General features: G+C 71.5%; 33 protein-coding genes and 1 riboswitch. Of the genes, 23 read left to right on the forward strand and 10 right to left on the reverse strand.

The features are described from left to right. On the reverse strand, positions 1-1,198 hold a 1,198-nt coding region (locus tag HZZ10_RS14165; protein WP_179913990.1), incomplete at its 3' end, for a sugar ABC transporter permease. Positions 1,199-1,329: 131 nt separating this feature from the next. Here HZZ10_RS14165 and HZZ10_RS14170 point away from each other — a divergent pair. Together HZZ10_RS14170 and HZZ10_RS14175 are read left to right on the forward strand one after the other, a co-directional pair. Continuing rightward, positions 1,330-4,863: an OmpL47-type beta-barrel domain-containing protein gene (locus HZZ10_RS14170; protein WP_179913991.1), complete on the forward strand. Its 3,534-nt coding sequence runs from the start codon at positions 1,330-1,332 to the stop codon at positions 4,861-4,863. 74 nt (positions 4,864-4,937) lie between these two features. After that, positions 4,938-6,155, forward strand: a complete 1,218-nt coding sequence (locus tag HZZ10_RS14175) for an amidohydrolase (RefSeq protein WP_179913992.1) — start codon at positions 4,938-4,940, stop codon at positions 6,153-6,155. 109 nt (positions 6,156-6,264) lie between these two features. Here HZZ10_RS14175 and HZZ10_RS14180 read toward each other — a convergent pair whose 3' ends face one another. Then, positions 6,265-6,912, reverse strand: a complete 648-nt coding sequence (locus HZZ10_RS14180) for a CatB-related O-acetyltransferase (protein ID WP_179913993.1) — start codon at positions 6,910-6,912, stop codon at positions 6,265-6,267. A 183-nt stretch (positions 6,913-7,095) separates the two neighbouring features. Here HZZ10_RS14180 and HZZ10_RS14185 point away from each other — a divergent pair, with 183 nt between their 5' ends. Then, the gene (locus HZZ10_RS14185) at positions 7,096-8,154 is read left to right on the forward strand and encodes a LacI family DNA-binding transcriptional regulator (RefSeq protein WP_179913994.1); all 1,059 of its coding nucleotides are present in this window, start codon (positions 7,096-7,098) and stop codon (positions 8,152-8,154) included. 130 nt (positions 8,155-8,284) lie between these two features. Next, complete coding sequence (locus HZZ10_RS14190) at positions 8,285-12,472, forward strand: glycoside hydrolase (protein ID WP_179913995.1); 4,188 nt, start codon at positions 8,285-8,287, stop codon at positions 12,470-12,472. Between the two features lie 155 nt (positions 12,473-12,627). Here the strand turns inward: HZZ10_RS14190 and HZZ10_RS14195 are convergent, their stop codons facing one another. Continuing rightward, positions 12,628-12,873 carry a hypothetical protein gene (locus HZZ10_RS14195; RefSeq protein WP_056135667.1) on the reverse strand — a complete coding sequence of 82 codons (246 nt, stop codon included), beginning with the start codon at positions 12,871-12,873 and terminating at the stop codon, positions 12,628-12,630. 308 nt (positions 12,874-13,181) lie between these two features. Here HZZ10_RS14195 and HZZ10_RS14200 point away from each other — a divergent pair, with 308 nt between their 5' ends. From HZZ10_RS14200 to HZZ10_RS14230, 7 genes are all read left to right on the forward strand, one after another. After that, positions 13,182-14,333 carry an SLC13 family permease gene (locus tag HZZ10_RS14200; protein WP_179914012.1) on the forward strand — a complete coding sequence of 384 codons (1,152 nt, stop codon included), beginning with the start codon at positions 13,182-13,184 and terminating at the stop codon, positions 14,331-14,333. Positions 14,334-14,746: 413 nt separating this feature from the next. Next, positions 14,747-15,445: a nicotinamide riboside transporter PnuC gene (gene pnuC, locus HZZ10_RS14205; protein WP_056135664.1), complete on the forward strand. Its 699-nt coding sequence runs from the start codon at positions 14,747-14,749 to the stop codon at positions 15,443-15,445. 159 nt (positions 15,446-15,604) lie between these two features. Next, on the forward strand, positions 15,605-15,757 hold the full coding sequence (locus HZZ10_RS14210) for a hypothetical protein (RefSeq protein WP_179913996.1): 153 nt from the start codon (positions 15,605-15,607) through the stop codon (positions 15,755-15,757). Positions 15,758-15,981: 224 nt separating this feature from the next. Next, positions 15,982-16,407, forward strand: coding sequence for a peptidase inhibitor family I36 protein (locus HZZ10_RS14215; RefSeq protein WP_179913997.1), 426 nt, complete (start codon positions 15,982-15,984; stop codon positions 16,405-16,407). 164 nt (positions 16,408-16,571) lie between these two features. Continuing rightward, positions 16,572-17,699, forward strand: a complete 1,128-nt coding sequence (locus HZZ10_RS14220; protein WP_228087620.1) for a CU044_5270 family protein — start codon at positions 16,572-16,574, stop codon at positions 17,697-17,699. Further along, positions 17,696-18,553 carry an RNA polymerase sigma factor gene (locus HZZ10_RS14225; protein ID WP_056135651.1) on the forward strand — a complete coding sequence of 286 codons (858 nt, stop codon included), beginning with the start codon at positions 17,696-17,698 and terminating at the stop codon, positions 18,551-18,553. Before HZZ10_RS14220 ends, HZZ10_RS14225 begins: the two co-directional genes overlap by 4 nt. Continuing rightward, entirely contained in the window at positions 18,550-19,767 is a 1,218-nt protein-coding gene (locus tag HZZ10_RS14230) for a CU044_5270 family protein (protein ID WP_056135648.1), read from the forward strand. The genes HZZ10_RS14225 and HZZ10_RS14230 overlap by 4 nt, the downstream gene beginning before the upstream one ends. A 153-nt stretch (positions 19,768-19,920) precedes the next feature. On the opposite strand, the gene HZZ10_RS14235 is transcribed toward HZZ10_RS14230, so the two are convergent. Together HZZ10_RS14235 and HZZ10_RS14240 are read right to left on the reverse strand one after the other, a co-directional pair. Further along, positions 19,921-20,649 (reverse strand): ABC transporter ATP-binding protein, encoded by a 729-nt coding sequence (locus HZZ10_RS14235; RefSeq protein WP_179913999.1) that lies wholly within the window; start codon positions 20,647-20,649, stop codon positions 19,921-19,923. A gap of 339 nt (positions 20,650-20,988) precedes the next feature. Next, positions 20,989-21,609 carry a DNA-3-methyladenine glycosylase I gene (locus HZZ10_RS14240; RefSeq protein ID WP_179914000.1) on the reverse strand — a complete coding sequence of 207 codons (621 nt, stop codon included), beginning with the start codon at positions 21,607-21,609 and terminating at the stop codon, positions 20,989-20,991. A 207-nt stretch (positions 21,610-21,816) separates the two neighbouring features. Here HZZ10_RS14240 and HZZ10_RS14245 point away from each other — a divergent pair, with 207 nt between their 5' ends. Beyond that, positions 21,817-22,251 (forward strand): MerR family transcriptional regulator, encoded by a 435-nt coding sequence (locus HZZ10_RS14245; RefSeq protein WP_179914001.1) that lies wholly within the window; start codon positions 21,817-21,819, stop codon positions 22,249-22,251. A gap of 184 nt (positions 22,252-22,435) precedes the next feature. Further along, positions 22,436-23,440, forward strand: a complete 1,005-nt coding sequence (locus HZZ10_RS14250) for an aldo/keto reductase (protein WP_179914002.1) — start codon at positions 22,436-22,438, stop codon at positions 23,438-23,440. Positions 23,441-23,490: 50 nt separating this feature from the next. Here the strand turns inward: HZZ10_RS14250 and HZZ10_RS14255 are convergent, their stop codons facing one another. Genes HZZ10_RS14255 through HZZ10_RS14265 form a run of 3 tightly spaced genes read right to left on the reverse strand, consistent with a single transcriptional unit; the run spans position 23,491 to position 27,511 of the window. After that, a complete protein-coding gene (locus HZZ10_RS14255; protein ID WP_179914003.1) occupies positions 23,491-24,639 on the reverse strand; it encodes an ABC transporter ATP-binding protein in 1,149 nt (382 codons plus the stop codon). Continuing rightward, the gene (locus HZZ10_RS14260; protein WP_082544124.1) at positions 24,639-26,399 is read right to left on the reverse strand and encodes an ABC transporter permease; all 1,761 of its coding nucleotides are present in this window, start codon (positions 26,397-26,399) and stop codon (positions 24,639-24,641) included. The genes HZZ10_RS14255 and HZZ10_RS14260 overlap by 1 nt, the downstream gene beginning before the upstream one ends. 5 nt (positions 26,400-26,404) lie before the next feature. After that, positions 26,405-27,511 (reverse strand): thiamine ABC transporter substrate-binding protein, encoded by a 1,107-nt coding sequence (locus HZZ10_RS14265; protein WP_179914004.1) that lies wholly within the window; start codon positions 27,509-27,511, stop codon positions 26,405-26,407. Between the two features lie 50 nt (positions 27,512-27,561). Beyond that, a riboswitch (TPP riboswitch) is annotated at positions 27,562-27,666 on the reverse strand. Positions 27,667-27,799: 133 nt separating this feature from the next. Here HZZ10_RS14265 and HZZ10_RS14270 point away from each other — a divergent pair. Continuing rightward, complete coding sequence (locus HZZ10_RS14270; protein ID WP_179914005.1) at positions 27,800-28,039, forward strand: DUF4235 domain-containing protein; 240 nt, start codon at positions 27,800-27,802, stop codon at positions 28,037-28,039. 143 nt (positions 28,040-28,182) lie between these two features. Here the strand turns inward: HZZ10_RS14270 and HZZ10_RS14275 are convergent, their stop codons facing one another. Further along, positions 28,183-28,869 (reverse strand): Crp/Fnr family transcriptional regulator, encoded by a 687-nt coding sequence (locus tag HZZ10_RS14275; protein WP_179914006.1) that lies wholly within the window; start codon positions 28,867-28,869, stop codon positions 28,183-28,185. Between the two features lie 177 nt (positions 28,870-29,046). Between HZZ10_RS14275 and HZZ10_RS14280 the strand changes: the two genes are divergently transcribed. The 5 genes from HZZ10_RS14280 to HZZ10_RS14300 all read left to right on the forward strand — a co-directional run bounded on the left by HZZ10_RS14280 (position 29,047) and on the right by HZZ10_RS14300 (position 33,760). Continuing rightward, complete coding sequence (locus HZZ10_RS14280; protein ID WP_056135629.1) at positions 29,047-29,295, forward strand: heavy-metal-associated domain-containing protein; 249 nt, start codon at positions 29,047-29,049, stop codon at positions 29,293-29,295. A 99-nt stretch (positions 29,296-29,394) separates the two neighbouring features. Then, a complete protein-coding gene (locus HZZ10_RS14285) occupies positions 29,395-31,392 on the forward strand; it encodes a heavy metal translocating P-type ATPase (protein WP_179914007.1) in 1,998 nt (665 codons plus the stop codon). A gap of 108 nt (positions 31,393-31,500) precedes the next feature. Next, positions 31,501-31,833, forward strand: coding sequence for a hypothetical protein (locus HZZ10_RS14290; protein ID WP_179914008.1), 333 nt, complete (start codon positions 31,501-31,503; stop codon positions 31,831-31,833). Between the two features lie 40 nt (positions 31,834-31,873). Then, positions 31,874-32,191, forward strand: a complete 318-nt coding sequence (locus tag HZZ10_RS14295; RefSeq protein ID WP_056135621.1) for a hypothetical protein — start codon at positions 31,874-31,876, stop codon at positions 32,189-32,191. Positions 32,192-32,299: 108 nt separating this feature from the next. After that, complete coding sequence (locus HZZ10_RS14300) at positions 32,300-33,760, forward strand: serine hydrolase (protein ID WP_179914009.1); 1,461 nt, start codon at positions 32,300-32,302, stop codon at positions 33,758-33,760. Between the two features lie 74 nt (positions 33,761-33,834). On the opposite strand, the gene HZZ10_RS14305 is transcribed toward HZZ10_RS14300, so the two are convergent. Beyond that, on the reverse strand, positions 33,835-35,907 hold the full coding sequence (locus tag HZZ10_RS14305) for a beta-galactosidase (protein WP_179914010.1): 2,073 nt from the start codon (positions 35,905-35,907) through the stop codon (positions 33,835-33,837). Between the two features lie 286 nt (positions 35,908-36,193). Here HZZ10_RS14305 and HZZ10_RS14310 point away from each other — a divergent pair, with 286 nt between their 5' ends. From HZZ10_RS14310 to HZZ10_RS14325, 4 genes are all read left to right on the forward strand, one after another. Then, positions 36,194-37,507 (forward strand): ABC transporter substrate-binding protein, encoded by a 1,314-nt coding sequence (locus tag HZZ10_RS14310; RefSeq protein WP_056135611.1) that lies wholly within the window; start codon positions 36,194-36,196, stop codon positions 37,505-37,507. Between the two features lie 272 nt (positions 37,508-37,779). After that, a complete protein-coding gene (locus tag HZZ10_RS14315) occupies positions 37,780-38,760 on the forward strand; it encodes a carbohydrate ABC transporter permease (protein ID WP_082544123.1) in 981 nt (326 codons plus the stop codon). Between the two features lies 1 nt (position 38,761). Beyond that, positions 38,762-39,676, forward strand: coding sequence for a carbohydrate ABC transporter permease (locus tag HZZ10_RS14320; RefSeq protein ID WP_179914011.1), 915 nt, complete (start codon positions 38,762-38,764; stop codon positions 39,674-39,676). A gap of 101 nt (positions 39,677-39,777) precedes the next feature. Then, positions 39,778-40,791 (forward strand): LacI family DNA-binding transcriptional regulator, encoded by a 1,014-nt coding sequence (locus HZZ10_RS14325; protein WP_056135608.1) that lies wholly within the window; start codon positions 39,778-39,780, stop codon positions 40,789-40,791. Positions 40,792-40,825: the final 34 nt, after the last annotated feature.

Consider the following 40,825-nt stretch of genomic DNA (forward strand, 5'->3'; position numbering starts at 1 on the left):
CCGCAGAGGCCCGCCCGCGCACCCCGCCCTTCGCGGGAGTCGCAGCCTTGGTCGCAGCCGCGCCCGACCCCGCGCCGGCTCCTCCGCGACGCAGACGGCCGAGCAGCCTGACCCCTCCGGCACCCGCGTCCCGCGGCACGATCTCCACCCGGAGCCGCGTGGCGAGCACCAGAACCACGAGCAGCACGCCGACGAGTACCGTCGGCACGAGGAGCAGCGCGAGGGCAGCGCTGCCCGTCGGCAGGTCGTAGCGCAAGAACACCCACTCGTAGACCAGCATGCCGGGGGTGGTCGTGCCCCGGTCTGCGAGGTCCGCGGTGAGCAGCAGCGGGACAGTCGTGACCATGAGGCTCAGGGTCGTCACGGCGAGCACCACCACGGCGGTCACCACGCCCGAGGCAGCCCAACCAGCACGCGAGACCGCGGACCGGCGCATCGCGGCGAGGTACAGGGTCGCGGAGAGCGCCCCGACGAGCCCGACGACCGAGAGCCCGGCGATGACGACGAGCTCGGCCTGCGAGCCGCCGACCTCCTGCGCACGGCGGAGCGTCTCAGCCGAGCCGCCACCGCGCTGCGAGCCCCACTGGCCGACGTAGTAGGCGACGGGACTGAAGCAGAAGAGCGGGACGGCGAGCAGCCCGCGGCTCACCAGCCGGGTCGTGCGCCCGGCCCGCGATGCCACAGACGCGACGAGCGGTCCGAGCACGAGAGCGGCGGCGAGCGGGACGATCGAGTAGGCGAGGGCCCGGCCGACCGACGCACGGAACTCGTCGTCGTCGAGGACGGCCGAGAAGTTGGCGCCACCGACAGAGCCGGCCACCTCGAAGAAGGCGACGGCGTCGCGGGTCGCGAGCTGCACGAGGCGCAGGGCGGGGAGCAGGTACTGGAGGACCGCGAGCGCGAAGAGCGCGACGACGACGAACCAGCCCGCGAGACGGGCGTTGCTCATCCGGCGCGGGCTGCGGTCGACATCAGCCGGCTTCTCGAGACCGGTGGGGTCGTCGGGACCGACGGGCGCACCGGAGGCGGACGACGCGTCGGAGGCGGAGGACGGCTGGGAGCCAGGGAGCTCGTCAGCGGTCGCACCACCCGAACCCGCCTGGACCGACGCCTGCGTCCGTGACCCCGCTGACGCGGAGACCGCTCCGTCCGTGTCGTCCGTCGGCTCTGGGACTGGGGCGGGGGTCGTCTGGTCCATCGGGCGACCGTAGCAGCGATCGTTGACACCCTCGTCCAGCCGCAGATACCGTGCGGATGTTCACGTAAACATCGCCCCGGTGCGCACTGTCGCGCCCCGGCCGGTCGAACCCCCAGTCCAGGACGGACCCCATGACGACGACGTCACGCCACACCCTGTTCCACCCACCCCACCTCCAGCACGACCCGCAGCACCGTCGCCTCCTCGGGCGTCCCCTCCTCGCTGCCGTCACGGCGGCTCTCGCCGCGACAGCCCTCGCGGCCGGCCTCGCAGTCCCCGCAGCGGCCGCTCCGTCGGGACTGCCCGTCCCGGCGTCTGCGGTGTCCGAGGCCCTCGCCTCGCTCCGCGCCGAGCCCGAGGCTCTCGGGTCCCAGGCGCTGGCTGACGTCGCAGCCGACGCCCCCACGGCACTCGCCCGACCCGTCGTCCTCGCCACCTACACCGGCGAGGCCCCCGCGCTCCCGGCGCAGGTCGAGGTCACCGCCCCGAGCGGCACCCGCCTGGCCGACGTCGTCTGGGACTCGGGCGAGTACGTCTTCGACCAGCACTACAGGTCGGTCATGGTCTCCGGCACCGTAGAGGGCACCCTCGCGGTCGAGGCCCAGGTCGACGTGGTGCCACGCGGCGTCGAGTACCTGGTCGACTCGGGAGGCACCCAGTCCACGCCGCCCTTCGACGCCGTCGCGACGCTCGCCGGGCCCACGGGCGACAACACCCTGCGCCACACCGTCGCCGACCAGCAGGCGTCGACGGGCTGGGGCTACGTCAACGACGGCGACGCCTACGTCGGTCTGCGGGCCTCGACCAACCCTCTCGACAAGGACGCCGGCGGCCTCTGGGCCCGTGGCAGCGGGACCTCGTCTCGCCCGATCGTCTACAAGGTCCCCCTCGAAGCAGGTGAGCACACGGTCACCGCAGGCTTCCGCGAGTGGTGGAGCGGACCTCGGACCATGTCGGTCACGCTCGTCTCCCCCTCGGGCGCCCGTTCGGTCGTGACCCCTGAGGTGACCGTGAGCAACGCGTCCGGGAAGACCACCGCGATGGTCTCCGCGACGGTGACTGTCGACCAGACCGGCACCTCCGAGCTCCGCGTCGAGCGCGCCGCCGGCAGCGAGGCCCCGACCCTCGGCTGGTTCGCCGTCGCAGCCGGTCGCGTGGACGTCGACACCGCACCCGTCGTGGTCGCCCCGCCGACCATCACCCCGGGAGACGGCGCCTACTCGACCGCGCAGACGGTCTCGGTCTCGACAGCGACCCCGGGCGCCTCCGTCTACGTGACGACCGACGGCTCCGAGCCGTCCCGCACCCACGGCACCCTCTACACCGAGCCCTTCGTCCTCGACTCCACGACGACGGTCAAGGCCCGGGCGATCCGCAACGGGACCGCGAGCGCCGTCTCGACAGCGCGCCTGAGCATCGAGCTCGTGCCCGAGGGCGGCTACGACGCCGTCCCCGTGGGCAAGACGTGGTTCGACACCGACGGCAACCCGATCCAGGCGCACGGTGGCGGCTTCCTCGAGAAGGACGGCTGGTACTACTGGGTCGGCGAGAACAAGGCCCACGACGGTGCCGTCCTGCTCGGCGTGAGCCTGTACAAGTCTCAGGACCTCAAGAACTGGACGTACGTCAAAGAGCTCGTCACCCAGGACACCGCGCCTGAGCTCGTGGACTCCAAGTGGGAGCGACCCAAGCTCGTCTACAACGAGAAGACCGACACCTTCGTGCTGTGGGGCCACTGGGAGCGCGCCGACGACTACTCGGCCTCGCACCTCGTGGTGGCCACGAGCCCGACGGTCGACGGGGACTACACCTTCGTCAAGCACTTCCGCCCGGGCGTCGGCGAGGTCACGACCGAGCACGAAGACCCCACCTACACGGGCGGCGACGACCTCTGGGGCTACGGCTCGCGCGACTTCACGGTCTTCAAGGACCCCGACAGCGACAAGGCGTACCTGCTGTCCTCCGAGGACCACACGAGCATGCGGCTCTACCCGCTGACCGACGACTACGCCGACGTCGACTGGGAGGCCTCGTTCCCGGTCTTCGAGGGGCAGGGCCGTGAGGCCCCGGCCGTCGTGAAGATCGGCGAGTACTACCTGGCCTTCACCTCGGGGCAGTCCGGCTGGTACCCGAACCAGACGCGCGTCGCGTGGACCAAGGACATCGCCGACCCCGACGGCTGGTCCGACCCTGTGCTCGTCGGCAACAACACGTCGTTCTACAGCCAGCCCACCAACATCATGACGATCGACCGCCAGGACGGCGGACGCAAGTACGTGTACATGGGCGACCGGTGGAACTCCAAGAAGCTCGGGACCTCCACCTACGTGTGGCTGCCCCTGAGCATCGACCCCGCAGACCCGTCCACGGTGTCCCTCGACTACAGACCCGCGTGGAGCCTCGACTCGGCGACGGGCGCGATCGACTACCCGGAGGACCCGCTCGTCTCGCAGGGCAAGCCGGTGACCGCCGACGCGGTCGACGAAGCGCACGCCGCCTCCGTCGCCAACGACGGCGAGTACACCAACACCGCGACGTGGGGTGACAGCTCCGCGTACTTCCAGCCCACAGGCGTCCCCTTCAGCTGGACCGTCGACCTCGAAGAGGTCCAGGACCTCAGCCGCGTGGACCTCAGCTTCCGCAGCTACAACGGCTCGGAGTCCTACCACGGGTACACGGTCTCGGGCAGCGTCGACGGCACGACGTGGACGCAGCTCGTCGGGCAGCTCGGCAACACCACGGTCGGCTTCACGAGCGACCCCCTCGTCGGGCAGTACCGCTACGTGCGGCTCGACGTCGCGCAGGTGGTCAACTCCCACAACGGCAACGCCGCAGCCTGGGCGGCGGGTCTCGTCGAGGTGCAGGTCTACGCCCACGAGGAGGTCGTAGTGCCCGGCACGGTGACGATCGACCTGCCGCAGCCAGCAGCGACAGGGTGGTTCACGACCACCCCGTCCCTCGTCGTGACGCGGGACGATGCCCAGCCTGTCGACCCGCAGCTCGCGCAGGCCGAGGCGGCCGGGACGATGGCGCTCGCCGCCGTGCCGGGGGCCGAGTACAGGCTCGACGACGGCGACTGGCTGCCGTACACGGGCCCCGTGCCTGTCGGCGACGGCAGGCACGTGGCACAGGCGCGGGCGACCGACGACGGTGTGCCCTCGACCGAGGTCACCGAGGTCACCCTCGACGTCGACACGACCGCACCGACCACCACGGCCTCCGTCGACGCCGCGCGGCTGCTCACGGTGACGGCTGCCGACGACACCTCGGGCGTCGCCCGGGTGGAGTACTCGCTCGACGGTGGCCCCTGGGCCACTGCCTCGGCACCGGTCCAGCTCGGCGACGCCGCGGTGCAGGTCCGGGCGCGGGCGGTCGACGTGGCCGGGCTCGTGAGCCTGGTCTCCGAGACGAGCGTGCCCGCGCTCGCCGTCGACCCCGAGCCGACGGTCGACCCGACCGACGACCCGACCACCTCTGCGGCGCCCGGGACCGGGCCCGGTGCGGGTGGTGGAGCCGTCGGCACCCCGGCAGGCAGCAGCACCGTCGGAGCGTCGGGCCTGGCAGCCACCGGCACGTCGGTCGCCGTCGTCGCCCTCGCCGCCCTGCTGCTCGCCGCAGGTGGTGCGCTCGTCGTGCGCAGGAACCGGAGGACGCACCAGGGATGACCTCGTGAGGTGGCACCGGCCGGGCCAGGCTCGACCCCTGGTCTGGCCCGACCGGTGCCCCTAGGCTGCGGAGCATGGTCATCGACCTCGAGAGCGTCTACCGCGACCTGCACACCCACCCCGAGCTCGGGTTCGCCGAGACCCGGACGGCCCAGGTCGCCGCAGGCCACCTGCGAGACCTGGGCCTGACCGTGACGACAGGGGTCGGCGGAACAGGCGTCGTCGGTGTCCTCGAGAACGGCGAGGGCCCGGTCGTCGCGCTGCGCGCCGACATGGACGGCCTGCCCGTCGAGGAGCGCACGGGTCTGGACTACGCGAGCACGGTCCGGGCTGTCGGCCCCGACGGCACCGACGTCCCGGTCATGCACGCCTGCGGGCACGACATGCACGTCACGTGCCTCCTGGGCGCTGTCGAAGACCTCGTCACCCGGCGCGGCACGTGGTCCGGCACGCTGGTCGCCGTGGTCCAACCCGCCGAGGAGCTCGTCGCCGGCGCGCAGGCGATGGTCGACGACGGTCTCGTCGAGAGGTTCCCGAAGCCCGACGTGGTCCTCGGGCAGCACGTCGCCCCGCTCCCCGCAGGGATCGTCGGGCTGCGGCCGGGGCCGACGATGGCCGGCTCGGACTCGGTCACCGTGACCTTCCACGGGCGCGGCGGGCACGGCTCTCGCCCGCAGACCACCGTCGACCCTCTGCTCACCGCCTGCCACGCCGTCGTCAGGCTGCAGAGCATCGTGTCCCGCGAGTCCGAGCCCGGCGAGATCGTCGTGGTCTCGGTCGGTGCGATCCACGCGGGCAGCGCCGACAACGTCGTGCCCGCCGAGGCGACCCTCAGCATCAACGTGCGGACCGTGAGCGACCAGAGCCGCACCCGGGTGCTCACCGCCGTGCGCCGCATCGTCGAGGCCGAGGCCGCCGCGGCCGGGATGACCACCCCGCCCACAGTCGTCGAGAGCAAGCACGCACCCGCGACGATCAACGACGAGGCGGCGACGGCCCGCGTCCGGGCGACCTTCGTGGAGACTTTCGGCGAGCACGCCGTGATCGACCCGGGCACGGTCACCGGGAGCGAGGACGTCGGCGCGATCGCCACCGCCGCCGGCGCCCCGCTGGTCTTCTGGTTCTTCGGAGGGGCCGACCCCGCGGCCTTCGCCGCCGCCGCTGCAGCCGGGACCCTCGACAGCGACATCCCGAGCAACCACTCGCCCTTCTTCGCCCCCGTGGTCCAGCCGACCCTCGACGTCGGGGTCGCCGCCCTCAGCGCCGCGGCACGGGAGTGGTTCGCGCGGTAGCAGTTCGGCGGTAGCAGTTCGGGTGGTAACGGTTCGGGCGGTAGCGGGGCCCGGTCTCACACGGCGTCGCCCAGCACCCGCCCCGCAGCAGTGCCCTGGGGCTGCTCCGTCAGGGCCCGCTCACGGCCTCGAGCTCCTCGACCGTCCCCGCCATGATGGTCCGCTGGTGCGTGGTCACCTGCTCCACGGGCCAGTCCCACCACGCGACGGCGAGCAGCCTGTCGACGGTCGCGTCGTCGAAGCGGCGTCTGATCAGCCGCGCGGGGTTCCCGCCGACCACGCCGTAGTCGGGCACGTCCTTGACGACGACGGACCCGGCCGCGACGACCGCGCCGTGGCCGATCCGGACCCCGGGCATGACCGTGACACCGTTGCCGAGCCACACGTCGTTCCCCACGACGGTGTCGCCGCGGCTCGGCAGGTCGACGAGCAGGTCGACGTTCTGCGCCCACGACCCGCCCATGCTCGGGAAGGGGAAAGTCGAGGGACCGTCGAGCCGGTGGTTGGCGCCGTTCATGAGAAACCGGACCCCGGTCGCCAGGGCGCAGTACCGGCCGATCACGAGGCGCTCGGGGCCGTAGTGGTAGAGCACGTTGCGGGTCTCGAAGGCTGTCGCGTCGTCGGGGTCGTCGTAGTAGGTGAAGTCGCCGACCTCGACAAGGGGCGAGGTGACCAGAGGCTTGAGCAGCACGACACGTGGCTGGCCCGGCATCGGGTGCAGGGTCGACGGGTCGGGCGGGGGCTGGACTGACGTCATGGGGTGATGTCCTCCGCTGTCGGGGCATGTCTGGGCACGGCGGGCTGAGACGGGGCGGCATCCAGGATCGCAGCGATCCTGCGGGACCTCCCGTGATTTTCTGCCCCTCAGGTCCACCCCGGTGCGCTCCGCCCGAGACGTCGGTCCGGCAGCAGGCGCGTCCGCCGGTCCTATCATCGGTCCATGACCTCCGGCGACAGCACTGCCGAGCCCACGGCCGGGCGGGCTCCCCGCCCCCGCTCGGGTCCGTCGATCGCCGACGTCGCCGCCCTCGCCGGGGTGTCGTCCCAGACGGTCTCTCGGGTGTCGACGGGCGCCGAGCGCGTCCGCCCGGAGACCCGCGAGCGGGTGCTCGCCGCGATGGCCGAGCTCGGCTACTCCCCCAACCACGCCGCCCGTGCGCTGCGGTACGCGCACTTCGAGACCATCGGCGTGATCGCGCACAGGCTCGCGCGGACCGGTGAGGCCCGCACCTTCGAGGCCGTCGTCGAGGCCGCCCGCCTCGAGGGCTACACCGTCACCCTCGTCGACGTGCAGAGCCCGTCCTCGGACGACCTCACCGCTGCGGCCGCGCGGTTGACGCACCAGGCGATCGACGGGCTCGTGATCATCCGCGCCGAGGAGCAGAGCCCCGAGACCCTCGCGCTGCCCGCGCGGATGCCCGTGGTCGTCTCCGACTCACGCTTCGTCACGCACCACCCGGCCGTCGCGACGGACCAGGCCGCCGGGACACGCGCCGCCGTCGAGCACCTGCTGAGCCTGGGTCACACGACGGTGCACCACCTGGCGGGCCCGGCCGACTCCTCGCCCGCCGGGCTGCGCGTCGACTCGTGGCGGGCGTGCCTCGTCGAGGCTGGACGGCCTGTGCCACAGATCGTCCGGGGCGACTGGTCGGCGACCTCGGGCTACGAGCAGGGCCTGAAGATCGCGCAGGACCCCGACGTGACGGCGGTCTTCTGCGCGAACGACGAGATGGCTGCGGGCCTCTACAGGGCGCTGCACGAGAGCGGGCGGAGCATCCCCGAGGACGTGTCGGTCGTCGGTTTTGACGACATCCCGCTCGCCGAGCACCTCTGGCCCCCGCTGACGACGGTCGCCCAGGACTTCCACGCGATCGGGCAAGAGCTGGTCGACCTGCTGCTGCGCCAGATCCGCGACGGTGACAGCCTCACCGACGTGCGGTCTCTGCTGCCTGTCGAGCTCGTCGTCCGGTCGAGCACAGCGCCGCCGGCCTCGCACTGAGCACGTCCTCCAGCGGGTGAGACCCGAACCGTCGCACCTTGACATGTTTACGTAAACATCGCAGGATCGTCGGCAGGTGCGCCAACGTCGGCGGACCCTCTTGTCCCATCCAACGGCGGAAGGTACACCGATGAACAGCACCCCCTCGCGGACGAGGAGGTCCACCGCGGTCGTCGCGGCCGCAGCACTCTGCGCGGCCGGTCTCGTCGCCACGGTCCCAGCAGCAGCACCAGCGCAGGCTGCGCCGACGCCTGTGGTCATCACCCCGAACCCGGCCGTCCCCGGCCCGGAGTTCCAGGGCTGGGGCACGAGCCTCGTCTGGTTCGCCAACGCGACCGGCGACTACCCCGAGGAGATCCGCGAAGAGCTGTACCAGCTCCTCTTCGGCGAGGAGGGGCTCGACCTCAACGTCGCCCGCTACAACATCGGTGGTGGCAACGCCTCCGACGTCCCCGACTACCTCCGCCAGGGCGCAGCCGTCGAGGGCTGGTGGAAGGACGACGCGGACGGCACGGCGGGTGTCCCCACCACCTACGCAGAGCGCGACGCCTACCTCAAGGCCTGGGACGCCGACGACGACGCCTCCTACGACTGGGAGTCCGACGCGACGCAGCGCTGGTGGGTCGAGAAGCTCGCCGAGACGCGGGACGACATGGTCTGGGAGGCCTTCAGCAACTCTCCGCCGTACTTCATGACGAAGAGCGGGTACGTCACCGGGTCGATGAACAAGACGGACGAGCAGCTGCTCCCGACCGACGACGCCCCGCAGAAGTTCGTCACCTACCTCACCAAGGTCACCGAGCACCTCGAGGACACCTACGGCATCGAGTTCTCGACAGTCGACCCCTTCAACGAGCCGTGCAACGGCTACTGGGGAACACCGGCCCTCGGGGCCGACGGCTGGCCCAAGACCGGCGGGACCGTCCAGGAGGGCGCGCAGATCTGCCCCGGGACCGGCGCGAACGACCAGCAGAACGTCATCAACCTGCTCTCCGCGACCCTCGCCGGATCGAGCACGGACGCGATGATCTCGGCCAACGACGAGACCAACCCCGGGCAGTTCGTCAACGCCTGGAACCAGTACGACGCGCAGACCCGCGCGGCCGTCGGCCAGCTCAACGTGCACACCTACGGCACCGGCAGCCGCCTGCAGGCCCGCGACATCGCCAAGACCAACGACAAGCCGTTGTGGATGAGCGAGGTCGGCGGCGACTTCGTCGGGACCGGCTTCAACACCACGACCATCACCGGCGGTCTCGGGATGGCTCAGCGCATCACCGACGACCTGCGTGAGCTCGAGCCGAACGCCTGGGTGTTCTGGCAGGAGGTCGAGGACTACTACAACATGGAGAAGGTCGAGAACCTCAACTGGGGCTCGATCTTCATCGACTTCGACTGCAACGAGCCCGGCACCGTGGGGTACTCCGAGCGTCGGCTCGCGGACGCCGGGTGGACGAGCGGCGAGCCGCTGCCCGACTCCGCGAAGTGCAAGATCGTCACGAACTCGAAGTTCAACACCGCGCGCAACTACACCCAGCACATCCGCCCGGGTGACCACGTGATCCCGACGAACAGCACCCAGTCGACGGCGGCCGTCACGGCCGACGGCTCAGGCGCCAACGTCGTGCACATCAACGACTCGACGGCCGCCCGCTCGGTGACCCTCGACCTGTCGAAGTTCGGCGAGATCGCCGCAGACGCGACGGTCACCCCCGTGGTGACGACCGAGGTCACCGACCCCGAGCACCCCGAGAAGAACGCGCTCGTCGAGGGCGCACCCGTCACGATCGCCCCCGGTGCCACCTCGGTGACCATCGAGATCCCGGCACGCTCCGTGACGACCTTCGTGGTCGACGGCGTCTCCGGTGTCTCCGAGGGCTCGCTCCCCGTCCAGGACGGCGAGACCTTCCAGCTCGTCGGTGTCGGCTCCGGCCGCGCGCTCACCGCCGGTGCGACAGGCGCGAGCATCACCGACCTCGCCACCACCACCTCGGCGGTCGGGTCACAGCTGTGGACCGCTCACGCGCTCCCGCAGGGCAGCGGCAGCCACGCGCTCCGCTACGTCCTCGAGGCGGCCGACGGACGGATCCTCGGTGCGACGTCCTCGGGTGTCGCCCTCAAGTCCCAGAGCGTCGCCGACGCCCTGACGGACCCGTCCTCGTGGTGGGCCCTCAGCACGACCGACGGCTCGACCTGGTCCTTCGCGAGCGGGTCTCGCTCGCTCGCCCTCGAGGTCGGGGGTCAGGCGACCGCGAACAACTCAGGGGTCAGCCTCTGGCAGTACGGCGGCGGAGCGCACCAGCGCTGGACCGTCCGCGACACCAGCATCGTCAGCGTGCCCGACGTCGCCGTGAGCACAGTCGCCGGCGTCGAGCCGACCCTGCCTGGCTCTGTCGTCCCCGTCTACTCCTACGGCAACGGCGTGGCCGCCCCGGTGACCTGGCAGCTGCCTGCAGCCAGCACCTGGGACACCCCCGGCAGCGTGACCGTCACGGGCACAGGCACCGACGTCTTCGGCAGCACCTTCGAGGTCCGCGCGATCGTGGACGTCGGCGGGTTCACCTCGACCGACCCCGTCTCCGTGACCACCTACGCCGGCGCGAGCCTGGCGTCGGTCCAGGCCAGCGCGCCCGCCACGGTCCCCGCGCAGGTCGGTGCCTCCGCGCAGCGCTTCGACACCCCTGTCGTCTGGGACTGGGCGGGTCTCGACGACGCGTCCTTCGCGGACCAGGGTGTCGTCTCGGTGCCCGGCACGGCCGAGTCCAACGACCCGGCAGGTGACCCCGTGCCGGCCACGCTGTCGGTGATCCTCACAGCCCCGACGCTGACCAACGTGACACCGCAGGTGTCGAGCGCAGTCGCCTCGAGCTTCGAGAGCGGCTACCCGATCGACCGCACCTACAACCTCGCCACGGGCGACAAGGGCTGGTCCAACTGGGTCGGCTCGAACAAGCCGACCACGAGCACCCTGCAGTACAGCTTCGCGGCCCCGCAGGACGTCGAGACCGTCTCGACGTACTTCTTCAAGGACGGCGGCTCGACCACCTGGGCCCAGACCATGACCGTCGACTACCTCAACACCGACGGCACGTGGTCCCGCGTCCCCGAGCCGGCCCTGACGGTCGAGGCGCCCGCCGACGGCACAGCCCCGAAGGTCGACGTCGATCTCGGCGGCGTCCGGACCACGAGCGTCCGGCTCACGCTCAACGCCTTCGCGAACACCCACATGATCGTCTCCGAGGTCGAGATCTACGCGACCACGGCCTCGGTCTCCACGGTCGCCGACCTCGGCGCGCTGCGCGTCGACGGCTCGGCTGTCGACGGGTTCTCCCCCGACGTCGAGGCGTACACGGTCACGACCGCGGGCGCCCGCTACCCGCAGGTCTCTGCGGTGCCTGTCGACTCGGCCGCCACGGTCACGGTCGACCAGCCGACCGAGGCGACCGACGGGCTGGCCACCGTCACCGTCACGGCGCCTGACGGCACCACCACCCGCAGCTACACCGTGGACGTCGACCGCCAGGTCAGCGTCTCGGCTGTCGCCGTCGCCGGTGACCCGACCGTCGGTGCGACGGTGACCGCGACGAGCGTCACCGACCCTGCCGACGCGACGGTCTCCTACAGGTGGCTCGTCGACGGCACGGAGGTGACCCCGGGCACAGACGGGGCCACGCTCTCGCTGGCCGACGTGGCTGTCGGAGCCTCGGTGACAGTCGCCGCGACGGCAGAGCGGGACGGCTTCGCGGTCTCCGACGAGGTGCTCAGCGCACCCGTCGTCGTCCGTGCCGTCGTCCCGGACCCCGAGCCGGAGCCGGAACCGACAGGACCGGAGCCCACCCCGGGACCGACCGACCCGGAGCCCAGCCCCACGGGCCCCGCACCGACGGAGCCCGCGCCCACCAGCCCGACCCTCCCGGGCGCTGACGTGCCGTTCTCCGTGACGCTCTCCTCGGCGAGCGTCCGGGCTGGCGGCACCGTGACCGTCGACGTCGCGGGAGCCACCCGCGACGGCTCGGTCGAGGTGTGGCTGCACTCGACGCCTGTGCGGCTCGCAGTCGTCCAGGCTGACGCGTCGGGCGCTACCAGCCGGAGCGTCACCATCCCGGCGGCGACCGAGACCGGGACGCACCGCATCCAGGTGGTCGACACCACGACGGGTGCCTCCGTCTGGTCGGGCGAGCTCACCGTCACCCCGGCAGCAACCGGGTCCGGGCTCGCCTCGACGGGTGCCGAGGTGACGTCGCTCGCCGTCGTCGCACTCCTGCTCCTCGGTGCCGGCACGCTCGCCGTGCGTCGCCGTCGCCTCGCGCAGGACTGACCGAGACCTTCGCGGACGACGAGACTCACCAGCACTACCAGCTCCACCAGCACGGCACAGGCCGGGCCCCCGCTCCTCGCGGGTGGCCCGGCCTGTGCCGTGCTGCCTCGGGTCACGCTGCAGGTCCGCCCGCTGCCGGGCGGCCTGCCGTGACCTCAGTGCTTCGTGTGCTTCTTCGCTGCGTCGACCGCCTCGGCGACCTTGTCCTTGAGGACGGCGCTCTGGTCCTTCGCGACCTCGGCGGCCTTCTCCTGGACGCTCGAGACCGCGGACTGGACCGAGTCAGAGGCCCAGACGTCGCGGGCGTGGGTCTTGATCGACTCGAAACGACGACGGCCGGCCCGGGCTCCCAGGACGTACCCTGCGGCGAGCCCGACGACGAACACCAACTTGGACTTCATGAGCTTCTCCTTGCCCTGCTGCGATCTACGGTCGGGTGACCCCGGTGGCCTGGCACTGCTACGCCGCGACCTGGCGGGGACTCGAGCGTACGTCCGGGCCGATGACCACGCAGGACGAAGCAGCACCGTGGCACCGGGCCCGAGCACCAGCCGTCGACATCATGACGGCCAGAGCACCGCCCGGGCCTCGTCGACAGGACACCCGTGTCTCACCGGGCACCTCTGGGCGGCGACGGGCGGGCCTGCAGCGCATGATGGTCCCCGGCGCGCCGAGCACGGCCGCCGTGGAGCCGGACCCGGAGGTGCTCGTGCGCTCAGCGGCAGTCGGCGCGTCCCTCCTCGGGGTCGGCGTCCTTGCGGTGCTGACAGGTGTGCTCTCCCTCGACGAGGTCGGCGGGGTGGCCGACCGTGTCTGGCCCGTCCTGCTGTTCGTCGTGATGATCACGGTGGTCACCGAGCTCGCCTCCGAGGCGGGGCTGTTCACGGTCGTCGCCTCGCGCCTGACACGGTGGGGTCTCGACAGGGCATGGGTGCTGTGGCTCCTGGTCGTCGCCCTCGCGACCACGAGCACGGTGTTCCTCTCCCTCGACACGACAGCCGTGCTTCTCACACCGGTCGTCGTGCTGCTCTCCCGGCAGGTCGGTCTCCCGCCGCTGCCCTTCGCCCTCACCACGGTGTGGCTCGCGAACACCGGGTCGCTCCTGCTGCCCGTCTCGAACCTCACGAACCTGCTGGCCGAGGGCAGGCTGGACCTCGGCAGCCCTGTCGACTTCGCCAGGCTCATGCTCGGCCCCGCCGTCGCGGCGGTCGTGGTCCCGAGCCTCGTGCTGTTCTTCGTGTTCCGCCGCGACCTGCTGCGCAGGTACCAGCCGCGTGAGGTGGCCCACCCTGACGACCCCGTGCTGCTCGCCGCGAGCGCGACGGTGGTCGTGCTCCTGCTGCCGGCCCTCGTCTCGGGCGTCGAGGTCTGGATCCCGGCGACAGTCGCCGCCGTCGTCCTCGCAGGGCTCTTCGCGGTGCGACGTCGCTCGGTCCTGCGGTTCCGGCTCGTGCCGTGGGAGCTGGTGCTGCTGGCCTCCGGGCTGTTCCTGGTCATCGAGGCCGGGCACGCCCTCGGGCTGACGGGGCTGCTCGCCTCGGTCGCCGGCACGGGCGAGTCGACCGTGGCGCTGCTCCAGCTCTCCGGGGTGGGGACGCTCGGCGCGAACCTCGTCAACAACCTGCCGGCCTACCTCGCGCTCGAGCCTGTCGCGGAGAGCCCGCTCCGGCTCGCAGCCCTGCTGATCGGTGTGAACGCCGGGGCGCTGCTCACCCCCTGGGCGTCGCTCGCGACCCTGCTGTGGCACGCGCGGCTCGAGGCGCTCGACGTCTCGATCTCGTGGACCCGGTACGCGCTGCTCGGGCTGCTCGTCGTCCCGCCGACAGTCGTCACGGCGGTCCTGCTGCTCTCCGCAGGCTGAGCCCGAGGACTTCCCTGGGCGGGATCCTGCAGTGGCTCGAGGAGCCCGGGAGGGGGTCGAGGTATCAGCGTCGCTGTCTCCTCGTCCCCCTGCCGGACCGGCCGGTCGCACCCCGCACCCCCCGGTGGCAGGGTGCACCGCGCCTCGGCGAGGCGCCTGACTGGCGGGACCCTCCAGCCCCGCCGGGCACCTCGCTTCGGCACACTTTATGCACGCCAAGGAGCCCAGAACGGACACCTGCGTAGACGAGACCCGAGATCGGGTGGCGTCAGCCGCGTGTTGCGGGGCCAAGGTGCCGTCCCTGCGTGACGCTCGGCCAGAATCACGTAGGGCATCGTGCAGATCCACGCTGGGAATGAATGGTGCCCTGAGAACGCTGACCCTCGTGGCCCAGCCATCGACAGGAGAATCTCGTGGGACTCATCAGCTGGCTCTTCGACGCCCAGCTCGTCATCGGCGACCAGACGGTCCTGTGGCGCGAGATCATCGGCAACCTCTTCGGTCTCGTCTGCGCGCTGGGCGGCATGCGACGCAAGGTGTGGGCCTGGCCTGTCGGCATCGTCGGGAACCTGCTGCTGCTCACGGTGTTCCTCGGGTCGGTCTTCGACACCCCGTCGGCCGTGACCCTCCTCGGGCAGGCCGGCCGGCAGGTGATGTTCATCGTGGTCTCGGTCTACGGCTGGGTGCGCTGGCGCCAGAGCCGCGAGTCGAACGGCGTCGGCGTGGTCCCCGAGTGGGCGACCCCGCGACAGCGTGCACTCCTCGTGGTCGCGCTGGTCGGCGGGACCCTGGTCCTCACTCCAGTGTTCCGGGCCCTCGGGTCCTACGAGCCCGTCTGGGCCGACGCCTGGATCTTCACGGGATCACTGCTGGCCACCTACGGCATGGCACGTGGGTGGGTGGAGTTCTGGCTCATCTGGGTGGCGGTCGACCTCGTAGGGGTCCCGTTGCTGGTGAGTGCTGGGTTCTACGCCTCCGCCTTCATGTACGTGTTCTACGGCGCGTTCACCCTCGCCGGCTTCTTCCTGTGGGCCCGCATGCGGCGACGCGACGACGCCCAGACCCGGCTGCTGGAGCCCCCGGCCGTCGGCGTGGTGTCGTCGTCCCGCTGACCGGGCCAGCCCTCGGGCACAGGCCCCGGCACCCACCGGTCCGTCGCTCGTCCCGCACCCGCCTCGCCCCGGTCCAGGGCTCTCGAGATGCGGAGGCGCCTGAGCACTGGCAGGCTCGGTGCCGCCCGAAGTTCGGGCCCAGCTTCTCTTGGAGGACTCATGCCTAGTTGGCTCATCATCCTGCTCGTCGGCGTCGTTCTTCTCGTCCTCGGCTTTGCCGGGGTCGCCAAGTTCCTCATCTACGTCGGCATCGCCGTGCTGCTCGTCAGCCTCATCCTCGGATTCCTCGGCGGACGGTCGTCGAAGAGATGACGTGAGTCCTGACGGCTCACTCCTGTCAGGACCCCCGCTGCACGGCTCGACCGAGCAGCACCCGAGAGGCCCCGCACCGTTGGTGCGGGGCCTCTCGGCGCGCCAGGGGGCATCGGGTGAATCAGAGGGTGATCTTTACGATCTTCCGCCCACAACCGGACATCCCGCCCTAGCCTGTGGTCATCGTCACGCTTCGAGACGTGACACAGGAAGGGGTTGGAGCGATGAACACAGTGAAGGCACACGTCGCTGGGCGGCACACGTCGTGGCGGCTTGTCGCCATGGTCGCGGTCGTCACTCTGCTGGGGTTCGCCCCGGTGACGGCGAGCGCATCAGACGGGGTCGGTGAGAGCGACGGGTCGGAGTCGGTCGTGCAGCTGTTCAGCGAGGCGCAGTGCACGAGCGGGGCCTTCTGCGTCTGGAGCGAGCCCAGCTTCGCAGGGATCTACCGTGGGGTGGCGTCGACCGCACCCCTGTCGACGGGCTTCGTGAACAGCAAGTCGCTGTGGAACCGGTCGAGCAGGGCGGCTCGGGTGTACTCGGGGACCGGAGGGACCGGGTCGTGGGTCTGCTACACACCCAGCATGAAGATCGCGAGCCTCTCGGTACCGGCCAGGTCGGTCGCGCTGCTCGCCAGCAGCAGCTGCTGAGCACCAGTCGCGCCTGACGGCGGAGAGGTCGGGCACCGGAGGAGTCCTAGCAGGTCCAGCAACCAGAGGTACGACAGGCGAGCGAGGGGAGACACACGGTGATCCACACCGCAGAGGGAGCGGCCGAGGTCCGCGCGACGAGCGCGCTCCTCGCTGCCCACCTCATGGTGCCTCGCGTCCCCGACTGCCTCCTCCTGCCGCCAGACCCCGAGCAGCTGTTGAGCAGGATCCTCGAGAGCAGACCGCGCCCTGCCCGTCGAGCGTCGCTGCCCGCGCCGCAGCGCCGTCAGGGAGCGCCTGCGCCCCACCGACCTTCTCCACCCGACAGCACCGCCCTCGTGGGCACGTCGGAGCATCGCTGGCAACCCGGTCGACGGCGGGGGACGATGATCGCCGCAGTCGCGGCTGTGGCTCTCGTCGTCGCCCTGGTCGCCGCCGAGGGCAGCCGCGCCCAGCCGGCGGCGGCGTCGACCATCCCCTCGCTCTCCTACGGGGTGGGCGACCTCGCCGAGTCGAGCCTGGACGAGCTCCCCGACGCCAGCGCTACCCTGCGCGGGCTCGCGGACGCCGCTCGGGAGACTCCTGAACCTGTCCGGACCGGGACCGTCCAGCACGTCGTGGCGCAGGAGTGGCTCGGCGAGACCGGCCCGGCGCCCGACGGGTCCGGACAGGCCACGTCCGTCTACCCCACGGTCACCGAGCGCTGGCTCGCCGCCGACGGGTCGGGTCTCATCACCCAGCGTCGTGCTGGAGCCGTGACCTACGACGGTGCGATCAACACCGAGGCCGGGCCGTCGCTCGCAGGCGAGCTCTCGTCAGACGCCGTCCTCCCAGGGACCTTCGACGACGTCGCTCGGCTCCCCGAGGACCCCGCCGCGCTGGCCGCTGACATCCTCGGCCGCTCCTCGGCCGAGTGCAGCCTCGACGACTGGAAGGGGTACTGCCTCACCGAGCAGGTTCAGACATACTTCGGGTCGGGCGTCGTGCCGCAAGACCTCACGGGCGCCTTCTGGGACATGCTCGCCCAGCAGCCGACCGTCAGGCTCCTCGGCCCCACGACCGACCGCGCAGGTCGCGAGGGCACGGCTGTCGCGGTCGAGGCGCCGAAGATCCCGGAGGACCCGAGCGACGACGAGTCCGTGCTGGTCCTCATCGTGTCGGAGGAGACCGGCCAGCTGCTCGCGACCGAGATGCTGACCCTGCGCAGCGACCTGCTCGGCGTCACCTCACCGACAGTCACCGGGTTCTCTGCCATCACCCTGTCCGAGTACACGACGGAGGTCGGGCGATGACCCCGCTCACCACCATGCCGATGCGGGTGAGCCTGCCGCACGACGCCAGATATGATCACCTCGAGCGGGCAGCGCCCGGGACAGCAGCCTGCCCCGGCGAGGCACCGAGCGCAACGGACGAGGGGGCGTCACCGATCGCGAGCAGTCGTGGGCAAGATCGAGACCGGCCGGGCAGAGCCCTGACCGGTCTGCGTCTCGTCGCCGACGACCCGAGCCCCGCGCCGCGTACCGCAGAGCTCGCGGGCACCGGACCCTCGCCAGCACCCGAGACCCAGGCCGAGACGGGCACCCGCCGGTCGAGCGACGTCCCGGCCGCGGGCCTCACCCCCGACGCGGACGCGGAGTCCCAGTTCAGCGACCTGTTCCGCTCGATGCACACCGAGGTCCGGACCTTCGTCCTGCGCCGCGTCGACCTCGAGCTCGTCGACGACGTCGTGGGCGACACCTTCCTCGCTGTGTGGCACGGGTGGGAGAAGGTCCCGACCGACCCGTCAGGGCGACGCGCCTGGGTCTACGGGGTCCTCCGGAACAAGCTGCTGCAGGCCGCGCAGAACGCAGGCCGTCGTTCACGTCTGCGGGCGAAGGTCTCGAGCCTGCGACCGACCGACCACGGTCCTGTCGGCGAGGCGATCGAGTCGCTGCGCGCAGCGCGCGACCTCCTCGACCTGCTGCCACCCGCCGAGCGTGACGCCGTGGCGTTCACCGTCCTCGCAGGGCTGTCCTGCGCCGAGACCGCCGAGGTGCTCGAGTGCTCGGTCAGCTCGGTGACCACCCGCGTGTCCCGGGCCCGGACCCGGTTGCGGACGATCCTGCTCGAACGCGAGACGACCGGCGACGGAGGTGAGGGACGATGACCGACGACCTCGGCGCGCACGACGTCGAAGAGCTCAGGGCTCTCATGCGCGAGCACCACCTGCTCCCGGAGGTCCCGGCCGCGCTCCTGGAACCCGCGACCCGCACCACGGCTGGCACCGCAGACACCTCAGGCCACGACCTCCGCAGCCCCGACGCTGCGGAGTCCCTGCTGGCCAGCATCCTAGCGACCCCGCGCCCCGGCCCCACGGAGGTGGAGCCGTCTGCCGCCAGCAGCGCCCGCCGGGTCCAGCCCGCCACCGACAGGTCCGGTGAGTCCGCCCGCCGACAGCGCCTGCATCGTCGAGCGGCCGTGCTCGCGGTCGCCGCGGCGACCGTCGTCGTCGCCGTCGTCGGATCACAGCTGAGCTCCAGCCCGACCGCCGTCGCCGGCGGGGCTCCGCCGCTGGTCTATGCAGAGGCGTCGCCGGAAGCAGCCTGGGACGGCTCGCTGCCCTCCGCACACGACACCCTCGTCGAGCTGGCCTCGGTCGCCGACGACGCACCAGACCTGCCCCGTGCCGGCGACGTCCAGCACATCAGCCGCTACTCCTGGTTGAGCGAGTCCGTCGGCGACGCCGACGGGAACACGACGACGGCGGTCTACCCGACCTCCGACGAGTGGTGGGTGGCTCCGGACGGGTCTGCCCAGTCCGTCCAGCGCCGCGCCGAGGCCGTCGGCTACGACGGCAGGGTCGACCCCGACGCCGAAGACTCGGCGGCTGGCCCGCTGTCGACCGACGACTTCATGCCCGGCACTGTCGAGCCCTTCGCCGTCGCCGAGCTGCCGACCGACCCCGACGCCATGGAGTCCGCGCTCCTCGCAACCATGCCCGCGGAGTACGTAGAGAACCCGGAGTACCGCGACACGCTGCTGGTCGAGGCGGCCGCCAGCCTCTCCAGGACCTCGATCGTCCCGCAGGACGTCGCCTCGGCGATGCTGACGGTGCTCTCCGACGCGCCGTCGATCCAGCTGCTGGGGGACACGACGGACAGGCTCGGGCGCCCCGGGGTGGCCGTCGCGGTCCCGGACTCCCTCATGAAGGACTCTGACGTCGAGGCGGTCACGGTCCTCATCATCTCGCCGACCGACGGCCAGCTCATGGGCACCGAGACTGTCACGCTGACGAACCTCATGATCGACGTCGACGAGCCGACGGTCACGGGCTTCACGACGATCACCGACCGACGCTGGGTCGCCGCCATCGGAGACTGACGGGCACGTCCGGTCCACGGCGTGCCCTGCCGTCGCTGCCGACCGCTCGAGCGAGGCCCCCGGTCGAGCACGATCAGCCGGTCAGACGAAGCAGACCGGTCGGACAAGGCCCGCCTGTCAGTCGAGGGCAGGCATCAGTCGGGCGGGAACCGCTCAGGCGGAGACGATCCTGCCGGAGTCGAGCTCGACGACCCGGTCGGCCGCAGCCGCGACGCACGAGCGTGCCGTCACCATCACGACGGCCGCGCCGGTGAGCCGCGGCACGGCGAGCAGCAGCTCGGCGACAGAGTCGGCAGCGTCTCGGTCGAGGGAGGTCGCCGGCTCGTCGGCGAGGACCAGGGCCGGGTCGAGGACGAGGGCCCGGGCGATCGCGACGCGCTGCCGGTCCTCCTCGCACATGTCGGTGGGCCGGCGGTCGGCGAGGTGCACGCCACCGAGCAGGTCGAGCACGCCGAGCGCGCGCTCCTTCGCCGTGCGCCGGGCCGTCCGTCCGTGCTTGAAGTACCAGGGCAGCATGACGTTCTGGACCGCGGAGAGGGATCCCTCGAGGTGGAAGGACTGGAAGACCGTGCCGACGCGGCTGCTGCGCAGGCTCACCAGCTCGGAACGGTCCAGGCCGCTCGTCTCGTGCCCGTCGACCGCGACGCCGCCCGAGGTGGGGCGCCTGACGAGCGCCAGGACCGACAAGAGGGTCGACTTGCCGCTGCCAGATGCGCCTGTCACGGCGAGCGAGCTCGCTGCGTGCACGTCGAGGTCGACGTCGCGGAGCGCGTGGACGGTGCCAGCGGGAGCAGAGAGGACGACGTCGACCGCCGTCAGCCGTGCGGCCTGGTGGCTCGCGACAGACGGCGCGCTGCGCGCAGCCTCGATGCTGATGGCCATGCTCTCCCCCCGGATGTGCAGGAGGGGTGCGTCCGGCGCGAGGTCTCCCTCAGCCAGCCGCACCCCCGTCCCTTGCGCCACGGACCGAGCCCACCAACCGGGAGACGCCCCCCTGCGACGTCCGGTTCCAGCGTGCTCGACCATGCCCTGCCCGGGTGACCGGTCCGAGAGACACAGCAGCGGTTCCCCTGCGCTGCTCGACTCTCGTGATGACCTGCTCACCCCTGCGACGATGTTCCGTCGTACATACATCGCCGCTGCAGACCTGGTTGTCACACGTCAATCTGTGGTACGCATCACATTCCTCAGCCGGAGACGAGAAGGTCAGGGTGAGCCGCGTCAGAGCGCGGGACCGAGACCTCTCGGCGGGGCGGCGGGTCCGGCTCGGTGGCTGCCGACCACGTGGGTGTCGACCATCCCGACAGCCTCCATGAGCGCGAACATGGTGGTCGGTCCGACGAAGGCGAAGCCCTTCGCGCGCAGAGCCTTCGACAGGGCGAGGGACTCGGGTGACCGGGTCGGGATCTCGGCGAGGCTCGCCGGGGCAGGTGCTGCGGCAGGCTGGAACGACCAGACGAGGTCGACCAGCCCGCCCTCGTCGCGCAGTGCGAGGGTCGCGCGGGCGTTCGTCACGGCCGCGCGGATCTTGGCCCGGTTCCGGACGATGCGGGCGTCGACCAGCAGTCGCTCGACGTCGGTCTCCTCGAAGACGGCGACCCGTTCTGGGTCGAAGGCGCAGAAGACCTCGCGGAAGGCGTCACGCTTGCGCAGGATCGTCGCCCAGGACAACCCGGACTGGAAGGCCTCGAGGGTGATGCGCTCGTACAGCCCGTGCTCGTCCCGCACAGGGATGCCCCACTCGGTGTCGTAGTAGGCGCGGAGCATCGGGTCGACGGCCGCCCACGGCGGGCGGGCGAGGCCGTCTTCGCACAGGACGAGCCCGTCGTGGCGGGGCGTCACCTGTCGCTCGCGGCACAGGGGCGGCGGACGGCGGGCTCGCAGGTGGTGCGGCCAGCTCCGGTGGTCTCGGTGCGCACTGCGCCTCCTCGGGGTGCACCCCTGCCAGAGCAGAGGAAGGGTCGGGCGGAGACGATCGTCCCACGCCCCACCCACGCTCCGGCGTCTGCGCCGCTGGACCTCGGCCCCCCGCGGGAGTTCACTGGAGCTGTGACGACTCTCTCGACGGCTGCGGCACAGCCGTCCACCGACCCGCCTGCGCCTGCAGACGCCCCGCTGCTGACCATCGCGCAGGTGGCCGGCAGGACCGGGCTCACGGCCCACACGCTCCGGTACTACGAGCAGGACGGCCTGCTGCTCGTGCCGGTCCCGCGGTCCAGCAGCGGTCAGCGGCGGTACCGGGAGGAGGACGTGGCCTGGATCGTGCTCGTGACGCGGCTGCGGTCGACCGGGATGTCGATCACCGGGGTGCGCGAGTACGCAGAGCTCGTGCGTCAGGGCCCCAGCACCGAGCAGGCGCGGCTCGACCTGCTGCTGCGGCACCGTGAACGGGTCCTCGCCCAGCTCGCGGAGGTCACCGAGCACCTCGGAGCCGTCGACCGGAAGATCGACATCTACACGGCCCGGCTCGCAGCGCGGAACTGACCTGGCGCACCGTCGCTCGATGCCGCACGCCGCCACCCACCGTCGTTCGCTGCCGCACGCCGCCACCCACCGTCGATCCCCAGGCCCCGGAGAGGTCTGCGCCGGTCCGCGACGATCCCGGCGGCGCAGGACCTGTGCACGCAGCGCTTGACTTCGAGCGCACTCGAAGGAGTTGGCTGAGGTCATGACTCCTCGACCCACCCTCCAGACCCGCACCCTCGGCACAGCCTCGCCCTTGACAGTCTCGACGCTGGGCCTCGGCTGCATGGGCATGTCCGAGTTCTACGGCACGACCGACGAGGCCACCGCGACCTCGACCATCCACCGGGCCCTCGACCTGGGTGTCACCCTGCTCGACACCGCGGACATGTACGGGCCCTTCACCAACGAGCGTCTCGTCGGCTCCGCGGTCGCCGGCCGACGCGACGAGGTCCAGCTCGCCACGAAGTTCGGCAACGAGCGTCTGCCCGACGGGACCAGGGTCGGCATCAACGGCCGTCCCGAGTACGTGCGGGCGGCCTGCGACGCGTCGCTCGAGCGTCTCGGTGTGGACCACGTCGACCTCTACTACCAGCACCGCGTCGACCCGGACGTACCGATCGAGGAGACCGTCGGCGCGATGACCGAGCTCGTCGCAGCAGGCAAGGTCCGCCACCTCGGGCTGTCGGAGGCCTCCTCCGAGACCATCCGCCGCGCGCACGCCGTGCACCCGATCACCGCACTGCAGACCGAGTACTCGCTCTTCACCCGAGATCTCGAGGACACGATCCTCCCGACGATCCGCGAGCTCGGGATCGGGCTGGTCCCCTACTCGCCGCTCGGCCGCGGGATCCTCACGGGCACCGTGACGGATGCGACCCTCGAGGCCGGCGACTCACGGCGCACAGGCTACTTCCCGCGGTTCCAGGGCGAGGCGCTCGAGAGGAACCTCGCCCTCGTCGACGCCGTGCGGCGGCTCGCCGAGGCCAAGGGCATCACCTCGGGTCAGCTCGCGCTCGCCTGGGTGCTGGCCCAGGGCGAGGACGTCGTCCCCATCCCCGGGACCCGGCGGATCCCCTACCTCGAGGAGAACGTCGGGGCAGCGGCCGTCCGCCTGGACGCCGACGACCTGGCCGCCCTCGACCGAGCCGTCCCGCGCGACGCCGTCGCGGGGGCACGCTACGGCGACCTGTCCTCGATCGACGACTGACCGCCCTGCCTCCGGGCTGAGCCGCGGCCTCCGGCTGCGAGGCCCGCGGCTCAGCGCGGGACGCGGGCGGTCCGCGCGGGGTCGAGGTCGAGCCCGACGACTGCTCCCCGGACCAGCTCGACAGCGCTCACAGCACCGCTGGCACTGCTGGCGCCGTCAGCACTGACCGGGCCGCTCCGGACGGAGACGCGGACCGGACCGTCGCCGAGGTCGGTCTCGACCGAGACCTCGGCGACCCCGCGGCGGAAGGTCGTGCTCAGCACGGTCGCCCTCCAGCGGGCTGCTGAGGCGTCCCGGAGCACGAAGCCGTCGGGGCCGACGGCCGTCCAGCCGTCGCCGTCAGGCACGAAGGCCTGGTACCCGAGGAACGACGCGACCTCCAGGTCGGCCGGAGCCGCCCAGAGACGCGCCGGCGCGTCCACCTGCAGCAACCGTCCACGGGACATGACGGCGACCCTGTCGGCCACCGTGAAGGCCTCGTCGTGGTCGTGCGTGACGAAGAGCGCCGTCGTGCCGGTCTCGACGAGCGCGGCACGCAGGTCTGCCGCGAGACGCTCGCGCAGCGCGCGGTCGAGGGCCGACAGGGGCTCGTCGAGGAGCAGCAGACCGGGCTGGGGCGCCAGGGCCCGGGCGAGGGCTACGCGCTGACGCTCGCCGCCGGACATGGTGGCGACCGACCGACGACCGCTCCCGGGCAGACCGACGACCTCGAGCAGCTCGGCGACCCGGGTGCGGCGCTGGTCCCGTGGCACCCGCTGCATGCGCAGCCCGTACTCGACGTTGCCCGCGACGTCGCGGTGCGCGAACAGCTGGCCGTCCTGGAACATGAGCCCGAAGCCGCGCCTGTGCACGGGCACCCCGGCGACGTCGGCTCCGTCCCACAGCACCCGGCCGCTCGCGACAGGCTCGAGCCCGGCCACGGCGCGCAGCAGGCTCGACTTGCCGCAGCCCGAGGGCCCGAGGATGGCGACGACCTCACCCCGGGCGACGTCGAGGTCCACGCCGGCGACGGCTGTCGTGGCGCTGCCCCGGTGTCGCCGGGAGGGGCGGGTGGCCGGCAGCCCGGCCTCCGTGACCTGCTCGTCCGCGGCCCCCGGGCCAGCCGCGTAGGTCACGACCAGCTGCTCGACGCGCAGACCGCTCCCGGGTGCTCGGCTGCCGGGCGCCGCTCCTGCGGGGCGCGCTGTCGTGGTGCTCATCAGAACTCTCCTGTCCTGTCTCCGCGCAGCCGCTCGGCGAGGAGCATGACTGTCGCGGTGAGGAGCGCGAGGACGACGGAGGCGGCGAGCGCCATGCCGTAGTTCTCGGCGCCGGGCCGGCCGATGAGCCGGAAGATGACGACGGGCAGGGTCGCGCCGTCGGGTCGGGCGAGGAAGGACGTCGCCCCGAACTCGCCGAGGGACACGGCGAAGGCGAAGCCGATGGCGAGCCCGAGCGAGCGGGCGACGATGGGCCAGTCGACGGTCGCCAGGACACGTCCGGGCGGTGCGCCGAGGGTCGCGGCCACCTCGCGCTGGCGCGGGTCGATCGCGCGCAGCACAGGCAGCACGGTCCTCACGACCAGCGGGGTCGCGACGACGGCCTGGGCGATCGGGACGAGCAGCCCGGAGGTCCGCAGGTCGACGCTCAGGCCGAGCGGCCTGTCGAGGGTGATGAGGAAGCCGAAGCCGACGGTCACCGCGGAGACCCCGAGGGGCAGCATGAACACCGAGTCCATGACCGACACCGCGCGTCGGGCCGCCGGGTCGCGCGGTCGTCGCGAGACGACCAGGGCGACGAGGCCGCCGACGACCAGCGCGACGACAGTCGCCCAGGCTGCTGTGCGCAACGAGGTCGCGGCTGCCTCCCACACCGTGACGGTGAGCGCGTTGCGCCCGCCTGTGGTGCCGAGCGCGGCGTAGTTGCCGAGCCCCCAGCCGTCAGGGGTCCGGAGGGAGCGGAGCACGAGGTTGGCGATCGGCCAGGCGAGGAGCACCAGCACGACGACGGCCGTGAGCGCCGCGGGCAGGGCGTCGGCGCTGCGCAGCCGCAACGGGTGGGTCGAGCGTGTGGCGGCGGTGAGGGCGAGCGCGGTCTCGCGGCGCGAGCGCGCCCTCGAGGCGACCGCGAGCGCGGCGCTCACCACGACGAGCTGCGCGACGGACAGCACCGCGGCCGTGCGCAGGTCGAGGAACTGGACGGTCTGCATCCAGATCTCGGTCTCGATGGTGCCGTAGCGCTGACCGCCGAGGACCAGGACGACCCCGAAGGCCGTCGCGCAGAAGAGGAAGACGACCGCGGCGGCCGAGGCGACGGCCGGGCCGAGCGCCGGGAGCGTCACGGTCCAGAACGCCCGGGAGGGTGAGGCTCCCAGGGCGCGGGCGGCCTGCTCGGCGCGCGGGTCGAGGTGCTCCCACAGCCCGCCGACAGTGCGCACGACGACGGAGTAGTTGAAGAAGACCAGGGCGATGACGATCGCCGTGAAGGTCCCGTCGAGCCCGAGGGAGCCGAGCGGGCCGGACTCCGCGAGCAGCGCGCGGAAGGCGACACCGACGACGACTGTGGGCAGCACGAAGGGCACGGTGACGAAGGCGCGGACGGCCGCCTGCCCGCGGAAGGTACACCTGTAGAGGACGTAGGCGCCGGGGATGCCGAGCAGCAGCGACACGACGGTGCCGAGCGTCGCCTGCGCGAGGGTCAGGCCGACGATCCGCCAGGTGCGGGGCTGGGAGAAGACGTCGGCAAAACCGCCGAGGTCGAGCGTCCCGTCGGCCCAGAAGCCGCGCCCGACGAGCGCGCCGACGGGCCACACGAAGAAGATCCCGAGGAAGGCGACGGGCACGGCGACGGCGAGCGCCCACGAGGTCCGGCGCAGCAGGGCCCCGCGGCCGGCGGGACGCTCGGGGCGTCCGGCCGGTCGCGGGGCGGAGGCACCCGTACGACCCTCGCGGGTCGTGGTGCCGTCCTGGAGGGTGGTCATGGTGCTCAGCCGACGACCTGGGCGGTCCAGTCCTTGATCCACGCGTCACGGTTCGCGGAGATCTCGGCGGGGTCGAGGGCGATCGGGTCCGTGGGCACGGGCGCGAAGGACTCCCAGTCGGCCGGGACCGTCACGTCAGGGCTCACGGGGTACACGTACATGGTCTCGGGGATGTCGGCCTGGAACTGGTCGCCGAGCAGGAAGTCGACGAAGGCCTGGGCACCCTCGGGGTTGTCGCCGTTGGCGAGGACCCCGGCGTACTCGACCTGGCGGAAGCAGGTGTCGAGCAGGGCTGCCGTGGTGCTCGACGCACCGTCGTCGCTCACCGTGAAGGCCGGGGAGGACGCGTAGGAGAGGACGATCGGGCGGTCGCCCTCGCCGTTGGCGGAGAAGTCCGTGTAGTAGGCGTCCTCCCAGCCCTCGACGACCTTGAGGCCGTTGTCGGTGAGGCTCTTCCAGTAGTCGAGGTAGCCGTCGGTGCCGAAGTGGCCGATGGTCGCGAAGAGGAAGGACAGGCCGGGCGTCGAGGTCGCCGGGTTCGTCACGACGGTGAGGTCCCGGTACTCGGGGTCGGCGAGGTCTTCGAGGGTGACCGGGGCGTCGATGCCCTCCTCGGCGAACCATCCGGTGTCGATGTTGAGGCACACGTCGCCGTAGTCGACAGGGGTGAGGGTGCCGGAGTCGTCGACCGCGAGGTCGGCGGCGCTCTCGGGCAGCTCGGGCGAGGTGTAGGGCTCGAAGACGCCCGCGTCGACGGCGCGGGACGCGAAGGACGTGTCGATGCCGAAGGCGACGTCGCCGAGCGGGGAGTCCTTGGTGAGCACGAGCTTGTTGGCGAGCGCGCCGCCGTCACCGGTCGTGATGATGTTGAGCGTCAGCCCGCTCTGCTCCTCGAAGGCGGCCTTGGTCTCGTCGGTGATGCCGAAGGAGTCGTGGACGACGACGTCGACAGTCGTGGCGCTCCCTGACCCCGACGCGTCGCCCGTGCCGCCTGTCGCGGAGTCGCTCGAGCAGGCCGCGAGCGCGAGGACCAGGGTCCCGGCGATCGTCGCTGTGGTCAGCCGTACGGAGCGTGTGGTGCGTGCTGTCCTGGTGCTGGTGGTGCTGTGCATGATGCTGCGTCCTCCTGGACATGTGCCTCAGAAGGGGTACCACGCGTGCGTGGCGAGATAGCCCGACTCCCTACGCCGGTGCAAACCGGATCAGGTTCGAGGGTCTGCGGGTGGTTCCGCACTCTCAGCGCTCCTGCGCTCCCCTGTCGTTCTCTCCCAGGTTACCTCGCGGTCGGCGGTGCGGTATGCGGGTGCGAGCCCGGACGGCTAGCGTGGTGCGACAGGAGCGGATCACCTGCTCAGACGACCAATCGCGGAGGAATCGTGGCCCAGGACCAGTCGGTACCGATGAAGATCACCACGCTCGCTGTCTCGCTCGGTGCCGGGTGGGTCGCCCAGAAGGCGGTCGCCGCGCTGTGGACCAAGGTCACCGGGCACTCCCCGGTGCACGGGGACGACGACGACGCGACGGTCGCGAGCATCGTGGCCTTCGCTGCGGTGACGAGCGCGACCGCCGCCCTCACCCGGGTGCTCGCCACCCGGGGGACCTCGCGCGTCGCGAAGCGTCTGCACGCCCGCAAGCGCTGACCCTGGCGCGGCTGCGGCGCCCCTGTGCGCTGCGGCCCGGATGGGTACCGCGGCCGCGTGAGCACCGCAGCGAGGCTGAGCACAGCGGTCCGGCTGCGTGCCGCGCTGCCGCGGGTCGTCGCGGGTCGTCGCGGCACGCAGGCTCAGCGACGGGCGGCGTCCTCGAGAGCCCTGAGGTCGAGGACAGAGAGCCCCCGGCGCCCTCGGAGCTCGATGACGCCCGAGGCCGACAGCGCCGCCAGGCGCCGGCTCAGGGTCTCGGGGGTGGTCCCGAGATACGCGGCGACCTCGTGCTTCGCCATCGGCAGCAGCACCGTGGCCCGGCCGGTCCTGCTGGTGGTCGCTGTCACGAGGTCCAGCAGGTAGGCCGCGACCCGGACGCCGACGTCCTCCGACGTGATGGCCGACAGCAGCCGCTCGACCGAGGCGAGCCTGTCGGAGAGCGTCCGCAGCATCCGCTGGCTGATGTCGGGATAGTCACGCAGCAGAGCCGAGAACCTCGCTGGGTGGAACACGCACATCTGGCTGTCGTCGAGGGCGACGACAGTGTCGAGGGGCGGGCGACCTGTCAGGAAGGCGCGCTCGCCCACGACGTCGCCGGCGGTGACTCTCCTGAGGATCTGCTCCTGACCGTCGGAGGACGTCCGGCTGACCTTGAGCTGCCCGCTGTGCATCACGAGCAGGCTCGACGCCGGGTCTCCGGGGTCGGAGACGACCTCGCCCTTCTGGAACGACACGGACCGCGCCGCCCCTGCCACCCGGAGCTGCTCCTGGCGCGACAACCCGTGGAAGATCGGGACGCGGGCCACGCAGAGGTCGTCCTCAGCCATGCCCCGAACCTACCCGGACCACCCGGCACCTACGGGTTGCCGAGGCTGCTCCGGCGCCTCCCGGCAGGCAGTGCCGACGGACTGTGCCGGTGCTTGACCTGCGTCAAGGAGTCTCCAGGAGATCCCTCCTACCGTGAAGGTGTCGCTGAGAACCGTCACCAACGAAGGGATCCGACCATGTCCACCTCGACAGCACCCGCCACCTCCACCACCCGCACAGTCCTGAGAGCCGAGGGGTTCTCCTGCCCGTCCTGCGTGGCCAAGATCGAGAAGCAGGTGGGCCGGCTCGACGGTGTCGAGCGCGTGCGGGTCCAGTTCGCCTCGTCACGCATCGAGATCGACCACGACGCCGGACGCGTCACCGTGGACCAGCTCGTCGCCGCCGTGGCCAAGGCCGGCTACAGGGCCGCACCCTCGAAGGTCTGACCTCTGATCTGTGCTCTCCGGGCACCCGCGGGTGCCCGACCCGTAGTTCCTCCAGGCGCGCCGGGCGACCGGCGCGCCCCGCAGAGAGGTGGTGCTCCGATGGGGAGCAGGTTCGAGAGATGGGTCCACGGGGACTGGTCGACGCCCGTCGTGTCAGGGGTGCTCGTCCTGGTCTCCTTCGCCCTCAGGCAGTCGGCCGGAGGTGCGGGTGACGTCACGCTGAGCCCGCAGTGGTGGCTCGATGCCGGTGAGCACGCCGCAGTCCCCGGCACGCTCTTCACCCTCGCGGACGCCGTCATGCTGGCCGCCGCGGTCACCGCCGGCTGGGGGATCACCATCACGGCCCTGCGCGCACTCGTCGCCAGGGTCGTCGGGATCGACCTGCTCGTGGCGGCTGCGGCGATCGGGGCCGTGGTGATCGGCAACTTCTGGGAGGCTGCGGCAGTCACGTTCTTGTTCGCGACAGGTCACGCCCTCGAGGCCGCGACCCTGGGCAAGACGCGCTCCGCCCTGGCCGAGCTGGTCGCGGTGGCCCCGGACCACGCCGTCGTCGTCCGCGACGGCGAGCAGCTGGAGATCCCTGCGGCGCAGGTGAGGGTCGGCGAGGTGGTCCTGGTCAAGAACGGCACGAAGGTCCCTGTCGACGGAGAGGTCCTGGGCGGGACCGGCGCGGTCGACGAGGCGTCCATCACGGGCGAGTCGATACCGGCCGAGAAGTCCAGAGGTGACCGCGTCTACGCGGGGACGATCTCCCGAGCAGGCTTCTTGCGGGTGCAGGCCACCGGGACCGGAGCAGACTCCACCCTCGCCCGCATCATCCACCGCGTCGAAGAGGCCCAGGACGCCAAGGCCCGCACGCAGGCCTTCATGGACAAGTTCTCCAGGTGGTACACACCCGCCGTGATGGTGCTCGCCGTGGCGGCCGGCGTCGTCACGGGTGACGTGGTCCTCGCGCTGACCCTGCTGGTCATCGGGTGCCCCGGCGCGCTGGTCGTCTCGATCCCCGTCGCGATCGTCGCCGGCATCGGCCGGGCCGCTCGTCGAGGGATCCTCATCAAGGGCGGTGAGTTCCTCGAGACCTCGGCGAAGATCTCCGTGGTCGCCATGGACAAGACCGGGACGCTCACCGAAGGCCGACCCCGCCTGACCGACGTGGTGGTCCTGGACCCGCGCCTGGGTCGTGCCGACGTGCTGCGCTGGGCTGCGGCCGCCGAGGCCGGGTCCGAGCACCCGCTGGCACGTCCCGTCCTGGCGGCTGCGGACGAGGACGGGGTCGGTCCCTCAGAGATACCGGGCACGGTGGTCCCGGTGCCCGGCATGGGCATCATGGCCGAGGTCGACGGTCAGCGGGTGCTGGTCGGCAGCCCGCTGCTGCTCGAGCGGTACGGGGTGGCCGACGCCCGCGGTGTCTCCCAGGTCGCCGCGGCGCTCGCCGCCGACGGCAAGACGCCCATGACGGTGGCCGTCGGCGGCACCGTGATCGGCGTCCTCGCCGTCGCCGACCAGGTCCGCGCGGACGCCGCTGAGGCCGTCTCGATGCTGCACAGGGCCGGCGTCACGAAGGTCGTCATGCTCACCGGTGACAACCGGCTGGTGGCCGAGGCCGTCGGGAAGGCCACCGGGATCGACGAGGTCCACTCCGCGCTGCTCCCCGAGGACAAGCTGGACGTGGTCGAGCAGCTGCAACGGCAGGGCCACACCGTGGCCATGGTCGGCGACGGGGTCAACGACACCCCTGCCCTGGCCGCGGCCGACATCGGCGTGGCGATGGGGGCAGCAGGCTCCGCGGCGGCCGTGGAGACCGCAGACATCGCACTGATGGGTGACGACCTGCTCAGGCTGCCTGAGGCGATCAGCCTGGCCCGACGGACCGTGGCGGTGATGAGGCAGAACATCGTCGTCGCCCTGGCCACGGTCGTGCTGCTGCTGGCCGGCGTCGTCGCAGGGGGGCTGACCATGTCTGTCGGCATGCTCGTCCACGAGGCCTCTGTCCTGGTGGTGATCGTCAACGCGATGCGCCTCCTGCGCAGCAGCGGCCACGCCACGGTCGACCAGCCCTCCAGGCCCAGCCTGACGTCCGTCGGCTCCCGAGGCTGAAGATCTCGTCCCTGTGGACAACGTCCGCGCACCGCTGCGCGCTCCTAGTGTCGGTGCAACGGCAGCGACCGGTCCGAGGTCGCCGCCCTGTCACGGCAGGAGCAGGGCATGAAGTTTGCGATGGGGGCAGGCGTGCTGACGGCGCTCGCACGGAAGACGTCGACGTCGAGCGACGACCTCGGCGCCGTCGTCCGGGAGCTCTCCGCGGCGGCCGAGCCGCTCGAGGGGCGATTCCACGGCGCTGGCCGGCAGGCCTTCGACAGGTTCCGCCGACGCACCGAGCAGATCGCCGTCGAGCTCGACGCGGCGCTCGCCTCGGTCCTGGTCGGCATCGACGGCATGGACCGCGCCTTCGCCGAGGGCGACCAGACGATGGCCGACGAGACCCGGGCGACCGAGGGCAGCGCGTCCTTCGCCTCCGCGCGGTTCTCCGGCCGCTGACCACAGACCTGCTGACCAACGACCTCAGGAGACGACGACGATGAGCACGACGAGCACGACAGACCGCAGGGACTACGACACCGCAGCATCGACGGCTGCTCAGGAGAACTTCGACAGGGTCGCAGCGCGGCTCGACGGTCTGATGGACCAGCGCTCGGCCGACGTCCGGGACGCGATGGCCGACTACGAGGCCACAGGTGTCTCCGGTGACTACCAGGCGCAGGAGCAACGCTGGGCGACGGTCGCCGCGGAGGTCCGCGGGATCGTCCAGGCCCTGCGCCGCGCGCTGACCGACAGCGACGCGAGCGCCCAGGACTCGCTGCGGCGAGCCCAGTCCGCGGTCGAGGCGATCGGCTGACCTGGGGCGACGTGGCATTCGAGCCCTTCGCCGGAGGTGCCGCTCGGCAGGCCCCCTGTCGCGCGGTCCCCCTCGGCGCAGAGCCGCAGAACTTGATAGCGTCGAGCGATGCCACGGACGCCACTGCCCAGCCCGCGCCCTGACCGACCGCTCCGAGCCCGATCGCTCCGAGCCCCTGGAGCCGCCACGCTGGCGGCCGCGCTCGTCCTCACCGGGTGCTCCTCCTCCTCCGACGACAGCGAGACCGAGCCCACATCGACGGCCTCGAGCACGTCGACGACCTCGACCCCGGTCGAAGAACCATCCTCCGAGCCCGCCGATCTCCCCGAGGGCCCCGCGGGAGAGCAGGCCGCCTGGTTCCTCGAGCAGCTCGACCCCGAGACCACCGTGAGCGCCGACGAGATCACCGCCCGCGTCTCCGAGGCTGTGCTCGCCGAGATGAGCGCCGAGGACCTCGCCGCGACCCTGACAGCGCTCGCCGCGACAGGCCCGTGGACGCCTCGGGCTGTCGCTGGTGAAGGGTCAGCCGTCTCGGTGACGATCGTCGACACGGCCGCGACCTACCTCGAGATGCAGGTCGCGACCGACGAGGCCGGTCAGGTGACGACCCTGTTCTTCGCGCCCGGGAGCAACCCCGACCGCGCACCGGCCGCGAGCTGGGACGAGCTGGACTCGTTGCTCGGCGACACCGGCGTCGACCACTCGCTCCAGGTGTCGACGGTCGACGAGGCCGGTCTGTGCACACCCGTCCACCAGGCCGGCGAGACGGCCACGCCGATGCCTGTCGGGTCGATCGTCAAGCTCTACGTCCTCGGGGCCGTGGTGACGGCCGTCGCCGACGGCACCCTCACCTGGGACACCGAGCTCACCCTCACCGACGACCTCAAGTCCTTGCCCTCGGGCACCCTGCAGGACCAGCCGGCCGGGACCACCGTGACAGTCCAGCAGGCAGCGGCCGGCATGATCTCGATCAGCGACAACACCGCGACAGACCTGCTCATCAGCACGGTGGGCCGCGACGCCGTCGTCTCCGCGATGGGCGACATGGGCCACCACGACCCGGCGCTCAACACGCCGCTGCTCACCACGCGCGACCTCTTCTGGTTCGGCTGGGGTGCCCCGGAGGCCGTCCCGAGCTGGACCGACCTCGACGTGGACGCGCGCGAGGCGCTGCAGGGCGAGGTGCCGGCGGGCTTGCTCGACATCGACCCGATGTCTGTCACGACCCCCCGCTGGGACGACGGCCTCGACTGGTTCGCCACGGCCGCCGACCTCTGCTCCGCGCACGCCGGCCTGCAGACCATGGCGGGCACGGAGGCCGGCGAGCCCGTCCGCGACATCCTGTCGGCGAACACCGGGATCACCCTCGACGAGGCCGACTGGCCCTACGTCGCCTTCAAGGGCGGCAACGCACCCGGTGAGATCGCCGGGTCGTGGCTGGCCGAGACCGCCGACGGGGAGACCGTCGTGGTGAGCCTCCAGCTCGCGACCGACGACCCTCTCGCCCTGCCCGCCCCCGTCGACCTGTTCTCCCTCGCCGAGGACGCCTTCGGGCTGTACGGGTCGTGACACAGCAGAGCCCGACGTCGGACCTCCGACCTCGGGCTCTGCTCTGCCCTGGGCCCCGGCGTCCGCCGAGCCTGTCAGGCCTCGGTGATCACCGAGCCGGCCGCCACGTCGGCCCGGGCGACGGCGAAGCCACCGGCCCGCACGAAGACCTCGCCGTCGACCTCGTCACCCACGAGCGCCTGGCCGGCCCCGGGGACCACGACGTCCTCGGTCCCGTGGTTGAGCACCACGGTGAACTCCGTGGACCCGTCGACCGAGCGGCGGCGCACGACCTCGACCTCGTCGGGCAGCGTGCGGTCCGGGACGATCCCCGCGTCGGCGTAGGCGCCGTCGAGGAAGGTCGTCAGCGACGCACCGGTCAGGCGCGTCGAGGTGTACCAGGCCGCACCCTCGCCGTGGACGTTGCGGGTGATCGCCGCCTCGCCCTCGGCGGGGCCGTCCACGTAGGTGGCCACGACGTCGGCCGTCGTCACCACGAGGTCTTCGGCCCAGACGTCAGCCGCGGCACCCTCGAAGCGTCCACCGGCCAGTGTCATCGAGTCGCCCTCGCGCAGCGGGAGCAGCTCGTCGACCCGGACACCCAGCACGTCGTGCAGCGCAGCGACCAGGCCACCAGCACGCACGGCGTCGTTCTCGTCGACCAGCCCGGAGAAGCACGAGACGGCCAGCGTCCCGCCGGCAGCCGTGTAGGACGTGAGGTTCGCCGCCGCCGCGTCGGTCAGCAGGTACGACGCGGGGGCGAGCACGAGCCTGTACCCGCTGAGGTCGGCCTCGGGGTGGACCAGGTCAGCCGTGACGTCGTCGCGCCACAGCTGGTCGTAGAAGGCGACGATGCGCTCGCGGTGCGAGTGGTCGACGCTCGGTCGCCACTCGAGGTCCTGCGCCCAGAACGACTCCCAGTCCCAGAGGATCGCGACGTCGGCGTGCACCTGCGAGCCGCGCAGCTCGGAGAGGTCCGCCAGGGTGCCACCGAGCTCGACGACCTCCTTCCACACCCGGCTCGAGGTGCCCGCGTGGGGCAGCATCGCCGAGTGGAACTTCTCGGCGCCCGAGCGCGAGGCCCGCCACTGGAAGAACAAGATGCCGTCGGCCCCACGCCCGAGGTGCGAGAGCGCGTTGCGGGCCATCTCGCCGCGGCGCTTGGCCACGTTGCGCGGCTGCCAGTTGACGCCCGAGGTCGAGTGCTCCATGAGGATCCACGGCTTACCGCCAGCGAGCGAGCGGGTGAGGTCGGCGTCGAGGGCCAGCGTCACGTGGTTACGGACCTCGGCGGCGGTCAGGTAGTGGTCGTTGCTCACGATGTCGACCTCGCGCGCCCAGCGCCACAGGTCCATCGAGGGGCAGCTCGTCGCCATGAAGTTGGTCGTCACCGGGACGCCGGGTGAGAGCTCGTGCAGGATGTCCCGCTCGGCCGTGAAGCAGGCGAGCAGCGCGTCGGAGGTGAAGCGCGCGAAGTCGAGGCGCTGCGCGGGGTTCACGACGCTGGCCGACGTGGCCGGGGCCCCGACGTGCTCCCACTCGCGGTAGGTCTGGCCCCAGAAGGCCGTGCCCCAGGCGGCGTTGAGACCGTCGAGGGAGCCGTGGCGCTCCTGCAGCCAGGTACGGAAGGCCCGGACGCTGTGCTCGTCGTAGCTGTCCGAGACGGGTGCGCCGTACTCGTTGTGGACGTGCCACAGCGCGAGGGCCGGGTGGGAGCCGTAGCGCTCGCCGAGCGCGCGGGTGATGCGTGCGCAGGCCCGGCGGTAGTCGGGAGAGGACGGGCTGACCATGCCGCGCGAGCCGTGGCCCAGCACGACGCCGTCGCGGGTGACGACGCGCGAGTCGGGGTACGTGGCGTAGAACCAGGCGGGCGGGGCGGCGGTCGGGGTGCCGAGGTCGACCCGGATGCCTGCCGAGTGCAGCAGGTCGAAGAGCCTGTCGAGCCACTCGAAGTCGAAGACGCCCTCGGTCGGCTCGAGCCGGGCCCACGAGAAGATGCCCACGCTCACCAGGTTGACCCCGGCCTCACGCATGAGGGCGACGTCCTCGACCCAGACCTCTTCGGGCCACTGCTCGGGGTTGTAGTCCCCGCCGTAGCTGATGGTTCCCACACCCGGGAGCCAGCCTGCTGGGGCTCCTGCGGTGCGGACGGCGGTGGACTCGCTCATGGCTCTCCTTGCCGACAGGCGGCGGTTGACGTGGATCTCTCAGCGACGTGCGGCTCCGGGCTCCTGCGCCCTGGACCCGCTGCCCTGTGCTCCCCTGTGCTCGCACCTGTGCGCGCTCACAGACTTCGACATCGCTGTGCAACGACGAGGTAACACTATTTTCTGATGTTTGACAACCAGCAGGAGTGTGCCGGTACTGTGACCGGTCACAGGTACAGTGGCGTTTCTGAGTACGACGTCGTACCCACCTCAGCGACGAAGCGGAGGTGACGATCAAGGAGGACACATGCGTCTGGCCCGCACACGACTCACCGCAGCTGCGGTGACGATCGCAGCACTCACCCTCGGCGTCGCCGCCTGCGGGAGCGACTCCGACAGCGCCTCCGGCGACGGCCCCGTGAACCTCACGTTCTGGACGTGGGCCCCGGAGATGGAGGCTGTCGTCGACATCTGGAACGAGGCGAACCCCGACATCCAGGTGACGGTCAACAAGCAGGACGGCGGCGACGCAGCCGTCACCAAGCTGCTCACGGCCATCAAGGCCGGCAGCGGTGCACCCGACATCATGCAGGCCGAGTACCAGGCCATCCCGACGATGGTCTCGGCCGACGCCCTCGCGGACGTCTCGGCCGAGGTCGGCGACGACCTCTCGGGCCACTTCGCGGACGGCGTGTGGAACTCTGTGACCCTCGGGACCGACGCGGTCTACGGGATCCCGCAGGACTCCGGGCCCATGCAGTTCTACTACCGCGCGGACATCTTCGAGGACATGGGCCTCGCCGTCCCGACCACCTGGGACGAGTACGCGGACGTCGCCGCTCAGCTGCACACGGCCGACCCGTCCAAGTACCTCGGGACCTTCTCGGCGACAGACGCCGGATCCTTCACGGGCCTCGCGCAGCAGGCCGGCGCCTCGTGGTGGGGCATCGACGGCGAGTCGTGGACCGTCGACATCGACGACGAGGCCACCCTCAAGGTCGCGCAGTACTGGGGCGACCTCGTCGAGGCGGGCACGATCGACAACAAGCCGATGTACACCCCCGAGTGGAACGCCGCGCTCAACGACGGCTCGCAGGTCGGCTGGCTCAGCGCCGTCTGGGCACCCGGCGTCCTCGCCGGCAACGCCCCCGACACCGAGGGTCTGTGGAAGATGGCTCCGATGCCGCAGTGGGACGCCTCGGCCCCCGCGACAGGCAACTGGGGCGGCTCGGCCACCGCGGTGACCACGCAGTCCGAGCACGCCGAGCAGGCCGTCGAGTTCATCACCTGGATGAACACCTCCGAGGAGGGCGTCGCCGCCCTCGCGGACGTCTCCGGCATCTACCCGGCCGACATCCCCGGGCAGTCGACCGCGCTGACCGACCCGCCGGCCTTCTTCGCCAACCAGCCCGACTTCTACGAGATCGTCGCCGAGACGGCCGGCACGGCCAACCCCTTCACCTACGGCCCGAACGTCAACGTCGCCTACTCGGCCTTCAACGACGCCTTCGGCAAGGCAGCCGAGTCCCGCTCGGCCGCAGGGTTCGTCGAGGGCATCGAGTCGATGCAGACCACCACTGTCGAGGACCTCAAGAACTCCGGCTTCTCGGTCGCCGAGTAGTCGCTGCGTAGCCGGTCGAGCAGTCACCGCGGTCCAGCGGCTGCTCGACCGGCACCAGCACCACCCGCACGACTCGCACCACCGCACGACCCGCACCACCCGGTCGGCCCCAGCGGCACGGCCGACTGCTCGACAAGCACCCTCAGCAGCACCCTCCCCGCGGGGCGTCGCGTCCGCGACGCCCCGCGGCACGGCCCGGCCCTGCGCCAGGCACTCGACTCCGGCGCACCGCGCGCACGCCGACCCCCTCGCTCTGTAGGAGTACGACTCTCATGCCGCCGACCACCCAGAAGCTCGCCCCGCCGACACCCGGGGCCCCCGGACCCCTCCCGACCGCACGCCGGGGCCGCAGCAAGGGCACCCGCGACCTGCCCGCCTGGGGCTTCCTCGCTCCGGCCATCGCACTCTTCGTCATCTTCATGGCCCTGCCCATCGGCTACGCCGCCTACCTCAGCCTGCGGACCGTCAAGGTGTCCGGGCTCGGCCTCGGGGCCGGGGCGCGGACCGAGAGCTGGGCCGGGTTCGCCAACTACTCCCGGGCCCTGAGCGACCCGGAGTTCCTCTCGAGCGTCGGGCGGGTGGGCCTCTACGGACTGCTGCTCGTGCCGACGATGATCGTCCTCGCGCTGCTCTTCGCCCTGCTGCTCGACTCGCGCGGTGCGCGGGCCAAGGGCTTCAGCCGCATCTCGATCTTCCTGCCCTACGCGGTCCCGGCGGTCATCTCGTCGCTGCTCTGGGGCTTCCTCTACCTGCCCGCGGTCAGCCCGTTCTACTACGTCTTCGAGAAGCTCGGCTGGGACGCCCCGTCGCTGCTCTCCTCCGACCTCGTGCTCTTCGCGATCGCGAACATCGCGCTCTGGGGCGGTGTCGGCTTCAACATGATCGTCATCTACACCTCGCTCAAGGCGATCCCGACGGACATCTACGAGGCTGCGCGGATCGACGGCGCCAACGAGCGCACCATCGCGCTGCGCATCAAGGTCCCGATCGTCACGCCGTCGCTCATCATGACCTTCGTCTTCTCGATGATCGCGACGCTCCAGGTCTTCGCCGAGCCCACGACGCTGCGCCCGCTGACCAACACCATCTCGACCACGTGGTCGCCCCTCATGAAGGTCTACCGCGACGCCTTCACGCGTGACGACCTCTACTCGGCCGCCGCCACGTCGATCATCATCGCGGCCGCGACGTTCATCCTCTCGTTCGGGTTCCTGCGCCTCGTGCAGAGCCGTGCCTTCAGCCAGGAGAAGTGACATGAGCACCACGACCCCCTCCAGGACGAGCTCGCGCACCCGTGGCTCCTCCGCCCTCCAGCACTCCGTCGTGCGCCCGACCCGCCGTCCGCGCATCGGCTGGGGCGGCACGATCATCCTGCTGATCGGCGCGGCGTACTGCCTGCTGCCCGTCGCCTGGGTGCTCGTCGCCTCGTCGAAGAGCGCGGCCGAGCTGTTCTCGACCTTCACCTTCGCGCCGTCGTCGCACCTGGTCGACAACATCTCCGAGCTGTCGGCCTACCGCGGCGGCCTGTTCTGGCGCTGGATGCTCAACACAGGTCTCTACGCGGGCGTCGGCGCGCTGCTCTCGGTCGTCGTCTCGGCGATGGCCGGCTACGGGCTCGCCAAGTACAGCTTCGCGGGCAAGAAGGCCGTCTTCAACACCCTGCTCGCCGGGGTGCTCGTGCCGGCTGTCGTCCTCGCGATCCCGCAGTACCTGCTCCTCGCCAAGCTCGGCATGACCAACACGTACTGGTCGGTCCTGCTGCCGAGCATCATCAGCCCCTACGGCATCTACCTCGCGCGCATCTACGCGGCGGCGTCGGTCCCCGACGACGTCATCGAGGCGGCCCGGACCGACGGCGCCAAGGACTTCCGGATCTTCCGGACGATGGCCGTGCCGATGATGCTCCCCGGCCTGGTGACGGTGTTCCTGTTCCAGTTCGTCGGGATCTGGAACAACTACATGCTGCCGTACATCATGCTCGGCGACGACAAGCTGTTCCCGCTCACCGTGGGCCTCTCCGGCCTGCTCAACCAGGGTGCGTCGCAGCCGGCGATGTACACCTCGGTCATCACCGGCGCCCTGCTGTCGATCCTCCCGCTCATCGCGCTGTTCCTCACGCTGCAGCGCTACTGGCAGGTCGACCTCGCCGCCGGCGCCGTCAAGAGCTGACCCGCACGACCGGCGCAGGGGTGCGGTCACCCGCTCCCCTGCGCCTCGTGGCACCACCAGGTGCCACCTGTTGACCTAGAGTCTGGAACGTGGAACCCGAGATGGAAGCACGCACCGCGCGCAAGCGCCCGACCATCCGCGACGTCGCGGCGGCAGCGGGGGTCTCCCGCGGGACGGTCTCCAGGGTGATCAACGGCGGCCACTGGGTGTCCCCCGAGGCGCTGACCGCGGTCCAGGAGGCGATCCGCACCACCGGGTACTCCATGAACCAGCACGCCCGCTCGCTCGCGACGGGCCGCTCCAACTCGATCGCCTTCCTGCTCACAGAGCCCCAGCACCTGCTCTTCGAGGACCCCACCTTCTCGATCTTGCTGCGCGGCGCCGCCGAGGCCCTCGGGCAGCGCGAGATGCCGCTGCTGCTCATGGTCGCGGGCACCACGGAAGAGCGCCGACGGATCACCGACTACATCACCGCCGGTCACGTCGACGGCGTGCTGCTCATCTCCTCCCACCGCGACAACCCCATGGTGAAGTCCCTGCTGCGCGCCGAGATCCCGGTGATCGCCTGTGGTGTGCCGATCGGCTACGAAGACTCTGTCGGGTACGTCTCGGCCGACGACGTCGGCGGGGCCCGCAAGATGACCCAGCACCTGGTCGACTCGGGTCGCACGCGGATCGCGACCGTCACCGGCCCGCTCGACACCCCCGGTGGGACCATGCGCCTCGCCGGCTACCGCGAGGCGCTCGGCGAGAGGTACGACGAGACCCTCGTCCGCCACGGCGACTACTCGCGCGAGGGTGGTCGCGCCGCGATGGCCGAGCTCCTCGAGGCCCGCCCCGACCTCGACGCGGTGTTCGTCGCCTCCGACCTCATGGCCGCGGGTGCGATGACCGCGATCAAGGACTCCGGCCGGTCGATCCCGGGCGACGTCGCCGTCGGCGGCTTCGACGACTCGGGCCTCGCCGCGACCCTCGACCCGCCGCTCACGACGATGCGCCAGCCCTTCGAGCGGATCTCCTCCGAGATGGTCCGCCTGCTCCTCGAGGTCGTCGACGGCCAGGAGCCCGCCGCGGTGACGCTGCCCGCGACGCTGGTGCGGCGCGAGTCCGCCTGACCCCTGGCTCCCTTCCCCTCTGCCTCCCCTCCCC

It is taken from the genome of Sanguibacter inulinus (assembly GCF_013415325.1).
Classification (GTDB): Bacteria; Actinomycetota; Actinomycetes; order Actinomycetales; family Cellulomonadaceae; genus Sanguibacter; species Sanguibacter inulinus.

Excerpts from the sequence above, each read along its gene's own strand:
- HZZ10_RS14275 (WP_179914006.1), bottom strand. The coding sequence starts at position 28,869 with ATGGCTGAGGACGACCTCTGCGTGGCCCGCGTCCCGATCTTCCACGGG.
- HZZ10_RS14215 (WP_179913997.1), top strand. The coding sequence starts at position 15,982 with ATGAACACAGTGAAGGCACACGTCGCTGGGCGGCACACGTCGTGGCGG.
- HZZ10_RS14235 (WP_179913999.1), bottom strand. The coding sequence starts at position 20,649 with ATGGCCATCAGCATCGAGGCTGCGCGCAGCGCGCCGTCTGTCGCGAGC.
- HZZ10_RS14285 (WP_179914007.1), top strand. The coding sequence starts at position 29,395 with ATGGGGAGCAGGTTCGAGAGATGGGTCCACGGGGACTGGTCGACGCCC.
- HZZ10_RS14175 (WP_179913992.1), top strand. The coding sequence starts at position 4,938 with ATGGTCATCGACCTCGAGAGCGTCTACCGCGACCTGCACACCCACCCC.
- HZZ10_RS14185 (WP_179913994.1), top strand. The coding sequence starts at position 7,096 with ATGACCTCCGGCGACAGCACTGCCGAGCCCACGGCCGGGCGGGCTCCC.
- HZZ10_RS14180 (WP_179913993.1), bottom strand. The coding sequence starts at position 6,912 with ATGACGTCAGTCCAGCCCCCGCCCGACCCGTCGACCCTGCACCCGATG.
- HZZ10_RS14255 (WP_179914003.1), bottom strand. The coding sequence starts at position 24,639 with ATGAGCACCACGACAGCGCGCCCCGCAGGAGCGGCGCCCGGCAGCCGA.
- HZZ10_RS14280 (WP_056135629.1), top strand. The coding sequence starts at position 29,047 with ATGTCCACCTCGACAGCACCCGCCACCTCCACCACCCGCACAGTCCTG.
- HZZ10_RS14320 (WP_179914011.1), top strand. The coding sequence starts at position 38,762 with ATGAGCACCACGACCCCCTCCAGGACGAGCTCGCGCACCCGTGGCTCC.
- HZZ10_RS14300 (WP_179914009.1), top strand. The coding sequence starts at position 32,300 with ATGCCACGGACGCCACTGCCCAGCCCGCGCCCTGACCGACCGCTCCGA.
- HZZ10_RS14325 (WP_056135608.1), top strand. The coding sequence starts at position 39,778 with ATGGAAGCACGCACCGCGCGCAAGCGCCCGACCATCCGCGACGTCGCG.
- HZZ10_RS14250 (WP_179914002.1), top strand. The coding sequence starts at position 22,436 with ATGACTCCTCGACCCACCCTCCAGACCCGCACCCTCGGCACAGCCTCG.
- HZZ10_RS14170 (WP_179913991.1), top strand. The coding sequence starts at position 1,330 with ATGACGACGACGTCACGCCACACCCTGTTCCACCCACCCCACCTCCAG.
- HZZ10_RS14310 (WP_056135611.1), top strand. The coding sequence starts at position 36,194 with ATGCGTCTGGCCCGCACACGACTCACCGCAGCTGCGGTGACGATCGCA.
- HZZ10_RS14225 (WP_056135651.1), top strand. The coding sequence starts at position 17,696 with ATGACCCCGCTCACCACCATGCCGATGCGGGTGAGCCTGCCGCACGAC.
- HZZ10_RS14305 (WP_179914010.1), bottom strand. The coding sequence starts at position 35,907 with ATGAGCGAGTCCACCGCCGTCCGCACCGCAGGAGCCCCAGCAGGCTGG.
- HZZ10_RS14190 (WP_179913995.1), top strand. The coding sequence starts at position 8,285 with ATGAACAGCACCCCCTCGCGGACGAGGAGGTCCACCGCGGTCGTCGCG.
- HZZ10_RS14230 (WP_056135648.1), top strand. The coding sequence starts at position 18,550 with ATGACCGACGACCTCGGCGCGCACGACGTCGAAGAGCTCAGGGCTCTC.
- HZZ10_RS14195 (WP_056135667.1), bottom strand. The coding sequence starts at position 12,873 with ATGAAGTCCAAGTTGGTGTTCGTCGTCGGGCTCGCCGCAGGGTACGTC.
- HZZ10_RS14265 (WP_179914004.1), bottom strand. The coding sequence starts at position 27,511 with ATGCACAGCACCACCAGCACCAGGACAGCACGCACCACACGCTCCGTA.
- HZZ10_RS14295 (WP_056135621.1), top strand. The coding sequence starts at position 31,874 with ATGAGCACGACGAGCACGACAGACCGCAGGGACTACGACACCGCAGCA.
- HZZ10_RS14315 (WP_082544123.1), top strand. The coding sequence starts at position 37,780 with ATGCCGCCGACCACCCAGAAGCTCGCCCCGCCGACACCCGGGGCCCCC.
- HZZ10_RS14270 (WP_179914005.1), top strand. The coding sequence starts at position 27,800 with ATGAAGATCACCACGCTCGCTGTCTCGCTCGGTGCCGGGTGGGTCGCC.
- HZZ10_RS14220 (WP_228087620.1), top strand. The coding sequence starts at position 16,572 with ATGGTGCCTCGCGTCCCCGACTGCCTCCTCCTGCCGCCAGACCCCGAG.
- HZZ10_RS14260 (WP_082544124.1), bottom strand. The coding sequence starts at position 26,399 with ATGACCACCCTCCAGGACGGCACCACGACCCGCGAGGGTCGTACGGGT.
- HZZ10_RS14290 (WP_179914008.1), top strand. The coding sequence starts at position 31,501 with ATGAAGTTTGCGATGGGGGCAGGCGTGCTGACGGCGCTCGCACGGAAG.
- HZZ10_RS14210 (WP_179913996.1), top strand. The coding sequence starts at position 15,605 with ATGCCTAGTTGGCTCATCATCCTGCTCGTCGGCGTCGTTCTTCTCGTC.